The following is a 57,671-nucleotide window of genomic DNA, read 5'->3' as shown; positions in this document are numbered from 1 at the left end:
TCGTATTCAAACCCCATAAACTGTGTCATATCTCTAAAACCTGTTGACATCTTTTCGTCGAAGTAAGTAATATAGAATTTATGTTTATTATAAGCTAAATCCAGTCTAATCTCGCGTTTGATATTCTTTGCTCCAATCAGGCTTTGATTTTGCAAAGACATTCTATACGTATAAAATTGAGCATAGTAGTTATCATTTTGTGGATCATAATAACTTACTTGAGCCATATCAAAATATCTATCTTGTGGATATAACAATGCCAGAGTAGGTTGTTTATAGAGTTCACCATATCCTACAGTGATATCTGTTTTCAAAAAATCATTCCCTATCTTCACCTCAGGTAATCCCCATTGAAAATTGACACGTGGCTCTACAAAAACGCGGTCACTAATACTAAAGTCCTTGCTAATACCTAACATTTTAGACATGCGAAGTCCTCCGTATAATTGTAAGTGATGTGCTCCCAAGTCATACTCCATTCTATCTCCAATATAGGCAGCTAATAATTGTGAAGCAGGTATATCCTTAAAAGGTCTTGGTCTTTTTACAACACCTAATGTTGGAGGTAACATAGGGTCGTAGACCTCACCATCTCCGTTGTTTTTAGAATATCTAAATTCAATACCGGATTCAATCTCATGACTAATCCCCCCTGTGACAAACCCCAAAGTAGTTTGTAAAGTTGTATTTATGTTCAGAGGTCTTCCTTGCGTCTTGTAGTTTGACACATAAGAAGAAGGTAGAAAAACACCTTCGTTAACTCCTGTCTCGTTTGATATAGGTATGGCATTTCGCCCACTTTGTTGAACAAAGACACTTCCTTTGATATCCTCTATTCCTTGAGAGATGTATGTATTCAATTTTACATTATTAAACACCGCATATTCTGGGAAGTTCAATTGTAAATTATTACCTAATGAAAAGTATTGTTTACTATTCTTATAAGAATCTGTACGGTCAAAACCTGTATCAGGATCAAACTTATCATTGTCGATCGTTCCACTATAATCAAGATTGGATTTCCAAACTAACTCCGTATCATTCAAAGTCCATGCTTTCTCCGAACGAAGTGAAGCAGAAACTCTCTTATAATTCTCAAGTACATTTCGCGGTTCACTTTTAGCATCTAAAAAATCAACACTTGCATTCAGCCTCCAACCACTTTTGGTATCAATTCCCTTTCCTACATAATACAATTTACTAAAGCCATCCACTTTAAAGCGAGCTTGTAAAGGAGTATACCCAACCTTTCTATTGATTTTAATCAATCCTGAGGTTAAATCACCATAGGCAGCTGTAGGAATACCGCGAATCACTTCAACACTTTCAATATCATTGGTAGCAATACTACGCATATCAATACCTATGTGAGAAGTTTTGCCAAGAGGACCTGATGTTGTATTTGAGGATACTTGTAGATCCGCATTAGAATTAAGCACATTCCCATCCATCATAAACTGAACTCCCAAGGAACTGGTATTATAACCACTACTGCCATTTTCACGTAATAGCACAGGGTTAACACTTGTCAAGATAGGATCCTTTGCTTGACCACCTGGCAATAATTCCATAAGATCCGTAAAGCTTGAAGGTTGCAAATGTTCCATCGCTTGGCGATTAATCACTGAAGTAGAAGTTAAACCTTTACTTTCTGTGGCCGTGATAATCATCTCCTCTAAAATGTTAGCATTAGGCGTTAAAACAATTTCTCTTGATAAATCACCTAATAAGGATACTGAAAATTCTTCATGCTGAAATCCAATATGATTCACATGAATAGTATAATTATCGGGAGTTAAGCTAAAAATAACTTCTCCCTTATCATTAGTCAATTGGATATAACTTTGATTCTTACTATCAACAGCGATTATGGTGGCATCTGTGATGAGTATTTTGGCAGAATCAACTGCTCTTAAAGATAAAGAAACTTTGTTGCCTTGACCAAAAAGTAAAGAGCTGAATAACAAAACAATAGTTAGAAAAATATGTTTTGCTAAATGTGTCGCGCATTTCATTCAAATCTATTTTCAAATAGGTTGACAAAAGTAGTCAAGAAAAATACATTACGCAATTTATTTAGACTTGGTTCAAATTAATTACACATATATATTTAAGATTTAATATAAATAGCATAAAAAACACATATTAAACAAAATAGATGAAAAATACTCAACATATTAAACCAATTTACATTATAAACACATCATTACATCCAAGTCCCCATCATTAACACTATACTGATTACTTCTAAATAAGAAAAAACTTCTTTAGAACTGTCTCTAAAGAAGTTTTTTACATACCATTAAAGTAAATAAGCGTTACTTCGTTGGAAAAATAGGACGTTCCATTTTATAGTAACTTCCTGACATTGATTCTAAAAATGCTACAATAGCTTTTATTTCTTTCTCATTTAATTTTAATGGTTTCATCAGTGGATCTGTTAGAGGAAAGAGTGGATCTAATGCTTTCTCTTCCTCTGTAGGGTCTATCATGTGCATCCCACTATTATACAAATTCACTATTCCTTCTAAGTCATCCATTAACCCATTATGCATCCATGGCTTAGTCACTAATAGGTCTCTTAAAGAAGGTGTTTTAAATTTACCCACATCATCTGCCTTTTTGGTATGTAAGTATAATCCTAAGTCTTCGTACTCTCTCTTGTAATATGTCAATCCTATATTGTGAAAAGACTCATCTGTAAGATATTTACCATGATGACAATTCATACATCCTGCCTTAGTTCTAAATAAGTGCATTCCATATATCTCCTGTTCTGTTAGGTACTGATACTCTCCTTGCATAAATTTGTCGAAACGACTAGGCTGACTTTTAATTGTCTTTTGAAAAGTAGCTATTGCCCCCACTATTCTTTCATAAGTCACTTTGTCATCTCCGTAAGTTTCTTTAAACAAGGGCTTGTACTCTTTATACTTGCTTAACTTCGCTGGTAGTGATTTGACATCCATATCCATTTCATGATGAGCAGATAAAGGTCCCATCGCTTGCTCTTCTAGCGTTAATGCTCTACCATCCCAAAAGAAAGAACTACGCTCAGCAATATTGTATAAAGAAGGAGTATTTCTGGCTCCTAATAAATGATCATTCCCTAGTGATACCTGTCTATGGTCTGTCCATCCCATTTCAGGATCGTGACAAGAGCTACAAGATATCTGATTAGACTTTGATAACTTAGGGTCAAAGAACAGTGCTTTACCTAATACCACTTCTGGCAAATCTTGTGTCTCATAGTATAATGTATCTACCTCTATTGCCCCAAACTCTTTCCATTCTACACTTTTATCTATTATCGGACTAGGCCAATAGCTTATAGGTCTTTTATATTGATCTGTAATCTCTGTGTATTCTGAAACTGATCTTACCTCAAAATTAGTGTATCCTATAAATAGTAATACCGCCCCAATAATAACACCTACCTTTTTTTTCATCTATCTTCTCTCTCTTTTAAAACGTAATCCCTAAACTCATCATCACACTACTGTTGTTTTGAAACTGCTTATAATTTTGGAAATAATACTCTCCACCTACAAATACATCTATTACTTTCGGCAAAGCAAAATCATATCGAACCTTAAAGCTTCCTTCCCAATACTCTGCTATCTGAACAGCATAGTTATCAAGTAGCATTTGATTTATAGCATTACTATTTCCATAATTAAAAGTAGCCTTTTCTTTAGCAGTTTGTCTTACCTTCCAATTAGAAGCTACTGTCAATAGACTTCTATCCTTAAATGTGTACATCCATTGTAAATCTGCTCCCATATAGGTATACTGAATATCTGTTTTAGAATAAGGCTTTTTATAACGTTCTACCTCTTGAGTTATTCCTATATACGGTAAGATACTATACACACTATTTAAAGTTCCATACTTAAATACTCCACTTAATCTAAGACTCTTATTCTCGTATTTATATTGTTCTTCTTGTCCTATCTTTAAATAGTTCGTAGCGCTCACATTGACAAACAAATTCTCTGTACCCTTTCTCGTCTTCATGTTTCCATCTAAGCGAACACCTAACTGAGTAGCTTGTACATCAAATAGCTTCCCTACAGAGAAGAAATGCTCTACCTCCTTAACTTTAGAAACTTGCAAATCATAGAAATCAGGCAGTAACTTCTCAAAACTAAAAATATTCATTCCCACTGTGGCAAACCACTTCTTCTGATAAGTGTCATATACTTGTAGAGAAGTACCATACCTCCAACCATCATAATAAGCCTCTCTTCTTTTTCCTTTCAATAGATTATTGAAGTTTCCCATTCCACTCATCTCATATATCACAGGAAATCCAGTAGGACTATAAAAGTCCATCTTGTGTTTCTGTGTATATTTCTCTATTGAAGTATTTACCCCTATAGTAAAGAACTCCTTAAATACTCTACTCACACCTATATTCCCTCCTAATCGAGCAGAGAGGTTCTTAGGTCTAGGGTCTATATTCCGGTATTCCATCTTCGCTTTATAAAAACCAGAGATACCGATATTGTACTTTCCTAATCGTTGGGCATAACCACCAGCGATATGATAATCTTCATACTTAATATCTCCACCTACACTATCCGCTACCACATACGGAAATATTAAATGGTAATCCGCACTCTCATTCCACATTACATCTCTTCGCTTACCTTGTTGATAAGTAGCACTGCCCCACACAGCACTATGCTTATCTAATTTATGGTAAGCATTCGCTTGAAAAGACAAATCATCTCTGTTTTTACCCTCTTGAGCTAAGGTTGTTTCATTCTTACTATTCTGTTTTGCGATTTCGAAAGAAGTTAAGCTGTACTTTCTATAGTCTAAATAGTGAGATGGATTGACATAAATAGGTTCTTCAAAATGATGTATTACATCTTGATTCTCCTTTACTTTTATTGCCAATGAATCTGACTGTTGACCATATCCCCATACAGTACTCAACAATGACAACAGACATAACCCAAAATGAAAGTGCTTCATACTACACTAATTAATATTTAAATAATGACGGTCTTACTGCAGGTGCAAAGTCAACTGTCGAATTATTAGTATCTTTTAGAACATTGTTCCCTGCTGCATTCTTACCTAATACATGTCTTCTTACAGCCTTACCATATCTTCCTTCATCCCCTACATGTTGTGTGATATAAGTATACCCCATATCTACTGATGGAGATGTTACATTCCACATATACTCATCAGCGATACCTAAGTTTACAGCATCTACTATCCATGAGTTTGGAATTTTAATAGCAGAGTCTACACTAGGATATGCTTCTCCTCCGAATATCATTTCGTACTCATAATCATATATATTATCTACTACTAGCTTCTCCGTTGTCATTCCCTCAGGCATTTTCACTAAAGCATAAACATAACTTCCTTGAATATTAACCACTAATTCATCGTGAATCGTAATCATTTTAGCTGCTTTTAATCCTACTACATCATGTACACCATCTCTAAAATTCTGAAACTCTGCGTTAGTCAAATCAATTGAGTTGCTGTTAAATTCTCTATGGTTAATAGCATTCTCTGCAAAGATTACTGATTTGCCTGGCTCTACTGGGTGGTCTTTTCCTTTACCTGGGAACTGTAAAATAGCTCCAGCAGACAATGCCTCACTCATAATATTAGGTGTATAATCTTGCTTATCATTTGTCATAAACTTAGATTGTACAAATAACATTCCGTCTAAATACAATACCTCATCAGAGTTATTTGTTATTTTAAAGTATTGGTCATCTGTATACTGAAGTCCTTGTGGTGTTTTAGTCCCTGCGAAGAATACCTCTTCTATTACAAAACCTGTACTACTCGTTTTAAATACGATATCGATAGCCTTAGTCATTTCTCTACCCGAGATCACTACTCCTTTAATAAAGTTACCTACTTTACTCTCCTCTACTACACCGTTTACTTTATGTGTGATTACACCTTCTACTGTGATATCATAAGTACCCGTAGGAAGTGCTTTCTGTATTTTCTTATCTCCTTCATATACTAACTCCGTTTTCTTATTAGAGTTTAGTTCTGTCAAGTAAATAGTCATCTGTTTTATCTCTTCTATCTTCGCATCTTGAGGATCATTAATCCAGAATGTTACGAAAGTCTGCTCATCCCCTGTCATATTGCTATTGTCATCAGAAGAACAAGCATTAAAACCTAATACTACTAGTAGTAAGCATAATGATTGTAAAAGTCGTTTTATCATTTTTATAAGTATTTATAGATTAAAATTTATTTCCATTCCGAAGTAAGGGTCTCTTAGCCCCTTTCTGTTTACCTTAGTCCCATTCACAAAATATGGAGCATAATAGGTAAATAGCTTATTAGCAAACATAGACACTGTGATCTGCTTGTTTCTAAAACTCTTAGATAGCTTTAAGTTCACATCCATCAGCATAGGTGTTCTTCTAGATTTATCTGCATTGCTATGTTGTGGGATTACTAATTGTTCTAACAATGTTCCTTTTGCCTCTTCTGCATCATAAGGTCGTAATTCTCCATCTACTCCTACATAGTAGCTAGGCATTCCATTCATCGGTTCATTCTTTGCTAAGTAGTACCAGTTAAACTGAAATGAAGTAGAGAATTGTAGATCTAGTTTAGGGATATATGTATCTAATAATAGATTACTATTTAGCTGTTCGTATTTGCTCTTAGGTTCCATTTCATCGTATAGTCCTAAGTATGGATAAGGCTTACCATTCACATTAGCATTAGAGTTACCACGTCTATAAGTTGGTAAGCTATTGCCATATTCAGTTCTAAACCATGCCCCACTAATTGTAATACGTGTATTAATTACAGATATTCTATTAGAACTATACTGAAACTCTATTCCTTCTTTATCAGTTCTACTTCCATTGCGAGAGACATTGTATAAGAAGTTTTCATTAAACTGTTCGTAAGGAAGATCCTCTTTATTCGGTGTACTCATGATATGATCATGATCTATATTAGAAGTATCATATCTCTTATAATCAAAGATTCCATACTGGTTCATCGTTCTAAACCCGTTACTCATTCTTTCTTTAAATACTGTAAAAGTCAGCTGATGAAACCCCAAATTCAAATCTAACCTAGCCTCTATCTTATTGTTTAAAGCAGGTGTCAGTGCTTTGTTCTGTGGATCAAAAACGGTCGTTTTATAATTAACTGTACGATAATCAGGATTACTGTGAAAATAGTTTAACTGCTGAACGTCTCTATAGTATTTCTCTGGATAAAGAAGATTTAGGTCAGGAAATAGTCTCTGCTGTCCCCATCCTAACGTTAAGTCTACTTTTGCTTCCTTATTCGCTACCATAAATGAGGGTAGTGTCCATTGTACATTCACACGTGGATCGATATACATCTTTCCACTCATAGTGAAATCATTAGACAAGTTTTGCATAATAGATCCTCTCGCTCCTAATGCTAATGTTAGACCGTGTTGTCCAAATTTAGCAGAGGAAATATGCTCTGCAAACAAAGCCGTCGTTACATAAGCAGGAATATCCTTATATGCTCTGTTTCTATAAGTAGATTTAGGATCTAAAGGCTTATAGATATCATAGACCTGACCTCTACCGTTATTCTTACTATACTGCCAATCAATACCTGCGCGTATATCTGTAGAAATAGCAGACATATTATAACGAAATGCACTTACTACCTTAGCGAAGATATCTAGTGGCTTACCATCTACTACACTCTCTGCAATATAATTAGCCGTAGGAAAAAAACCATCGTACTCACCATCCACCGTAGAAAGTGGCAATGCTGTAGCAGCCTCTAGCTGTACAAACTTTGTCTGGTTAATCTTATCAAAACGTTGATTAAACGTAGTCTGTAATTCTATACTTCTAAAGAAAGATTCATTTCTACTCTCATAAGTCACTATATTACTCAGACTATAGAACTTATTATCCACTTTATATTTATTCGCACCTGTCAGGTCAATATCTGGATCAGACTTAGCGTCATCTATAGACCCTGTATAACTTAGGTTGGATACCCAAGAAAACAATCCTCCATTGTTTAAATTCTTATCCTTACTCACGCGTACAGTACCTGTCACACGCTTATAACTCTCTAAATCATTGCGAGGTTCTGGTTTAGCATTTAGATAATCTAACCCTACATTTACCTTAAAGCTACTGTCCTTAGATTCAAAACCTTTATTAACAGCAAATAGTTTACTATATCCATCTGCTTTAAAACGTGCTTGCCATTTAGAATATCCACTCTTTTTCGTGATCTTTACTACACCAGAAGTAAGGTTTCCGTATTCTACAGAAGGGATTCCTCTTATGATTTCTACTTTCTCTATTTGATCTGTTGAGATTGTACGCATATCAACACCTGAGCTAATATTGATATTCTTATTAACACCTGATGAAACATTATCCATATAGCCATAAGTATACTGAAGGTTTGCACCCGAGTTTAGTTGTGCTCCATCTACTACAAATAAAGTCCCTAGAGAAGAAGTGTCATATTGTTTATTTCCAACACCCCCTATATTAGACCCCACTCTACCTACTTCTCTCAGCTGTATTTTATTGACACCCCCTAGATACGGATCTTGTGCTCTACCGCCAGGTACTAATTCCATTAAGTCAGCAAAACTAGAAGGCTGTAGATGTTGCATAGCCCTTCTATTAATCACAGAAGTACTCGTAAGTCCCGTCCCTTCTTTAGCTGTAATCACGACTTCTTCTAATTGATTCGTTTCAGCCTTTAAGGCAACTGTAAAATTATTGTGCGTTAAGGTATTTAGCTTCTGGCTGTAAAAAGAATAACTGATGTGCTGTACTTCTAAAAGATAGTTATCAGGCACTAGTTTAAAAGCCACCTCACCTGCCTCATCTGTAAGTTCTAAGACAGACTCCTTATCACTTTTTATCATCACCACAGCTGTAGGGATAGCTACACCATACTCATTCTGCACTTTGATCGAGATAGGAGAACGAGTATTCTGCCCATAACTGAGAAAGTGAATGAATAACGATAAGATAATAATAGTTAGTTGGGTTGGTCGTGTGATAATAGTAAAGTGTTTGAGCATCACGACTGTATTATGTTTTATGGGGCAAATGTATAATCTAAAATCATTCTAAACAACATTATTTAGAAGTAATTTAAATAACAAACCTCAAAACACAGTCAAACAAGCTCTTAACTGATAAAAATTAACATTTAAACTCAAATCAATCTAAATAAAACAACGATTCATTTATTAAGACATCTTCTGTTTTGGCAGAAAAAGTACGTTATATGTCATTTATACATCATAAAGCCTTCTTACCTTTGTCTTATCATAAAACAAGATAGCAGTATGAATACCCCACTACATCATATCGGATTTCTATTATTACCTCAAGTACAGCTACTGGACTTCGCAGGGCCGAGTGATGTATTCAATACTGCTAATCAGCTCATGATCCGCACAGCTACATCTGCACTTACTCAATATCAAATCCACTTAATCTCCGGAACAGTAGACAAAAGTGTACTTACTAGTGCAGGCATTAGTGTAAAGTGTGATTATACCATTTATGACCATCATATTCCATTAGATACATTACTCATCGCTGGGTCTAAGGCAGACCTAACGCATGACTATGATCCAGCTGTGTTACATTGGATAAAGGGTATACAACCTACTGTAAAGCGTATAGGTTCTATCTGTATAGGAGCTTTTTTACTAGCCAAGACAGGATTACTAACCAATAAAAAAGTAACTACACACTGGCAATATGCTAAAGTACTCCAGGAGACTTACCCTTCTATTCGACTGACCTATGATCACTTTTATATCAAAGATGACAATATCTATACTTCTGGAGGAATTACTTCTGGTATAGACTTAGCTCTAGCCTTAATAGAAGAGGACAATGGATATACACTAGCCTCTGATGTATCAAGATATCTAGTAGTGAATCTAAAAAGAACAAACACACAAGAGCTCTATAGTACATTAATACCCGCTGATATAGACCTCACTTCATTAGTTAGAAAAGTAAAACAGTATATCACAGATCATCTAACCCAACAAGCGGTGACTATTGCAGAACTTGCAGATCATGTCTATATGAGTGAACGCAATTTTTCAAGGGTATTTAAGAAAGAAACAGGAATGACTCCAGGTGCTTTTAATGACTGTGTGAGAATAGAATATGCTAAGCGCCTATTAGAATCTACAACTTACACTATAGTAGAAATAGCTAGTCAAGTAGGATATACTTCTGATCATGTATTTAGGAAGGCATTTGTCAAACTAGTCAAAGTCACTCCTACTCATTATAGAAGTGTGTTCCAATCTACAAGAATTAACCTTTAGCATTTAGTTACCAACTAAGTAATCACAAATAACCCAAGACAATACCGATATCGAAGCCAGCCTTCGACAGATCCTCTATTGTCTTCTATCAACAATAAAATATGACAACAACAAACCGTCCCCTTAATGTAGCCTTTATCATTTTTGATCAAGTGGAAGTATTAGATCTTAATGGCCCATTAGATGTATTTGTTAAAGCAAATGTGCTTAAACCCAACAGCTATAATCACTACTTAGTCTCTGCGACGAAAGAAGTAGTCAAAACAGAAGCCAATACGACTCAAATCTTACCTCAGTACAGTTTTGAAGACTGTCCTACACCGGATGTCATCGTTCTACCAGGAGCTAACCCTGACATCGTCATGAACTATCTACAAGACGAATATTTCCAAAATACTTATACTTCTTGGATAGTAAATCAACACCAGCAAGGTGCTCTGTTATTTACAGTATGCACAGGTAGTTTACTTCTGAGCAATACAGCACTTTTTAATGGTTTAGAAATAACCACACACTTTATGGGGATAGAAGCATTAGCACAAGCGCTGCCAAAGGCTATAGTTCGCACAGGTATGCGCTACATAGACCAAGAAAGAGTGCTGACGACAGCAGGTATCACAGCAGGTATAGACGGCGCTCTATACTTAGTCAGTAAACAACTTGGTGAAGATATAGGTCAGACTATTAAACAACTATTTGAATACAAAGGATAAAAGACAAAGGCGATTTAGTTCTTAAGTCGCCTTTTATAACTCATTAATAATACAAAGCAGGTCACAAGCAACAATACAATCATGATCACGGTCGAATCAAAATGACCATTCACACCACTGAAGTATGACTGACCTAAAACAATACTTATTTGCTGTTACTTAATGTAAGTTTACCTTCAGTTGATAGCCAATCTACAGCACTGATGCTGTAAACACAACACACTGTTAACTCGATTTCATACTATACATTCTACTGGATACAGAATCTTTTGCTTACCCTTATATAAAAACAATTTACCTATAGCTATGTACTCTTTTACTTGGGAGTTTATTACACTTTTCTCGCACCTTTCTTGCACCTTTCTTCGACAAAACACCCCTTTTAGCAAGGAAACTCCAAGAAAACCCCAAGAAAACTCCAAGGAAGTGCAAGAAAACCCCATCAATAACATCATCCAACATCCTATTAAGAGCTCATCAACATCATCGTCACTCTCGGTAATTTAACCAATAGAAAACACAAAACTTTTATGGGGTAAAAAAAAATGGATTAGCATTCTAAAAAACACTAATCCTATTTTTATATTCTTTAATTAGATGAAACTCACCTTGATTACTGCTTAGCAGCTGCTTTAATGAAAGTTAACTCCTCCAATGAATAACCACTACCATCAAATAAAAGTTTTCCAGAAATCATAAACTTCTCATTGCTATCTTCTGAATAATCATCTAAAATAAAAACCATACTATCAGCTGTTACCTTATTAATATCAGTAACACTAATATAGTTTCGAGGAGTTTCACCTCCAGGCTTGTAAGAAACGCTTGCCGAACTCATAAAAATATTAGCGTCAATCAATTTGGTTCCCTGACAATATTGCTCTGTTGTAATAGTAATTTTATTTTTACTATTCATACGCAAAGGTCTTTTAGAACAAAAGGAAATATATCCCTCCACTTGAATTAACTTTCCGTCCAATGATTTGTCTTTAGGCAAATTTAAAATTTGCTCAGCACTATAAAGTTCACCCACTGGAGAAGGTTCTCCTTTCTTCTCACAAGAAGTAAGTATCATTGCAGAAAACAACAATAAAAAAAGTAAATTTCGCATCATAATATGATTTTGTTAAATAAATAATTCCCGAATTTAACAAAACAAATAGCGATAAAAAAATAATTGTAAACAGTTTGCCCCTCCCTTGCGTTTTTGCACAAGCATTAAAACTACAATAATGTATAGTTTAGTCGTACCTAATTGCTTTGACTGGAGAAATCTTAGTAATTAAATAAGAAGGAATAAGTAAAACTAATAGTGCAATAATAACAACACCAATGTTCAATAACAAAACATCTGATAAGCGAATCAATACAGGCGCTTCTCTCACATAGTATGCGGAAGCATCAAGTTTAACTAAACCTGTAAACTTTTGTAAGTATAATAATCCTAATCCAATAAGGTTTCCATAGAACAAACCTTTCAAGATTAAATAACAAGCATTGTATAAAAAGATTTTGCGTACAGTCCAATTATTAGCTCCTAAAGCCTTTAATATTCCAATCATTTGTGTGCGCTCCAGGATCAATACCAAAAGTGCTACAATCATATTAATAGAAGCTACCACAATCATAATGATAATGATTACCATAATATTAAAATCAAACATATCAATCCAGCCAAAAACATTATTATACTTTTCGACTATAGTACGGCTATCAACAGAAGAAGGTAAGTCTAAATAAATTTGAGCGCCAATTTCTTCAATCTTATCAAAATCTTTAACAATGACTTCGAATCCACCAACTTGATTAGATTTCCATCTATTCAAACGTTGCACATGCTTAATATCACCTATGACAATATTTTCATCGAACTGCTGCAAGCCTGAATTGAATATACCTACAACTTCGAACTGACGCACATTGGGTACTTTATTTCCCCATTCTTTCATAAAATAGGTTGTAATCTTATCCCCTACTTCCAAATGCAATCGATTAGCGATATACTCGGATAGCAAAACTTCATTACTCATTGCTGCCTGGGTTTTCGGCAATCGACCTACTGTAAGGTACTTTTCGACCTCTGTTAGATCGTAAAGAGAATCAACACCCTTATACACAACACCTTCAAAAGCAGACTCTGTTCTAATTATCCCAGCTTTAGATGCGTAGGACTGTATTTTCTTTATGTCTTTAACCGAGTTAAATGCCTCGTATTTAGACAAATCAGCATCCAGTGGTTTTAAAGTAATATCAGTTGCGTTATTATCATAGCTTGTAATTACGACATGCCCACTAAAAGCTGAAATTTTATCTCTAATTTTGTACTTTAATCCTAAACCAGTAGCAACAGAAACCAACATCATAACAATTCCCATTGCTATAGCTGTAATAGCAATTTTAATTATTGGCGTAGAAATACTACTTTTATGATTCTTTGTAGTTACTAATCGTTTGGTTATAAAATATTCTAATTTCAAGACAAATATGATATCAAGTTCAATGTTCAAAAATACATTTTTATTCTCAGTCTTAGCCTTGCTACTGACAGTAAATTTTCAATTACACGCTTTTAATACGAAAAAAAAGCTTTCAAATGAGGAAAGAACAATAATCGTAGGTGCACAAAATAGCTCCCTATATCTCGATAAAATAAAGAATAAGAAAGTAGGTATTCTTACAAATCAAACAGGCGTGGTAAAGTCAGATCTTACTTCAAATGACTATGACACCTCTGTTGTTGACTACTTGTTAAGCAATGGTGTAAACATTACAAAGATTTATGCACCGGAACACGGCTTTAGAGGTACAGCAGATGCAGGAGAACTAATCAAAGATGGCAAAGACGCTCAAACAGGCTTGCCAATCATCTCACTTTATGGAAACAGTAAAAAACCCTCAGTCGAACAATTGAACAATATTGATGTCATGTTATTTGACTTACAAGACGTTGGAGCACGATTTTACACTTATATATCTTCCTTACACTACCTTATGGAAGCATGTGCGGAAAACAATATTCCCGTTATTATACTTGACAGACCTAACCCAAACATAAGTATCATTGATGGACCAACTTTAGAGATGGAAAACAAAAGCTTTGTGGGTATGCATCCCATTCCGGCTATGCACGGAATGACCATTGGTGAATATGGACAAATGATTAATGGTCAAAAGTGGTTGAAGAAAGGGATTCAATGTGACCTAACAGTTATCCCTGTTCTAAACTATGATCGAACAAAGTCATATGACTTGCCAGTTGCCCCTTCGCCAAATTTACCCAATCAAAAGGCAATCAACCTCTATGCGAGCTTGTGTTTCTTTGAAGGGACGAATGTGAGTTCAGGTAGAGGTACTAATTTACAGTTTCAAATCTACGGTTCCCCTTATCTCAAAAACATGCCCTATTCTTTTACTCCAAAACCAAATGCAGGAGCTAAGGACCCTATGAACAACGGAAAAATGTGTTATGGGGAAAATTTAAGTGCGATAGAAAACGTAGATAAATTAGAAATCAAATGGTTGCTAAAAGCATATCAAAACTCTGTAAATAAAGAAAAGTTCTTCACTAATTTTTTCATCAAGTTAGCTGGAACAAATAAATTGAAACAACAAATAACCTCTGGAAAAAGCGAACAGCAAATCAGAGCAAGTTGGCAAGATGATCTTGATCAATTTAAAATAATGCGTTCGCCATATCTAATCTACTAATAGGCTATCTCTTGACATCAAAGACTAAATTATACATATCACGACAAGCTTTTATGCTTATTGGTATTGTCATCCTAATCGTGACAATTATCGCTATTTATTTTCTTAGCTCTTCCATCAATAAGAACAATCAAGAGACCTATAAGTATATTACCTCAAAGAACTTTTATCAAAAATTACGTTCGCTCGAACAAGAGTTTTACAAAGTTGATGAGCACCTTCTATCATTAGATCAAATCGCTACGCAAACGCCATTAGATCAACTTAAAATCAAATTTGAAGTACTAAATGAGGTTTACAGTCACGGCAATATTATCAAGACCAATTGGTACATTGTATTAGATCAGAACAATCAAATAAGTGATTATTACGTAGGCGATATTACCAATTTAACCGATAAAAATATATTTGTTCAGCACATTCTGAATAATCCAGACAAATCAACATACAATGATTTCGTTGCTGATAACAAACAATACTTTTGGTTGATGTACAACAGCTATAAACTGAACGATAACAAGCGTTTAGTCTACGGTATTACGGTAGATATGAAAATGTTTCACAAATACCTTACAACAATAGATGTTACTACACCAAACTACGCCTATATATTTACGAAAGAAGGATTGTGTATCTATCATCCTGAGATATCAATCATAGGGAAAAATGTATTCGAATTACACAATATATCACCAAAAGATACTATCCCACCTACCAAAGTGACCAATCCCGATGTCGTGGAATCTGAGTATTTAAAACTTGATGTATTTAGATTTGTCAGCTCTTTTAAATCCGAGAATTTCAAAGGGTATATCACAGTTAATTTTCCGAAATTCAATGTCGATGACAACATAGCGCCAATTGAGCGAAACACTATTTTAATTTTAATCACAACGGTGTTGGTAATTGTCATGCTTTTCTACTTTTTCACCTTAGCAACACGCAAGGTATATATAGAAAAAGAGGAGCTTGCTGTTGAAAATGAAAAGGTAAACAAAGAGAAAGCACTCATCCAATTACAACAACTAAAGAATCAGATTAACCCGCACTTTTTATTCAATTCACTGAACTCCCTCTTTATGTTAATTGACTTAGACAAGTCAATGGCTCAGAACTTCACGTTAAATTTAAGTAAAATATACCGTTACTTAATCACTCCTCCTCAGGACAATATTGTGAATTTAGAAGACGAGATCTTTTTTATTACAAAGTATATTGAACTACAGAAAATTCGCTTTAAAGACGTTTTAGAATTTGAAATAAACGACAATAGAAAGGAAAACAGTTGTTATAAAATTCCTTTTTTAGCTTTGCAAATTACCATTGAGAATGCTTTAAAACACAATATACTAACGGGAGAAAAACCTTTGTTAATTCAGTTAATAATCGATGACGATAAAGCAAAGGTAATTAATAATCTGCAACCAAAGAAAGTAGCACAAGAAGGAGAGTTATTTGGTCTAAAATACTTAGAATCAATATATAAATACTACAATATAACTATGTTCAGTGCATCAGCACATGAGAATACATTTGTATGTATATTGCCTTTGATAAAATGTTAAAATTATCCACTCACTCCCCTTTTTAATCCACTCACTCCCATAAATTTTTTAGTTATAGCGAAGTGCTTTAGCTTTAGCTGACTTAACTATAACTTAACATTGTAATGAATAAAAACACGGTTAAACTAAGTATCAGTGCATTAGTTTTTGCTTGCGCCTTATTACAGGCTCCCCCAGCCTTGGCTGCAAAGAAAAAAACTACCCCAAAAACTGAGAAGGCAGTTTCCAAGGAAAAAGATTCGACAGATACTAAAAAAAATAAATATGCTGACTTAATAAAAGATGGCGTATACAAAAAAGGGATGTTCAATGCAATCCAAGTCAAAACGGATATGTACTTTGAAATACCTGATAGTTTATTAAACCGTCAGTTTTTGATTGTCAACAAACTATCACAAGTTCCTTTAGAAGTGAATGATGCTGGTGCAAATAAAGGAATGAATTATGAAAACAAACTAATCACTTTTCACAAAGATACTTTAGCTAATAAAATATGGGTAAAGACAGAAACGCCAAGAGTAACTTCTCCCAAAGAAGATGCTATTACAGAATCTGTTAAAGACAACTTTATTGAATCAGTTCTTGAATTTTTTGAAATTGAAGCACAAAACCCAGATTCCACAGCTACAGTAATTAAAGTTAATAAAGTATTTGATGGAAATCAAACCAGCTTTAATGACGTGTTAACTGGATTGGGGTTACCTACATCCATTAAGACAAACTTATCGTATATCGAAGGTGTAAAAGCCTTTCCTCAGAATATGGTTGTCAAGTCTTTACTGACGACAAGTGTAAACGAAGGTAGTGGTGATATGCCTGTGTCATTAGGTGTGACTACCAATATAGTGTTATTGGCGAAAGAGCCAATGAAACCGCGTATTGCCGACAAAAGAGTTGGATTCTTTACTGAGAAGAGTTGGTTTTTCAGTGATGCTCAACACAAAATGGAAGAACGCGAGTACATCACTAAATGGAATCTTGAACCAAAAGAAGAAGATGTAGAAAAATATTTAAGAGGAGAATTAGTAGAACCTAAAAAACCTATCGTATACTATATTGACCCTGCTACTCCACCACAATGGAGACAAAAGATTATCGCAGGGGTACATGACTGGCAGGTAGCATTTGAGCAAGCGGGATTCAAAAATGCCATTATTGCTAAAGAACCAACAGCAGAGGATAAAGATTTCGATATTGACGATGTACGCTATTCCGTAATTACATATGCTGCATCACCAAAATCTAATGCTATGGGACCATCTGTTATGGATCCACGAAGTGGAGAAATCTTAGAAGCAGATATTATATGGTGGCATAATGTAATGACATCTGTACACAGTTGGATGAGAATACAAACTGGTCCAATAGACCCAAAAGCGCGAGCGAATAAGTTTACAGATGAGCACATGGGAGAAGCTATCCGATTTGTATCTTCTCACGAAGTAGGACACACTTTTGGCTTGAAACACAATATGGGTGCGTCTTATGCATTCCCTGTAGATTCATTGCGTTCAAAAGAGTTCACAGATAAAATGGGTGGTACAGCACCATCAATTATGGACTATGCGAGGTACAACTACGTAGCTCAACCTGAAGATGGAGTAACTGCTATAACTCCGCAAATTGGCTTGTACGATAAATATGCAATTGAGTGGGGTTACCGTTGGTATCCTGATCAAGAAACAGAGAAAAAAGCTTTGCGCAAAATGATAGAAGATCACCAAGATGATCCAATGTATTTCTACGGAGAACAACAGAGCTATCTAAACATTGTAGATCCACGTTCACAATCAGAGGACTTAGGAGATGATGCAATGAAAGCAAGTGAATACGGATTAAAGAATTTAAAAATTGTAGTAAATAATATTATTCCTTGGACATACGACAAAGGAGAGGGATATTACGAGGCTGGAAAATTATACATGGGAGCTATTGGACAATGGCAGATGTATAATCAACATGTTCTATCCAATATTGGAGGGGTTTATTTAAACCATGCGGTTTACGGAAACAACAAAAAAGCTTATGAACCTGTCCCATATGAAACACAAAAAAGAGCAGTAGAATACTTGGCAAAAAATGCCTTACAATTGCCAAACTGGTTGTTCTTTAATGAAGTGATAGATAGAACATACGGCCTAAAAGACTCTCCTGTAGGTCCATTTGAATACTCTCCTTATTCATTAGCGAGAGAGTTACAATACACAACCTTGTACTACACATTAATGGATGAACGTTTACTTCGTCTTTTAGAGAATGAAGTATTACAAGCAGAAATGGGAACAGAGAAAAACTTCACAATTTCTGACTTGTTTGATATGCTTAATAGTGAGATTTTTGCATTGACAAAAAAAGGAAAATCACTATCGATTTTAGAGCGAATGACACAAAAGAATTATGTTGACGCCTTAATTATTGATGTTAATAAACTTTTTGAGAAAACAAGTAAAAAAGGATTAATTAGCGACTACTCATTACAAATGCCAACTTTGTGTAATTACACAGAAGGGGCAAACAAATTGCGCAATATCAATTATACCGTAATGAAAAGAGTATCCGAAGTTACTTCTTACAAAAAAGGAGAATTAATAAGAATCAAACACCTATTAAACAAAAAGAAGAATACAGGTGACAAAGCTACACGCGCACATTATATTGATATCATCAATAGAATAAACGAGGCTTTAAACCTTAACTAACCCCACTTATTTAAACAAACAATGAAGAAACTTTTTCTTTTATTTTCACTTCTAACGTTCTCTCTGACTTTTGCACAAGAGAAAAGAGTGATTACAGGTTTTGTTGCAGATGCTACGGATAAATTAAGTTTACCAGGGGCATCCATTATCGTAGAAACACAGACTGTTTCGAACGAGACTGCACAAAAAGGAATTATAGAAAGTACCAGTATTGGTACAATGACAGATATGGATGGGAACTTCAAACTTGAAGTTCCTACTAATACAAAAGCGATACGCGTAAGTTACATTGGATATGAATCTAAACTGGTAAACTTAACGACAAAAGACAGCTATACTATACTTCTTGGTAGTGACACAAATATGTTAAGTGAAGTGGTTGTAACTGGATATCAAACAATTGAAAAAAGAAAACTTACTTCATCAGTTGCGCAGATAGGAATGTCGGATATTAACCAAGTAGGTGTAGCCAGCGTTGACCAAATGTTAACAGGACAGATTGCAGGTGTTGCCGTTACACCACTTACAGGTTCACCAGGAGGACCAACAAAAATTAGAATACGTGGTACAGCTTCTTTAAATGGGCCTCAAGATCCATTATGGGTAGTTGACGGTATGCCATTAGAAGGTAATGACGTACCTAATTTTAACGATAAAGACAATATTGATCAGTTGCAAAACTTTTCAATTGCCGGTCTAAACCCAGATGACATTCAAGATATTACTATTCTAAAAGATGCATCAGCAACAGCAATCTACGGAGCAAGAGCTGCCAATGGAGTAATCGTTATTACGACTAAAAAAGGTAAAAAAGGACCTATGAAGGTTAACTTCACTGCAAATACATTTATCAACGAAAGACCGAGATTCTCTAAATTAAACATGATGAACTCGTCTGAAAAAGTTGATTTAGAATTAATGTTAGCAGGAAGACAAGACATCAATAACTTGCGTTCTGGACAAGGTGAAGTAATGCGCATCTTAAACCAAAACAACGATTTAGATGCTTACCGTCAAGGAGGTATTGGAGCAATCTCATTAGCTTCTCAAAATGGCATTAATAATTTAAGAAATACAAATACAAATTGGGGGAATGAGTTGTATCGTGCAACTGTGAACCAACAGTATGGATTGAGCTTATCTGGAGGAAATGACCATTCAGATTACTACTTCTCTTTAGGTTACTACGATGAAAAAGGAGCTACGATAGGTACAGGATTTGAGCGTTACAACTTAACTTTCAAAAACAACTATCAATTGACAGATAGGTTTAAAGCAGGAGTGGCAGTATTCGGAACTTACTCTATCAAGGAGAATTTTGTTACTGACATAAATGCGAATATTAGTCCAAGCGTATATTCACGTAATGCTAATCCATATTTAACACCTTACAATGCCGATGGAAGTTACAATTACGATAAAGATATTGATGGATTTGACGGAAACTATATTCCGTTTAACTTCTTAGAAGAAAGAGCAAACACAAGCTATGATTTAAAGACTAAGTCTATCAAAGCAGTATTTGACTTAGAGTATAAAATACTTGAAGATCTTAAAGTAACATCACAATTTGGTTTACAATTAGACAAAAGTGACACGGAAAAATACTTAGGACAAGAAACCTATTCTACTCGTGTACTCAGAGAAGGAACGAGATATAGACAAAATGGAGAAACAAAATACTTCTTACCTGATGGTGGAGTAATTGAGAACTTCAACAACGAATTGTTTCAGTACAACTGGAAGACTCAAGCAACATACAATGCTATATTCAACGACAAACACGAAGTAGATGTTATGGCAGGTATGGAGATTCGCGAAACAGAAAACACAATTATCAAGTCAAAGGGATATGGTTATGATCCTAATACCCTGCAAACACAACAAATTCTGTTTCCTGAGAGTATTGGGCAAGGAGATAAAAACAAATACGAAACGTATAGAAAGACCAGAGCGAATGATGCATTTGCTTCTTTCTTTGCGACAGCGGCATATACTTTTGACCGTAAGTACACCATTTTTGGTAGTGTGAGATACGATGGTTCTAACCTATTCGGAGTAGATCCAAAATACAAATATGTGCCACTATGGGCTATTTCAGGGTCATGGGCAGTAAGCAATGAGAAGTTCATGGAAAACGTTGAGTTTATTAACAACTTGCGTTTACGTGCATCCTATGGGTTACAAGGAAACATAGATAAAACAACATCTCCTTTTGTAATTGGAGAATACAACAAAAGTGAAATTCTACCAGGATATTCAGAGTCAAATATCCAGGTTACAAATCCACCTAACGGAACATTGCGCTGGGAAAAAACAACTAATACAAACGTTGGTTTAGATTTAGGTTTATTCAATAACAGAATTGCTTTTGAATTTGATGCATACAACCGTAAGAGTACAGACTTAATCGGATTGAGAGCATTGCCACTTGAAACAGGTTTTGCTTTTACACAAATGAACTGGGCTCAAGTAACTAATAAAGGTTTTGAGGTTTCGGTAACCACACGTAACATAGCTACACCTGATTTCTCATGGAGTACAACAATCAACTTGGCTCGTAATAAGAGCAATGTTGACCGAATCATGATTAGTGAGAATAGCTTTTTACCTTCAAGAGAAGGATTACCAGTAAACTCAGTATTTGTAATTAAAACTGCAGGTTTAGATGATCAAGGAAATATACTATTCTGGAAAGATGGAAATAAAGTTTCAGGAGTAGAGTTCTTTAAACTAAAAGATGAAATGGAAGATATTATGCCAGGATATCTTGTAGGATCAGACCTAACAGCTGAAGAATATAGAAACCTATATAGCTATGCTGGAGATGCAGATCCTAAGTTTACAGGAGGTATCATCAACAACTTTAGATACAAGAATTTCGATTTGAATATCTCTGCTGCTTTTAGTATAAAACAAACTGTAAAAAGAGCACCTTCATACGATATTTCATTACTGGATCCAGGTCATAACTATTCAAGAGAAATCTTAGATATGAAAACACCTGAGAATCCAAATGGATCAATGCCTAACTTGACACCAGATGATAACAATGGTAACTATGGAGCAACAAACGACATGTGGATGTTATCGAAGTACTTCGGAGGAATTGATGCAGGAAACGCATACAAGAACCTTGACATTTGGACTAAAGAGGTAAGCTATATCCGTATCAGCAGTATTCGTTTAGGGTACACATTCCCTAAAGAGGTCATGAGTAAAATGAGAATTGACAATGCTAAAATCACTATTGAGGGAAGAAACTTATTTGTATTTGGAAGTGATTACAAAGGTTATTTTGACCCTGAGACTTATGGAAACATATATACTCAGCCAATACAAAAGTCTGTATCAATAGGATTAAACATAAGCTTCTAACAACCTGAAACAAAATGAAAAAAATAGTATTAATAATGAGTTGTATCACATTAGCTCTAACAACATCGAGCTGTGATAAATTCTTAGATATAGAACCAAAGGGAAAAGTAATACCTAAGACAGTAGATGATTTTAGAAAACTCATCACTTCGGCTTACGATGCTTATCCTAAGCATAAATCATTAGCTACTACTCGTACTGATGAAGTAGTCTTATACACAGAAGAAAATACATTTCTTACTTCTGTTAGAGAGATATACAGATTCAATGATCAAAATGCAGACAACTCCACACAAGAGTTTCCATATGAGAGTTTTTATAAAATAGTATTTTACGCTAATCACGCGACTCTTGAAGGAGTAAAGACTATGGAGCCTGGAAGTGCTAAAGAACAGTTATTAGCTGAGTACTATGCCTTAAAGGCAATGGCTAACTTTGATTTGGTAAACCTTTATGCTAAAACATATGACAAAGAAACTGCTGGGCATGAAAGAGGTATTGTAATTGAAAATGAAGTTCAGATAGAAGAATTCAAATCTCCTAACACTGTAGCTGAAGTATATGCTCAAATTCACAGTGACATCCAGCGTGCAAAAGAACACATTCAAGTGGACAATTATGAAGTGGGGAAAAATTACCGTTTTACAAGACCAGCAATTTTAGCCTTAGAAGCTCGCGTACACCTTTATCAAAGAAACTATGAAGATGCGTTAAAAAGTGCTGAAGAAGCATTGACTTATAAGCATCAATTACAAGATTTGAATCAAGACAATAAAACACCTGTGACTTCAATCACAAGTGTAGAGTCAATCTTAGCATTAGAAGACGCTCTTGATGGTCAGTTTAGAAATATTGCTTATGTATCAAAAGATTTAATTCAAGCGTATGATCAAGAAAACGATTTGAGATTCACAAGTTACTTTTCAAAATCAGGAGATAAATTAACAGTAGAAAAAACTGGTTTAAAAGACAGAAAAGTATCTTTTAGAACTGCTGAATTATACATGATCAAAGCAGAAGCATTAGTACAATTAAATCGCTTAGCTGAAGCAAAAGAAGCTTTAGAGTCACTGATAGCTAAACGCTATAAAAGCGATGCTGCTACTAAACTACTTTCAAAGATATCTAATTTTAATCAAGCGCAATTTTTAGATTTTATCTTAGAAGAGCGATTCAGAGAGTTTGCATTCGAAGGACATCGTTGGTTTGATTTAAGACGATTAAATCAAAAAGAAATCATTCACGAATTAGATGGGAAAGTTTACAGACTTGTCGAAAACGATATAAGGTATACTTTACCTTTTCCAAAAACAGCAAAACAAAGCAATCCAAATTTATAGCCAAACACGCCTTAAAAACTACTCTATCTTTAGAGTAGTTTTTTTTATGTTCTTAATTGACTATAATGATATAAAATTAATTTTCTTAATTTTGTGATCAAATTAAGTCACAAATGAGAATAGCTATAGTAGAAGATGAGAGCTTGGCTTCAAACTACCTAAAAAGCCTTTTAGAAAGACAAGATATTATCCATATCACAGATATTACTTTACTGTCTTCAGTTCAGGAAGCTACTCGCTTTTTCTTAGTGAACAAGGTCGACTTAATCTTCATGGACATTCACTTAGGCGATGGCAAAAGTCTTGAAATCTTCGAAAACGTAGAAGTAAAGAGCCCAATAATCTTTGTAACAGCCTATGATTCATATGCTATACAAGTATTTAAACAGTTTACAATAGACTATATACTCAAGCCTTTCACAATGGAAGAATTAGAGGAAGCATTGCAGAAGTTTCACAATATTGTAAAGCAATTTGAAGTTGATAATACGCTTAAAAGTCTAGTTTTATTGGATGAAGAAAATAGTTCTGAAATTAGAAAGCGCTTCTTAGTACACAATGGTCATAAATTAAAATCTATTGAATCAAACCACATTGCCTATTTTGTTGCGGAAGGAAAGCATTTATTCTTACATACTTTTGACAACAATAGTTATATATACGATGACACTTTAAAAGACGTAATTAAAAAGTTAGACACAGATTACTTCTTTAAAATCAATAGAAAATACATTGTTAATATAAATTCAGTAAGCGAAATAATTAAACACAATAGCCAAAAAATTGAGATAAAACTACAGCCAAATCCCGAAGAGGAAAGTCCTATACTCGTGAGTAAATCACAGATTCACGAGCTTAAAGCATGGTTAAGTTAACTACTAATATTTCAATAACTTTATATTAATTTTATAAACTATTCGCATTTTAATTTATTATATTTGGAATATTATCAACTAACAAATACACTAATAAAACAACTATGAACATAGGAGATCGTTTAATCAACTGGGTGGATTGTATTCTTGCTTGGTTTGATAGAATCAAAGGCTTTTTAAGTAATGCGGTTGCATTTTTTGAAAAACTAAAAGACTTAATTTTAGAGTACGTAGAATACTTTACAAAGAAAGTAGATGAATACACAGAAGAAGAATTACAATTATTAGAAGAAGAACATTTCTTCATTTAAAAAATAAAAAGAATAGCCTTAAAATAATAATTATTTTAAGGCTATTCTTTTTTTCATTTCCTCTACAACTTCAAAAGCAGCAGGACAAATAGCTACATTCTTTAAAGTTAGATTGGTTATTTGATTAAACTTTTTGCGATCTGTATGGGGGTATTCTCGACAAGCTTTTGGTCTTACATCGTAAATCATGCAATAATTATCAGCATCCAAAAAAGTACAAGGTACACTTTGTAAAACATAATCCCTATCTTCATCAATACGCAAATACTGATCGATAAACTGTTGGGGTTTTAATCTCAGGTGCTTTGCTATTCTTTCAATGTCGGCATTGGTAAAAAGAGGTCCAGTAGTTTTACAGCAATTGGCACAGCTCAAACAATCTATTCGATCAAAAACTTGTTCGTGTATTTCTTCCATTTTGTAATCGAGATCCTTAGGAGGTTTCTTTTTTAACTTATCGAAATACTTTTTATTCTCGTTATGCTTATCTTTGGCGAGTGTAGGAAGTTGTTTTAATACTTTATCCATCAACTAAATTTTGATGCAAATTTACAACCTCCATTTAATTTATTTACAATAATTACAATGAAAGATTTATTAGGTAAGGCAATTTTAGATTTCCAAACAAATAATAATCCACAGAATATAATCACAGAAACAGACATTTCTGAATCTGAAGAAATGGATATTAATTATCTCTTTAGAAAATATGAAGAAATGCCTAAAATCGAACAAAAAGCACTTGATTTAGCTAAGGGAAAGATACTTGATGTAGGTTGCGGTGCTGGAGCTCATTCCTTGCATTTAATCAAGAAAGGCTTCGATGTAAAAGCCATTGATATATCACCAAATTCAATTGAAGCTTGTCGCTTGAGAGGAATACAAGCTGCTGAAGTAAAAGATATTTTAGATTTAAAAGACGAAACTTTCGATACTATACTGCTGTTAATGAATGGAACAGGGATATTTGGTAAACTTATAAATACAACAAAATACCTCACACATTTAAAGACGTTATTGAATCCAGGTGGACAAATATTAATAGACAGTTCTGACTTGATTTATATGTTTGATACAGATGAAGATGGCGGCGTGTGGATACCAATGGAGAACAAAGATTATTATGGAGAATTAACCTTTACAGTTGAATACAAAGGGGAAATTGACAATCCATTTAATTGGTTATACCTGGACTATAACACCTTGCAAAATGCTGCCCATGCAAATGGTTTTGAATGTGATTTAATTTACGAAGGAGACAATTGTGATTACTTAGCTAAGCTATATATCTAATTGTAATTCAATACGATTCACCATTTCCTGCTCATCGCAGTAAAGTTGTGCTTATCACGATTAAAAGTGATTTTCCTTTTATTGCCATATACAGTAGGTTTGACAAAATAAAAAAGAGGAAACTTAGTTCCTCTTTTTCTATTTTATTGCATATACTTCATCATAATTCCCTGTAATCCCATAGCCCATTCCTGACCTACTTTTTCACCCTTTTCCATTAATATTGTACTCTTAGTTGAAAGTTTCTTTCCCAAAGGTGTTTCATAAAATTGGATTAGGTCTTTTACATCCTGATGTGTAAACTCACTCATATACAAATCAGCCATCTTATCTTTTAATACATTCAAGCTTGCATTTAGATCTTTTCTAAAATCTGCTCTTTTGTCTGATGGTATATTTTCTTCTAACTGACTTGTAAGTTTTTCAAAGATTGCAAGTTGCCCACTCATATCCATATACTTCTTAGTATCAGTTTTGAAATCTTGTGCAAAACTCACTTGAGATGCGAAGATTACAACAAAAGTAAATAGTAGTTTTCTCATATTAAATTAATTTTTATAATTGGTAAATGAAATACATATTAAGGGATATCTAAATACTTATGTGTTTGTAAAGAGATTCTCCATTTGGGATTATTCTTAACGTATTCTATAATAAGTGGCATCATCTCCTGGCGTTTACCCCATTCAGTTTGGAGTAAAAGCAAAGCATTAGGATTTACCTTTGCAGCTTGTTCTTCAGCAAAGATGAAGTCGTGTTTATTATAAATTACAACTTTTAACTCACTCGCTGCAGCATAAGCGCTCTCAGTAGGCAATTTAGTTTTCTTAGGCGATAAACAAACCCAATCAAAATCTCCAGACATTTCGTAAGCACCAGAAGTCTCAATATTAGTCTGCATACCTGCTTCTTTCAATTTAGAAGTTAAGTAATCTAAATTGTACATAAGAGGTTCTCCTCCTGTTATTACAGCCAATTTTGCCTCTGACGAAGCATTAGCGACGATATCTTCAATCTTAGTTAATGGATGTAATTCTGGGTCCCAGCTTTCCTTAACATCACACCAATGACAACCAACATCACATCCCCCTAAACGTATAAAATAAGCAGCACTTCCCGAATAAAATCCTTCTCCTTGAATAGTATAAAACTCCTCCATTAATGGCAATACTCTACCCTCTTGTAACGCAAGATTACGTTCTTCTTGTAACATATTCTAATCTTCTTAATGGTTACAAAGATAAAGCATATTCAAGGTATAAACTTCCTAAATAAAAAAAACTTATTTGTTAGAATACAAATAAGTTTTTTAAAATTATAACACTTAATTCGAAATTGCCTTTAATGTCTGTACTGCAAATTCATTGTTTGCTTCATATTGCAATGTCTTATCAAACATATCTTTTGCATTAGAAATATCATCTATGTTAGCATAATAAGCCCCCATAGCATTATAAGCTTCAACTAAACGACTCTTATCACTATCTGATAGTTCCGTCTCCTTGCTATTAGCTAAAACAACCTTCTCAAATGTTTGATAAGCTTTGAAACGCGCTTCGTATGCTTCTTCGCTATTTATATTGCGATATGCTCTCGCTTGGAAAAAATAAGATTCAGTAATATTAGGAGCACTTGCAATAGTTCGATCAAAGTATTTAACCGCTTGTTTCATGTAATCTTCCTGACCTTCTTTCATATCTAATCCTAAAGAATAATAACAATAAGCGATATAATAGTTATCGTAACTATAATTGCTTTGATCCTTAACTTCAGCAGAGATACTTAGCAAATCAATAGCTTCTTGAAACTTATCAGCTCTAAAAAGCTCTATTCCATAAGTATTAAAAGAAGATGCTATTTTTGAATCCACTTGAACCGCTTTCTTTAAGCTTTCGATACCTTTACTGTATGTATGCTGTCCTTGCTTTAAATAGCTGATACCTAATTGCAGGTAATTCTCTGCAGACTTGTTTTTTATACTTTCAATAGCAGTACTACTCTTCGCATAATTGCCATTATTAAAAGTAGCCACAGCTAAATACTCATATACTCTATCATTTACTCCTTTAGACTTTACTAAATCTTCAGCAAGTATCTCTAACTCTTTATAATTATTTGATTGCGCTAAAAACTTAGCATATCTCATCTTAGCCTCTAAAGAATTATCAGTAGCACTAACATACTTCTTATAGTTGTCATTTGCCTTAGCCAATAAATCGCTTTCATCAGCTTTATTTGTAGTCGACCATAAGTAATAAGTATCTGCAATCTCTCTGTAAACAGGTGCATAATCCGGAAACTCCTTATTAATTTCATTTAAAGAATTAATTGCTTCTTTAAAAGCCCTTGTACGTTTAGTAATAATTGCAAGCTCCATACGAGCCTCTAATAAATTAGGATCTAATATAGCGGCATCGCTAAAAGCAGCATATGCTTCATTATAATTGTTTTTAGCCAAATTAGCTTTAGCTACAATGAAAAAAGCGTAAGCATTCTGATAGTCTTGCTCCAACACTTTTTTAGCTATGCGCTCTGCTTCTTCAACATTTGGGTTCTTCGAATTCAAATAAGCTGCTGCCACAAGTAACTGTTCATGGTAGTCTTTCTTTCTCATTTCTTTCTCAGCCTTAGCAAATTTGTCTTTTGCTTCAGTTAAATTCGATGAATCAAGATCGATTTGCCCTAAACCAATATAATTTAAAGATCCCTTTTTCTTAACAGAGACACCTTGATTAAAAAAGTACTTAGCCGAATCAACTTGAGATTCTTGCAAATAAATATCTCCTAAATAATAATAGTTCTCACCTTCATTAGGTTTACTATCAATCAAATTTTTTAAAATATGCTTTGCCTTATCTAGTTGATCTCCTTTTATGGCTTTCTTTGCCTCTGCTAAGTCCTGTGCATGAAGTGCACCAGTACTACACAAAGCGCCAATTAATAAAGTAAGTGATAACTTATTGTGTTTAGTCATGATATAGTGTGTTTATTAATTCTGATTTATAATTCATTGCGAACGTTAAGTTCTCTTGGCGGGGTTTTAAATGGAACCAAACCTGACTTAAGTACTATTCTCTGCCCTTTATACCCAGCGATATAAGATGCAAAACCAACACCTAATCCCGATTTACCTTGCGTATCTATCACGTATATCTTACGAGTTAAAGGATACTTTCCTTCGGCTATATTATTTTGACTCGCCTTATAATAGATACCGTCCTCCTTATTCTTTACACCTAAAACCTTAATATTCTTAAGTACATCTTTTAACTCACCATCAGGTTGAACCAACCAATTTAGCCCAATAACACCGATTGCATTTGGATTCTCATTTACATATTTGACAACATCCTTAGTTGATGGTAAAAAATAGGCATAATCCTTCGGAAAATCTCTACTTCCTGTTGCTTCTCTAAAAGCGGCAGATACCGAAGAACTATAATGATCAAATACCAAAATAGGATCTTTCACTAACTCAGATTGCAAATCTTTCGTATCTCTTAGATAATCGCTCTTAACCAAGTTCTTCAAAACGCGATCATAATCTACAACAGAATCTTTAAAGCTTTTACTGGTAACAAATACAATAGCATCCGTGGCAAAATGTGTGCGTTTAGGCGTAACTTTTCCAACAAAAAAAGCAAGTTCTTGTTCATTTAAGTCACGTGGAAGAATAGCTACTCTCAATGAATCTTTGAGCATCATACTTAATATCTCTTGTTGGGGTTTTGAAATTAAGTCAACTTTAGCACGTGTGTATTCATGTTCAAAAACTCTTGCCACATCCTCTGTAATTGGAAATACAGATTCCTCTACCAGAATAGAAATCTTTCCAGAAACTGGTGTCTCCTCGATCTCTTCAAAGTTAATTTCCTTGGTATCATTAGACCCCAAACCACTTTTTTTATCACTTTTACACTGTGCAAATCCTAATCCTAACAAACATATTGTCAAGATAAAACGAGCTCTTTTGAGCACTACTCTATTCATAAATAATCTTTATTACAAACTTAAACCAATCTAAGTTCTATAAAGATAAAAAGATTTATAAGAAAACATCCTTAAATAGAATGATTTAACAAAAGCATAAAGTAAAAAAGGGCACCTAAACAGGTCCCCTTTTTACTATTTCTAATAATTCTAATTCTCTTGCCTTAAACGGATGAATCTAAATACTCCGTAAACAATTAATAAAATACCAAATAGCATACGATTATTATATTCTAAAGCTATAGGCATATCCTTCCATACGATTAAAGTAATGCCGAGTCCGACATACAATAAAAAAAAACAGAAGCCAAAAAGAAACAGAAATCGCTGCAATAGCGATTTCTGTTCAAATTTATTTTTCAACATACGATTATTGTACTTGAATTGTAATAGGTAATGTAAACTGAGAACGTACTGTTCTACCGTTTTGTTGTGCAGGTTTCCATTTTGGCATACCATTAAGAACACGCACTGCCTCTTTACCAGCTCCGTAACCAGGGTCACGAAGAACTTTGATATCAGTTAATGAACCGTCCTTCTCTACGATAAACTGAACAATAACTTGAATACGCTTAGTAGATGAATCAATATCTGGTGTTCTAAATCTACTAACAAATTGTTTTTGGAAAGCTGGCATACCTCCAGGATAAGAAGCTTGAACTTGTACAGCAACGAATACTGTATTTTCATCTGTTTCTACTTTATCCTCTTTATTTGCGTCACCAGTTTTCTCACCAGTTTTAATTTCACCGTGTTTTTTATCTCCTTCAGCGTCTTTAGCTCCAGGATCAACATCGTCTTTGAAATCTTTTTGTTTTGGTGGTTCTTCATTCGCATTCTCCTTAGTATCAACTACAGGGTCTGTAAACTTTTTAGTATCGTTTACCGACTTCACTGCTGGAGGTGGCGGTGGTGGAACATCCTCAACTGGTGGTGGTGGCGGTGGCGGTGGTGGTAACTCCACATCAGGCATTTCAATTGTCTGAATCACAACCTCCTTATCAATTCCTTTATTTCGCTCTTTCCCTAATTCACCAAAAATCTTTGGAGAAAAAACTGCTAACGTAAAGAAAGCAATACCTCCTATCAAAGAAAAAGTGGTCACTGTAGGGTTAGTAGCTCTAAGCTGATATGCTCCGTAAGATTTGTTACGTCCTTCGAAAACGATATCAAGCCAATCTTTTTTAAAGATATTTAATTTTGACATAATTTCTTTTATTTATCCTTAAGGACGTTTATTAATTCTCACCTAACATTTCAACTTCTTCTGGAGTAATGTCTACAATAGCATAGGTTCCTATGTTCGTGATAGCCATTTCGTCCAAAATATCGATTAAGTTGCTATAATTTGCTTTATCACTTGCTTTAATAATAACAATCAATCCTTTTTCTACGTCTTGAGAATAAGCTTTAGCTTGCTTATCTTTCTCAAGTAGGACTTTTCTTATTCCTTCTTTTCCATAAGAAGATTCTGTAGGTCCTTCAAGTGGTGTACCAGGCATCCCCATATACCACTTCATTTTATTATCACCTCCAATTAGAACAGTCATTGTACGATTCTCATCAACCTTAATTTTTTCCTCTTTAGGAATATCTTCAGATTTATCAGGCATCGCCAAGTTCATTGATTGAGGCTTATTCATTGATGTTGTCAACATAAAGAATGTAATCAATAAGAATGCTAAGTCAACCATCGCTGTTAAGTCAACTCCGGCATTTTGTTTCTTACTTCTTACTTTTTTATCCTTGTCGCCACCACCTGTATTTAATTCAGCCATTTACAGTATCTTTTTAATGATTAAAAATCTTCATTTCTCAAACCTGTAACCAAGAAAAACTTGTTTACTCTTTGCTCCTGAAGAATGTTCATAACTTTTTTAACTTGAGGGAATTCTTCTTCAGCATCCCCTTTGATAGCAACGTTTAAGACAAGTTCATTCTTTTCTTTGGCAACAAGACGTGCACATTGAACCCAATCTTTTAATTGGTTATTTAGTGAATCTGTAGGTATACCACTTTGTGATGCACTTTGTTTTGTACGAACATCAGCTGGCAAACTTAGAAAGCTTTTTAATTCATTCATTGGAGAACCGATTCCCTCCAAATATGAAAATGCTAGCTTCTCATCCTCACTAAAAGTAATATTGTAACGCTCACCCATTTTTTCAAGAGTAGCTTTACGATCTTCTTTTCCTAATACTCCAAAGAATACTTTACCTTCACCAAGTGTTACAGTAGCTAAGTTACTTTCAGGTAATTTAGTTTGAACTGTCGAATTTGGTGTATCTACTGGTAATGGCTCCGGAAGTTTAGCTGTAGAAGTTAATACGAAGAAAGTCAAAAGTAGGAAAGACACGTCACACATCGCGGTCATATCCACTCTCATACTTTTCTTTTTCATTTTACCTTTTGCCATTGATTAGATCTTTTGATTAAGTTTTGCCAAAGGCAAATCCCAATCTATTAATACTTTATTTAACTTAACCTTTAATTATTTTACTAACCCTTTGAATCTTCTGTAAGATTGAGTAATAGCAAAACCAGCTTCGTCAATAGAGTAAGTTAATCTATCAATTTTTGTAGTAAATGAGTTATACATTACGATTGCTAATGTAGAAGTACCAATACCTGTTGCAGTACATACTAACGCTTCAGAAATACCTGTTGCTAATGCAGCTGAGTCAGGAGTACCAGAAGTTGCTAAAGCAGAGAACGCTTTAATCATACCTGTTACTGTTCCTAATAATCCAACTAACGTACCAATAGATACTAATGTAGCTAATACAATCATATTTCTCTCTAACATTGGCATCTCTAATGTTGTAGCTTCCTCGATTTCTTTTTGAATAGCCTCAGTAGCTTCTTCACTACTAAAACCTTCTTTTTTCATCTCTTCGTATTTAATTAATCCAGCTTTTACAACGTTAGCAACTGACCCTTGTTGAGCGTCACATGCTTCCATAGCTTCGTTAATTCTACCAGCATTGATGCTTGCTTGAATTTCTTGTACGAATTTCCCAACATTTCCTTTTCCTGATGCTTTAGAAATCACAAAGAATCTCTCAATTGAGAAAACTACAGTCATTGTTAATAATCCAATTAACGCCGCTACTACAATTCCTCCTTTATAAACCATTCCCATGAAGTTTCCTGGAAGTGGGTGTCCATTTGGATCTCCATTCTCAAAGTTAGATGGAGCTCCCATTACATACTGCCAAATAACATATCCAAATAATATACATAGCACAACTGCTGCAGATGCAATTACTCTACTTGCTCCTGAACTAGAACTTTTTTTCTCAACTGATTCGTTTGATACGTTTGTCATCTTTTTAAAAATTTAATTCTTTTTTTTTCAATTATTACTTATTACTTTTTTCTCTTTTAGAACATATGAGAGTCGCAAATTTATGTTTTTAGATGAAATAAAAAAATTAAAAACAATATTTTTAAAATTAATCCATCTCATTTAACACTAATATAATTTAACAACCTCGTATTAAAAGAAAATGTTAAGCAAAGGTAAAGATAACAACTCTAAATGAAATAATCTACATAGATTTTTACATTACCTTTAAATTTAACATTTCGAAATTAAACAAAATATAATTTTTCTTTCTTTTATCTTTGTGCTAATGTATAAAATTTTTCACATTTCAACTTAAGTTATGACAAAAGAAAACTTCACCCAGACAATCAATAGTGGATATTCCTTTAAAGGAGATTTTATTACTATCGGTGCTGCCAAATTTAATGAGGAAATTCAGCCTAATCACTTCATCAATATTCCTCTTAAAACCATTAATAGACACGGACTTATCGCTGGAGCTACCGGTACGGGTAAAACCAAAACTATACAAGTATTATCTGAACAGTTATCTGCAAAAGGTATTCCAATTTTAATGATGGACATCAAAGGAGACTTCAGTGGAATTGCTCAAGCTGGTACAGAAAATGAATTTATTAAGAATAGACATTCGCAAATGAACCTAACTTTTGCTGCGAGTAGCTTTCCTGTCGAATTGATGACTATTTCTGAACAGAATGGAGTTCGACTAAGAGCAACCTTGACAGAGTTTGGTCCAATACTGTTTAGTAGAATCCTTGATTTAAATGAAACTCAAAGTGGAATTGTATCTCTAATATTCAAATATTGTGATGATAAAAAATTACCACTTTTAGATTTAAAAGATTTTAAAAAGACATTACAATTCCTTACAAATGAAGGAAAAGAAGAAATAGAAGCCGATTATGGTAGAATATCTGCTTCTTCTACGGGAGCTATTATTCGCAAACTAATCGAAATCGAACAGCAAGGAGGAGAACTTTTCTTTGGTGAACCCTCTTTTGATATTCAAGATTTAATGCGTGTAGATGACAGAGGCTTCGGTTATGTGAATATCTTAAGACTAACGGATATTCAAGACAAACCTAAGTTATTCTCTACTTTTATGCTTAATTTACTTGCACAAGTTTACTCGCAAATGCCAGAACAAGGGGATAGCGGACAACCTGAATTAGTAATTTTTATAGATGAAGCTCACTTGATCTTTAATGAGGCAAGCAAAACATTACTCAATCAAATTGAAACTATTATAAAGCTAATTCGCTCTAAAGGTATTGGTATCTATTTTATTACCCAAAATCCCACAGATATCCCGAATGGTGTTCTCTCTCAATTGGGCTTAAAAATCCAACATGCACTACGCGCTTTTACTGAAAAAGACAGAAAAGCAATCAAAACAGCATCTGAAAACTTCCCCTCTACTGATTTCTACAAAACAAATGAGATCATTACTCAATTGGGAACAGGTGATGCTTTAGTTACAGCACTAAACGAAAAAGGGATACCTACTCCCTTGGCAGTTTGCGCCATGAGAGCTCCAATGAGTAGAATGGATATATTGTCACAAGCTGAAATAGATGATATTATATCTAAATCTAAACTAACACCTAAATACAACGAATACTTTGACAGAGAAAGTGCTTATGAAATACTTACCGCCAAATTAGAGCAATTAGAAAGTGAAAAAGAGAACAACAAAACTCCTTCCAAGACATCTTCTACCAGTTCTAAGTCAGACAACAGCGATTTGACAAAAGGCATTCTAAAAGTTGTCACAAGTGCTACCTTCATTAGAGGCGCTTTTGGAATCCTAAACAAGATGATGAACAACAACAAGAAAAAGAAATAATAGCAAAAAAGAGAAGGTTCTTACCTTCTCTTTTTTTATAATCTTTTTAGTATTTCCTTTTCAATCGCTTCCGTATCCCAAATCAATGCAATTTCTTCAATTTGCATGATATCATCCATTATACTCTTTTGTTTGTCTCCTATTTCTAATGCTTTGAGATAACTATCATCACTAAAAGTAACCCTATCGTAAAGAGGTAGCCAAAGTTTAGGGTACTTCTTAGAAAAGTTCACTTCTATTTTCTTCCTCAACAAAAACATAGTATCTGCCGTGGACGCACTCATTTCTTCAAAGTTGCGATAAGACAACTCTGCTATAGCATCCCCATTGGGTTTTCGATTTTCCTGATAAGCCTTAAATACTTCCTTCCAATTGCGTTCAGTACAATTGTCAATAATTCGACTTAAAACATAAATATCTTCCAAACCTGCATTTAATCCCTGCCCATAAAACGGCACTACAGCATGAGCTGCATCTCCTATCAGGGCAACTTTACCTTCATATACCCAAGGAAAACATTTCATGGTAACCAATGAATTTACAGGATTTTCTTGATATAAAGCTAAGTAATCAGGAATTAACTCTTTCACCTCAGAAAAGAAGGTTTCAAAAAACACTTCAATTTCCTCAACGGACTGAATACTCTCAAAGGACACCTTTCCTTTATACGGTAGAAACAGCGTACAAGTAAATGAACCATCGGTATTAGCTAAAGCGATAAACATAAAATCCTTTCTCGGCCATATATGGAATAGATTTGGCGAAAGTTTGTGTTTTCCAGCAGCATCTGCAGGTATGATAAACTCTTTATACCCCAATTCCAAATAAGACTGCTGATATTCGAACATACTTTGTTTCTGCATCCTATGGCGAACGCGTGAATAAGCTCCATCGGCACCAAAAATAACATCGTATTTAATTGACGTCCACTTATCTCTCTCTTCCTTAGCAGTGTACAAAAGTCCTTGATCTAAATCCACATCCCAAATAGGCGTATCAAAACAGAACTCAACTCCAAATCGCTCTGCAATAGTAATTAACTCTTTATTGAGATTTCCCCTGGATATTGCCCAGATAGCAGAATCACCATTTACGCTATAAGGTTGAATACTCTGTTGTTTGTCTATGGTATGTATAGCACGACTATGCATGGGAATTGCCAATTGTTTGACTTCATCTTCTATACCAATTTCCCTAAGCGTTTTCCACCCTCTATCAGACATTGCCAAATTGATTGATCTACCTTTAAAATCCATATTGCGTATATCAATACTTTTATCATAGACCACAACATCAAAGCCTTTTTGCTTTAAACTAATTGCCAGTACCACTCCAACTAACCCACTTCCCACAACAGCTATACTATTCATTCCTTTATTTTATTTGTTTTGTTATTAAAATCTCGAAACATTGTTTGATACTCTTTCTCTAAAAAATCAAACTTTCTCTACCTTTAAGTACCCCCTAAATCACAAGCCTAATGAAGCACTTACTATGGACAGCAGCCACTATCTTACTATCTTTTTGGTATATTATGCACTTTATATTCAAAACGGATAGTATGTTTAAACAGATCTTTTTAATTGCAGCAATAAGTATTGCAATATATAATATAATCATCAATCCCTATCCTAAAAAATAAGAGTCCCTAAGGGACTCTTATTTTTTTATAAAACTTTACTATTTCTTAAACTCTATCTTCTGACCTACAGATAAACCTTGTGATTTAGCAAAAGCGCCACACATGTGAAACAGCAGCCTTGCACCTACATTACCATCCCAATCATCATCACCTGGAGCAACCTCTACTAAGTCCATTCCAATAATCTGCTTGTTAGATTCTGATAATCGAGTAATCATATAAGTCGCTTGTTCATAAGTTAACCCTCCTGGTACTGGTGTACCTGTATTAGGACAATACCATGCTAATAGAGCGTCAATATCAAAACTAACAGCTACTTTTTCAGGTAATGAAGCAATTATTTGATCACATTTATCTTTCCAGCTCATTCCTTCAAACTCATCTTTCTTCAAATCTGCATCAGTATGCACTAGCACTCTACCATCTGCTTCTACTACTGTTGCTACTTCTTGTTCACAGAAATCGCGAATACCTACTTGTACTATTGTTTTTACTTGAGGTAACTTTAAAGTATTGAACATAATAGACGCATGCGAATACGTAAACCCTTCATAAGCATCTCTTAAATCCATATGCGCATCAAAGTGTAAAATACCGAAAGAATCGTGATGTTTTGCTAATGCATTGTAATATCCCAATGGAGTACTGTGATCTCCTCCTAATAATACTACGCGTTTTCCTTTTGCCATCCAGTAAGATACTTTCTCTTCTACTTCTTTGTGAAATTTATCACACACGGCATTAATTGTATCTAAATCTTTTTGCAACTCTGGTAAGTTCGCAATGTTCTCACCATTCTCAAGTGCTTCAATGATTGGCTGAGCCATTTCTTTATACTTTGCACTATCTGTTGCCCAATGTTCTGGAGCTTCATCTATATAAATACCCAATTTCCATAAATCAGGATATTGTTGGTGTAATAAGTCTACTTGATAAGAAGCTTCTAATATAGCTTCTGGCCCTTCTGACGCCCCGGCTCCATAACTTACTGTAACTTCCCAAGGTACAGGAACTACAATTACCTCACTCTCATCTGCTGTGAATGGAAGCCCATAAATTGTTGCATCAGCTAATCCTGGTTGAGAAGGATCGAAATTAGCTATCTTTTGCTGTTTTGTTGACATCTATATAGTTATTATTTTTTGCAAATTTAAAATTATAATTCAATCTCTAAAACTCTGATTAAAACTATATTATTCGACTTGCTTTCTTTAAAATCTGTCCAAAATTAAAAACGTCTTCATAAGAAGTATAAAGTGGTACTGGAGCAAGTCTAACCACATTCGGTTCACGCCAATCTACAATAACTCCTTGTTCCATAAGGTATTTAAATAAGTTCTTACCCTTACCATGTAGAAAGACAGACACCTGACTTCCTCTTTCTGATGAATTTTGAGGTGTTATTACTTCATAGGAGGCTTGTTCTTCATTTGCAATATCTTGCAGTACAAATTCCAAATAAGCCGTTATCTTATCCCTTTTCTCTATCAAAGCCTTCATACCAACCTCAGCAAACATTTCTACAGAAGCTAAATAGGGTGCTAAACTTAAAATAGAAGGATTACTAATTTGCCATCCGTCAGCAGAGTGAATAGGATCAAAATCTTGTTCCATTAAAAATCGCTTCTCTTTATTGTGTCCCCACCATCCACCAAGGCGAACAATACTTTCATCGTCGTGATAGCGCTCGTGAACAAAACACCCTGAAGCACTTCCTGGTCCAGCATTCATATATTTATAACTACACCATGCTGCAAAGTCAACATTCCACTCGTGTAATTTCAATTCAATATTTCCCGCAGCATGTGCCAAATCCCAACCAACTTTTGCCCCCTGTTCTTGAGCAGAAGCAGTTATCTTTTCAATATCTAAGACTTGGCCAGTATAGTAATTTAGTCCGCCCATTAACACTAAAGCCAACTCCTCACCTGCTTCCTCAATAGCAGCTAAAATATCTTCTGTTCTGAAATTGTGTTCTCCCTTTCTTCGCTTCACCTCAATAATAGTCTCTTTTGGATCTAATCCATGTACCTTCACTTGAGATTGAATCATATATTGATCACTTGGAAATGCCTTTTCTTCACAGATGATTTTATAGCGTTGTGCTGTTGGCTTGTAAAAGGAAATCATCATCAAATGCAGATTTACAGTCAGTGTATTCATAACTGTAATTTCTTCTGGAAGGGCTCCAACAATTGCACTTAAAGGCTCACGAAATCTTTCGTGATAATCCCACCAAGGTTTATCAGCATAAAAATGCCCCTCAACGGCCAACTCTCCCCAGTCCTTCATTACCTCATTTACATATTCAACAGCTCTTTTGGGCTGTAATCCAAGCGAATTACCTGTAAAGTAAATAGCATCCTTTCCATTTACTTTTGGAAAGTTAAATTCGCTTCTGTACTTAGCAAGGGGATCTTTTTCATCCAAACTCTTGGCATAAGCAAGTATATTCTTAAAAGTCATGATATATAGAGTGTTTTCAATAACTATTAACTGTAAATTTAATCCTTTTTAAACAAACAAACTCCTAAATATAAGATAAAACCCTCCTTCGTATTTGACATAAAAAAAGCCTTTGAGAGACTCAAAGGCTTTTTAAATTATCATTTAATCTACTATAGGATCAACATTGCGTCTCCGTATGAATAGAATTTATATTTCTCTTTTACAGCTAAATCATAGGCTTTCATCATAAGATCATGACCACAAAAAGCAGAAATCATCATTAATAAAGTCGATTTAGGCATATGGAAGTTTGTCACCATACAGTTTGCAATACTAAAATCGTATGGAGGGAAAATAAATTTATTAGTCCAACCCACAAACGGATTTAATGTTTGATTAGAAGAAACTGAACTTTCTAATGCACGCATACAAGTTGTACCAATCGCACATACGCGTTTCTTATTAACTTTAGCTTCATTTACGATATCACAACATTCTTGATTGACAAACATCTCCTCAGAATCCATCTTATGTTTAGATAAATCCTCTACTTCAACTGGGTTGAATGTCCCTAAACCAATATGTAAAGTTACCTCAGCAAACTTAATTCCCTTAATTTCTAAACGCTTCATTAAGTGTTTAGAGAAGTGAAGACCTGCAGTCGGTGCAGCTACTGCCCCTTCTTCGGTCGCATATATTGTTTGGTATCTCTCTGCATCCTCTGGCACAACCTCGCGATTAATGTATTTAGGAATTGGCGTTTCTCCTAATTCTTGCAATTTAAATCTAAATTCTTCATAAGAACCATCATATAAAAAGCGCAGTGTTCTACCTCTTGAAGTCGTATTATCAATTACTTCTGCCACAAGAGAATCATCATCACCAAAATATAGTTTATTTCCAATACGTATTTTACGGGCTGGATCAACTAAAACATCCCATAAACGTTGTTCTGCATTTAACTCTCTCAATAAAAAAACCTCGATTCTTGCTCCAGTTTTTTCTTTATTACCATATAGACGTGCAGGAAAAACTTTCGTATTATTCAATACCATAACATCTCCTTCGTCAAAATAGTCGATTAAGTCTTTAAATAATTTATGTTCTATGTTTCCAGTTTTACGGTCCACCACCATTAAACGTGCCTCATCTCTGTTCTCAGATGGGAACTCTGCTAATAACTCAGCTGGCAAATCAAAATTAAAGTTTGATAACTTCATTGAATACGCTTTTAATATTTAATTACACAAAGACTTTTTGCTTTCGCAAAAGAATTTGCAAATATACAACCTCAACATAGGGGTTGTCAAGTATTTGCCCATATTTTTCTTTTATCCCTTATTGTTCTTGAACTTGAAAACCTAATTTCTGCAAATCATCCCAATAACTAATAAAAGATTTTGTTACCACTTCAGCCTCATTAATCATGAGATTGGTCTTTAGCGCCAATGGAGCAAACGCCAAAGCCATACGGTGATCTTGGTAAGTATCAATAGAAATATTTGGGCGAATCTCTTTTGAAGCTTCTAATGTTAAATTTTCATCATCAACCGAAATAGTAGCCCCTAATTTTGACAACTCTGTTTTTAGAGCTAATAATCGATCCGTTTCTTTAATTTTCAAAGTGTGCAAACCAGACATACGACAGTCAATCCCTAAGCCAAAACAAGTCACTGCAATTGTCTGTGCTAAATCTGGCGTTTCTATCAAATTAGCTTCGAAAGCTGTATTTACATGTTTGACCTTAGTAAGTTCTATTGTAGCGTCAGCTTGATATGAAGTGTTTACTCCTAACTGTTCATACAATAGTGCAACTTTGCTATCTCCTTGCAAACTCTCCTCCTTATAACTTGACAACTGAATCTTAGTTCCTATCTCAGACAAAGCAATCATAGAATAAAAATAAGATGCAGATGACCAATCAGATTCTACTACAAAGTTAGTTTCCACAATTTGCTCAATAGGATATACATGTATAACATTATCTTCAAAAAACACTTTTGCCCCCAATTTTCTGAGCAATTGCAGAGTCATCTCAATATATGGACGAGAAGTTACCTCACCGATCAAATGCAGTTCCATTCCCTTTTCAAGTTTGGTTCCAATCAGCAATAGTGCAGTAATATATTGACTACTCACATTTGCTGGAAGTGTTATTTTTCCACCTTCAGAAAGATGACCTTTGATTTTCAATGGGGGAAATCCCTCTTTATTTACATAGGTAATCTCAGCGTTCAATTGCCTTAATGCTTCTACTAAAACCCCTATAGGTCTTTCTTGCATTCGACTACTCCCCGTTAATACGACTTCACGAGTAGTACATAAAGAATAATACGCAGTCAAAAAACGCATCGTAGTACCTGCATGGTGAATATCAACAAGTTCTCCTTTAGATTCTAAGGCTTGTTCCATAGCTCGCACATCATCAGCATCAGATAAGTTACCTATCTGTAATTTGTCAAATAGCTGTTTTAAAATCAACAGGCGGTTACTCTCAGACTTACTACCTGAAATAAAGAGATGCTGATTCGTGGCTAATTGCGTTTGAGGAAGAAATACTTTCACGCTTTATATTTTATTTTAATTTTTCATTATTATGATGACGATCGTGATCCCTCTTTGTCTTCAAGTCCATTTTCTTATCAAATGCCTCTTGTAGATTCACACCAGTCTGATTTGCCAAACACAGTACAACAAAGACTACATCTGCTAATTCTTCACCTAAATCCTTATTTTTATCACTCTCTTTTTCAGATTGCTCACCATAACGTCTTGCAATAATTCGCGCAACTTCTCCTACTTCTTCCGTAAGCTGAGCCATATTAGTTAACTCGTTAAAATAGCGTACGCCGTGTTCTTTGATCCAACTATCTACAGCTTTTTGTGCATCTTGTATATTCATTATTTACTTTTTTTTAAAAATCTTATATTTCAACCATTTATCGTAGATAACCATTAGCACCATAAACACCAAGTATTTAAATGCAAAATTCATTAAACAGATTTCATCTCCTTTCAAGGCACATGAAACTTCATCTGTCATAACCCAAGTTAGGATTACAAATATTACGGTAAAGAAACTGTATTTTACTAATGTACTCATTATTCTTTATTTTGACTATCTATTACAATTGTGACTGGGCCATCATTCAGTAATTCTACTTTCATATCTGCCCCAAACTCACCTGTTTGTATTTTTTTTCCTAAATCACTTTCAAGTTTATTAATAAACTTTTCATACATCGGAATAGCAAAATCTGGTTTAGAAGCTCTGATATAAGAAGGTCTATTTCCTTTTTTAGTAGAAGCGTGCAGCGTAAACTGACTTACTAATAATACCTCCCCTTCTACTTCTTTTACAGATTTATTCATCACTCCATTTTCATCTTCAAAAATACGCAAATTCACAATCTTTCCTGATAGCCAATTAATATCTTCCTCAGTATCTACATCTTCTACTCCTACTAAAACAAGAAGCCCTTTGTCAATCTCTCCTATTTTATTTCCCTCTACGGTAACAGACGCTCTGGTCACACGCTGGATTACTACTTTCATTTTTTTATTTTAATCTATTACTTACAAACTTAAAAACTTTCTAAAGTTATACCTTATATTACCTTTATTTATTTTGATAACAAATGATTAAAAACACACTGTTTACAAACGGAGATTCCTGCCTACCTAATCGAATTACAAGCTACTTTCAAAAATTACATTAGGCTAAACCCTGTTTTTATAATATCTTAGAGGCTATCAAATTTTTTAGTAGAATCAACATAAAATTTACTTTAGTCTATGAAGTTAAAATCCATATTAGCGCTATTTGTAGTTAGTACAACTATCACATTTGCACAGACAAAACAAGTTCTAATTGAGAACGTCAGAATCCTGAATCACGAAACTGCCTCTCTAACAGAGCCAATGAATGTATTGGTTAATGGGCAAACGATAGAAAAAATTAGTCCTAAAACCATCTCTGTAAAAGGTAATGACGTTACTAAAATCAATGGTCAAGGCAAGACTCTTATGCCTGGGTTAATCGATGTACACGTACATATGGTATTTGGAGCGTTAACTATGGAGCAAATGATGTCGCCTACAGCTACTCCTGAAAGCTTGATGAAAGAGGTAGCTACTGGAGCACACAGTATGCTAATGCGTGGGTTTACAAGCGTGAGAGATGCTGGTGGACCAATATTCCCATTAAAAGCAGCTATTGATGCAGACAAGACTGCAGGTCCACGTATTTGGCCTTCAGGAGCTACGATCAGTCAGACTGCAGGACATGGAGACTTTAGAACTCCTAATGAGCGCTCAAGACGCTTCTTCGGAAAGCCTTCTCGTGCTGAAGAAATGGGGGCTACTTTTATAGCAGATGGACGTGATGAAGTACTTACTGCTACAAGAGAGAACCTACGCTTCGGGGCAAGTCAGATCAAAGTGATGGCAGGTGGAGGTACTTCTTCTGCTTATGACCCCATCGATGTGACACAATACACTTTTGACGAAATCAAAGCAGCTGTAGATGCTGCGGAAGATTGGGGTACTTATGTTATGGTACACGCCTATACACCCAGAGCTGTACAACGCGCTATCGAAGCAGGTATAAAATCTATCGAACACGGTCAGATGTTGGATGAAGAAACCTTGAAAATCATGAAAGACAAAGGTATATGGCTAAGCTTACAGAACCTAATGGACAACAATGATAATATGGATGCCCAACGCAAAGAAAAACGCAAACCTGTATTAGAAGGTCAAGACAAAGTATGGCCATTAGCCAAACAATTAGGTGTCAAACTGGCTTGGGGAACTGACTTCTTATTCGAACCAGAATTAAATAAAGAACAAAACGAATATATCCTGCGTTTACAAAAATGGTTTACAAATGCTGAGATTCTAAAAATGGTGACGCAAGATAATGCCGAATTATTACAACTATCTGGCTTACGCAGCCCATATCCAGGAAAACTTGGGGTAGTAGAAGAAAATGCTTATGCAGACTTATTATTAGTCGATGGAAACCCACTTAAAGATTTATCACTTATTGCTAATCCTGAGAAGAATTTTATCGTGATTATCAAAGGTGGGAAAATCTATAAGAATACTACCTCTACTAAAAAATAAAAATTGTTTTACCATACATTGCAAGGACTGCCTAATAAGCAGTCCTCTTTTTTTATGGGAAATATTCATCACTCTTATCCCTTTTCAAATGAAATCAAGAAGAGGTGCTAATTGAATCCATTGCTATCTAATAGACAGAGTTTCATTCCTCCTCTAAATTGCTATTGCTTTACTTCTAAGGTTATGAGCAAGATTACATCCCGCTTATTTGACTATCTCATTGAATATTAGTCTATATCATAGTATAATGATAGTATAATAATCACATCGTGGTCGCATAATAAAAAGCAAAAAACATGCGATCACTATGCCATCAGATCGCGATCACTATGCGACCACTTCCAATAAAAATATAACAAATCGTTTATACTTATCAATTTCCCTTGTATACAATCTATTTAATAACTCCTTTGAAATGGGATCGTTTTCTTGTAAAAAACAGATTTTCACCTCTCTTTTGTCTTCGAATTTATCAAGCTAATTATTATAACTATTCTTAAAAGTCCAAAATATAACACTACTACTATCCCAAACGCAACTCAAAGAAGTAGGCCAAACTACTCTAAATAATAGTTTATTAAATATACCATAGACAAAGATTACACACAACTAAAAAACAACACATTATCTAAACAAAACAGTTTATGCTTCAAGCGAAAGTGACAAACAAATAGTTCGCAATTTATCCACTACTAAAATCTATCTAATCTAAATAAAGTCATTATCTATTTTGAAAAGCAAAAAAACTCTTTACTTTTGCGCTTTAATTTAGAATTAGTCTTAATTATATTTAACTATTATGTTACTCACATCTAAACGGACGATTACCTTACTTGTAATCAGTTTACTCTGTGCTATAGGGGTCTATGCACAACAACCTGTCTTTACAGGTAAGATTATTGATTTAGAAACCCGAAAAGGAATTGATACGGCTATAATCACCGTATTAGCCTCAGGAGATACTTTCTTTACCAATGAAAAAGGAGAGTTCGCAATTCCTGAATTATATCACTCCTCAGTCATCATCAGTCGTTACGGCTACGAAAACTTAGAAACGAAACTGAAAAAAGGAGAACAAACCATCCGTTTACTTTCCAACGTCAAACAACTAGACGAATTAATCATACACAAATCCACGAATATCAACGATATCGATATTCGAAATAGCACAGGTTCTGTCATCACAGTAGACATGACACAACTAAGCCAACGCTCTGAGTTAGACATGGCAAAGCTATTACAAGGTCAAGTACCAGGCTTGACAGTCAATTTTTCGGGAGAATTAGGTCAAAAGCCAGAGATACGCCTTAGAGGTAATTCTTCCTTTTCTTATACAGGTAGTGCTAATGAACCACTATTTGTTATGGATGGTATTATTATCTCAACAGAAACCTTTATGACGCTTAACCCTAACGACTTTAGTACAATCAAGGTACTAAAAGACGCACCTGCTACTGCTCTATATGGAATCAAAGCGGCTAATGGAGTCATAGAATTAACTTCGAAGAGAGGCTTCGAAGGCAAACCAGTAGTGAGCTTCTCGATGAAACAAGGAATTACTTTTAGAGGTGAACGCCCTGCGCGTATGATGGGAACAGAAGAAAAACTCGCTTTCGAAGAACGCATCCAAAAAGCTGGTTCTCCTGGTTATATCAATTCTGCTAAATACATCAACAGTCTATATGCTAATAGCCCAAATCTGCAACAAGAATTAGCACGTGGAGCTAAAACATTGGATTCCTTAAAACAAATCAACACAGACTGGTTTAAAGAGTTAATCAGACCCAATATCTTTCAAGCTTATAACTTAGGAGTACGCGGAGGAACAGAAAAAAGTACGTATTTCTATTCCCTGAACTACAGTAAACAAGGAGGTCGTATTCCAGGTAATGATATCAATCAACTAACCGCACGTGCCAATTTAGATTATATGTTAGCACACAACTTTAGGTTGTCTTTAAACAATAGTTTTGGTCTGTCTACGGCGAATACAGAAAACGGCATGAGTAATGACCCTACCTCATTAGCATTTACACTCAACCCATACGAATCTAAAGATTCAAAAAAATTATTTAGTCAAAATTCTAATCTCAGCTATCAAGATTTGATCAACCAATACAAACAGAAGACAACGACTAAACGCTTTAGTTCCTCTGTGGTCATGCACTGGGATATCTTGCCAGAGCTGAATATATCGGGTGTATTAGGTGGTGATTACAGCATCGCAGAAAAAAACCAACGCATTCTATCTACGGCCTATAGTCAAAAACAAATACCTCTAAACGCACAAGGGTATATCAGTGAAAGTGATAACAAGATATTTGACTTCTCTTCTAATATCCGCGCCAACTATCAAAAGCAATTTGGAGATCACAACTTATTTGTTGGAGTAAACATGGATTATTACACAACACAAATTAAAGATCTACAAGCAAGTGGATATGGAATATCAGACGACGTCAATAGTCTCTCTGGTATTAACAATGGCTTGACTGGTACTTATGCACCAAAAGCCAGCGGTAATAAAATTAAAAATACTCAACTCGGTTTCGGGTTAGCCTTAGGATATAACTACCAGAATACATATGATTTTTATGCCAGTATTAAAAGAGATGGATCTTCTATTCTCCCAAGTAATAAGCGATGGAATGATGCCTGGTCTACAGGTATAGGTTGGACACCAAGTGAATATGACTTTTTTAAAAAACAAGATCTATTAACTTCTCTTAAATTTAAGGCCTCATTAGGTTATACAGCAAGTATGACAGGAATCGTCCCAAGTGCGATAAACACAACTTATTCAAATACCAATAGCTTTTATGGAGAATACCGCGTTCTACAACTAATGGGGTTACCCAATAGGAGTCTAAAACCTCAACAGACATACAGTACCAATATAAGCATGGATTTAGGTTTTGTGGGGAGATTTAATTTATTGACATCCTTTTATAGCAACCTAACTAAAGAGGCCATATTCGCTACGCCTATAGCTTCAAGTAATGGATTTCAGACATATACCAAAAATATAGGAGAAATAGAAAATGCGGGAGTTGAGTTCTTGCTAAGTGGAGATATTGTACGCCTGTCAGACTTCAAATGGAATACAGCTGCTTCCATATCTTACAACAAGAATACTGTCAAAAGACTATATGGAACAGATAAAATCTATAATTCACCTACCGCAGTAATGCCTGAGTACGAAGTAGGCAAACCTTTAGGTATAATCTACGGTATTCACGACAATGGAATACACCCTATTACAGGGCTGCCAGAATATGTAGACAGCAATAACAATATCATCATTTACAATGCCCCTTTACAAAAGACTTATTATAGAGACTATGGAAATAGCATTGCTCCTTACCAAGGATTCTTTAATAACTATTGGTCATATAAAAACTGGTCTCTTGCTGTAAATATTAACTATGGATTAGGAGGAAAAGCAGTACAAAGCCAACAATATGTACGCGATCTATCTAGTTCAAATCAAAATGCTTTGGCTGGTCAATTAGACAATATGTGGTTTGAAATAGGAGATGAAAACAAAACTTATCCAATGAAAGATATGCCCAGCAGTGTCTTTAACTTATACAAACAACCCAGTTCAAGAAAAATATACAAGACAGATTATATCAAACTTAATTATATCCAATTAGGGTATAGTATTCGAAACAACAGTTTTGTCAATAAATATTTTAAAACACTACAAATAAATATTCAGGCAGATAACATATACACTTATCGCTTTGAAAAAGATAGAGGAAACTTAAAAGACGTCGTTCAACCCATTTTAACCTTTTCACTTAACGCCACATTCTAATGATAAAATATATACTATCAGCCTTGACGGTTCTGTCAATCAGCTCTTGTTCCTTAGATGTCAAAAATGAACAAGAAATATCAGGTGATGACATCATCAATACAACCCAAAAAGCAACCTCTGTATTGGCTCAAGCTTACAAGGAACTACCTGTAAATGGAAGTACATTTACACTATTAAGCGAAGACCTACAGCCAACTTATCTCATAGAATATAATAGCAATGCTAAGCAACACTATACTTGGAATGAGATAGCCCTAAAGACCTTAGCCAATAGTCAATGGGATAGTTATTACAGCGCAATGGTTCACTTAAATGCACTTTTAAATACAGAAGCACACATTAGAGACAAAGGGACTGACTGGGATTACATCAAAGGAAATGCCTTAGTACTTAAAGCGTATATCTACTTTGATCTACTACAGCTATACAGCACGCGATATAATCCAGAAGCTCCAGGAGTGTTGAGAAAGGATGAGCTAAAAATAGAATCCAACAAAAGGTTAACACAAAGTGAATCTATTCAATATATAGAGAGGATGTTACAAGAAGGTATCTCTTTAATGGATAGTTATGCAGCGCAAAAAATATACTTTATCACTACTCAAGCCGCTAAACAATTAGAGATCAAAATTGCGTTATACCAAGGACAATACGACAAGGCAGAAGCTTTAGCCACTGCGCTATTAAGCGAATCCGCTCCACTTCCAAATACTGCTGAGACATATGCTTCGCTTTGGAAATACAAAGACAACTCGCCTACAAGGCAAGTGTATTGGGCTTACGATTTCAGAGAAAATCCCAATCATTACCTAACTACAACAACCGATGGTGATATTATGCAAATACATTTCTTAAATAAGTTTGAAGAAAGTGACATGAGATATACAATATCTCAGTTCTTTTATGACATGAAAGCACAAGGTATAGCCTCAAGTACAAGAGCTCTATTGGGCAAATACAAATCTAACTATAATGACAAAGAAGAACAACGCATCATCTTATCGAGAAATACAGAAACTTACTTTCTATTGTTAGAAAGCTTAATCGAGCAAAATAAAATAGCACAAGCAATATCACTCTACAATGATTTTAAAACTTCTGTACACAGTGAAACTATCACAGATTCTCCTTCTCAACAAGTACTAAGACTACTCTTTAGAGCAGAAAAACAAAAGGAATTCATAGGTGAAAAAACTAATTACTTTGACCTAAAAAGGTGGAATACCAATATCGCGAGATATGAATCTGATTCTAATAAAAAATCCAATACCATAGAAGCTACAGATTTTCGCTGGACATGGCCTATACCAACTGCTGAAATTCGCCTTAATAACAACCTGGTACAAAATGATGGATGGCAGTCAATAGAACTTTAAGATTACTAAAATGAAACACTACTTAACGATATTTACGGGAATACTCTTGAGTTTATTTACCTTGAGCTGTACACAAGACGACAATCAGCTACAAGGCTATACGGGAGAGAACAGAATTGTCTTACAGCCAAACGGGACTCACATCTTACAAGATAACAGTACAGATGAAGTAACTGTCAATGTCTTCTTGGTTAATTCAATCACAGAAGCCGTTACACTGGAGTTCGCATTAGAAAACAATACGATAGATGGTAAAGATATTCTTACCATTGAAAATCCTATTATACAGTTTGCTCCAAAAGAGAAAAAAGCACAACTAAAAATAAAGAGTTCATCAAGACAACTTTTAAGTGATGAAACCACAATCACTATAAAACTAATCAACAATACAAGCAAACTCCCCTTAGATAAAGAGGTACAACTATTAGTCACCCCTATCAAAAAGGTAGAAGCACTAACAGATAAACAAATTGAATTACTCGATGGTTATAAACGAAAGGGATTAGATCTTTATCCATTAATGGGAGAGATTAAAGTGAATACTACAATCAACTTTCCTGGAGGTGCTAATCTCGAAACTATGTATCAAGCAGAAACTTCCCAAATAAATGGAATTACCACTATCACATTAAGCGATAAATCTACACCTGAACAACCAGTATTAAAAATGGTGTCTAATCCTATGGGGATAGAAGGGTATTTATATAAACTACAGCGGTTGCTTACGATAGATGACAACGAGTTTTGGACTCAAGTACCTGCCTCTCAACACATCATGAATTTGATCAACCTAAGTGCTACCAGCAAGGAAACTTTTGAAGTAGAATTAGACGATATATACATAGATTTAAAGACTAGAAAGCTATCATATACTAAAACCTTCCAAGATATATGGGGAGATGATTATACGATTGTACCATTTCAGTTTAAATACAGTGCATGGGATAGACTTAAGAAACTCTTAGACGAAGGAAATCCCCTTGCTATAGAAAACACAGAAATGGGAGGTACTGTAAACCCGTCATACTATCTCAATAATCAGGATATACAAGAAGATTATTACGATATGGGAGAAGGAGGTAACTACAGAACGACATCGGCTACATTAACAGATACGCATCTTAACTTTCAGTTCATCATAGGGCATGAACATGCAAATGACTACATCTTATTCACTGTTGAATACAAACTAAAATAATGAAACGTACTCAAATACTATATTTCTTTGCTTTAGTACTTTGCCCCCTGTTTGCAGTTGGGCAAGATACTTTATCTCCATTGCCTAAAGCAGATAATGCAATTTATGGTACATTAGACAATGGGCTAAACTATATTATCCATCCTATACCTCAACAGAAGACGGAATATCGTCTGGTCTTAAATGTAGGATCACTACAAGAACGAGATGATGAACAAGGATATGCACACTTCTTAGAACACATGCTTTTTAATGGTAGTGATGACTTTCCAGGTAGACAAGCCATTGATACATTACAGCGTTTAGGGTATCGCTTTGGCCGAGATATCAATGCTTATACTACCTATGAGCGTACTGTGTATGAATTATCCCTGCTCGATCAAAGTCAACAAAATTTAGCGATTACTATATTGGCGAACTTCTTAGGCAAAGCACACCTTAACACAGAGGATATTGAGAAAGAGAAGAGGATCGTCATCCAAGAAATTAAGGACTTTGGGACAGCATCCGTTTTTAACAAAAAAAAGTTGGAAGGTAGTCAACACGCACATCGATTGCCTATCTCAAGTATAGAAAACATTAAAGTACTAGACGCAAAAAGGTTAAAGGCATTTTATAAGCAATGGTACTCACCTTCTCTCGCTACTATAATTATCACAGGAAATGTAAATCCAACAGAAGCTATACAACAGATTGAAACGAGTTTCAGCTCGTTTAAAGGGAACTCTACTTTAATGCGATCTCAAAGTTGGGATACCTTCTCCCCTTCATTTGACAATGCATTAGAAATAGTAAACACCTCAGATACTCGTACTAATAAGGTTGAAATTATTCGTTTTAATAGTGCTCCCTTTTTATCTACTAAAGAAGGGTTTAAAGAACACACTATTGCACAATTGTATAAACAATGGTTAAGCAAGAAGCTTCGCCAAGCCAAGACACATACCTCTGCTCATAGCACGTGGTATCTACCTAATAAAAATGAGGATGTCATAGAAATAACTGCCAAAACAAAGGAAGAACTATCTACTCGCATCCACTTAGTAGCAAGTGTGCTAAATACAATGAGTTTAAAGGGAATTCACAAAGAAGAATTAGAAGCTTATAAACAGCACTTGCTCAATCAATCTGCTATTTCTACTGAGGAGGATGCATACTTCTTAGCTAATAACTATATAGACCAAGTCGTTGTGAATAGTCATTACTTGACAGATCGACACAAAATTCAATTATTAGAAGAAATTCTATCGACAATCACAGCAAATGATCTTGTAGTAAAACACGAAAATACATGGTCGGTAGATAGACAAAATTTGTACTTATGCACCGTAAATAGCAATATCTTCTCAATTCATTCTATTCAAGAATTAAATGACTCCTGGAATGAAGGCAAGACTAAAACACTCCTCTTTAAAGACAAAAAAGAAAAGAAAAAACAAGAAAGAACACAAGGTTCGTTTCACTGGAAGACGATGCCTCCTATAGTTAAATCAAATGATAATGCCGTTGTAAAAGAGCATATTTACAACCACATTGGGGTAACTGAATTAACCTTAGCAAACGGTCTACGCATTGGTATTAAACCCACTCATGCTACGGATAATAATATCATACTCACTGTCTTTACCAGAAATGGCTTAAATCTTATCCAGGAACAAGAGCAAAAGTATTATCAAGACGCCAGTTACTTTATTGACTCTGCATGGATTCATGGCCTAACTAAAGATGGGTACTTACAAGTGGGAGCTGATAGAGAGGTATCCACACTGGTAAGCCTCTCTAATGAGGCAACTATTGTCAATACTTCAAGTAGATTAGGACATATTAGAGATATGTTTGAATGGACCTACCGCAAAATGTATGATTACATAGAACCAAAAGAGGATTTTAATGAATATATACAAGAGAGCATCGTGTCTTTAGAACATGAGCCTATACCTTCTACTTTATTAAACAATCCTTCTATTCAGCTCAGTCATCAAATAGAAGAATACAAAAAAGGAACGCCTTTTATTCAAGAAGAATTAAACACAATAGCAGATTGGCAAAAGGTTAAGTTAGAAAGCTTCTTTGAGCTTTATCAACAAACATTTGCAAACTTAGACCAAGTGTACATATTGATCTCTGGTAACTTTAATGTAGAAGATATAAAGGCTGAATCAATCGCATACTTTGGTAGTTTAGTTACTACGCCACATACTTCTTACCTAAAAGAAAACAACAAACCAAAGGCACAAATAAACGATATCAAGCGAGTGACTATACCAAGTGCAGATGTAGAACGCACTGAAGCAACACTTGTATTTAATGGAAGTATTAATCCAACACTCAAAGAAAGTATCCTTGCTCAGATGGTAAGAGAATTGTTTGACAATAAATTCTTACAGTTATCAAGGGAAAAAGAGGGATTAGTATATTCTCCTTCTTCTTCAATAGATGTTGCGATTTATCCAACGCCCAAAACGTCTGTTAGTCTATACTTTTCTGCAGCTTTATCCGATATAGAAAAGCTTGAAAACTTAGCTAAAGAGGTGATTCAGTCTATACAGACAAGACCAATATCAACAAAGGATTTAGATCAAATGAAATTAGCTGTACTCAACAACAAACAGCTTCATTTAACGGAATTCAGCACTTACCAGTGGATAGAAAAGCTGCGTGAAGTTCAGCTTAATTTTGGATCTTTGAAGGACTTTAATGACTATGAGAATATACTTAACAGCATTACCCCAAAGGATGTACTAAATACAGCAAATTCTATATTTGATAAGACTAATTACGGTGTATTCTTAGTTACACCAAAATAACATTCTACTTGTTACTTACCTGACTGCTATCTCACTATGATAATTTAATGAGAAAATACTAAAGATTAGTCTTAATTAGATCAAGATACATCTTTTATGACATACTCTTTCACATAAGATAATTATCACAGAACTGAATACACAGGGTAAATAAATAAAAAAAACGGATTATTCCGATCGAGAATAATCCGTTTTCTAATAGTCACTTAATATGCTTATTCAAGTTCAACTTCAATCGTTATTTGCTCTTGTAACTTATTATAGAAGCTGTTGTATACCTGTTTTATATTCTCGTAATACTCTGGTTCAATGACCGCTTTTGATTTAAGCAAACCGACCATTACCTCTATCCTATTGTTTTTCCTTGTATATTTTACTTGAGCTGATACACCAGAATCAACATCTTTAATTTCTAAATCATCTGGCAACACATCAACCTTATACCCTTTAGGAATTAAAAGGGAAACAGAATAAGTATATGAATTAGGAAAGGCAAAGTCGATAGGGTAAAGCCTATTATCTGTCACAAAAGGATTGCTTTTCCCATCATAGAATTGAAAGAGATTGACAAAAAACTTATTGTTAAAACTAAAACTTCCATTTGGTTTATTCACACCAAACGATATTCGAGCAATATTCTTATCCACCGTCCTATTGTCATTAAGAACAAAATTGTGAACAGATAGCCCTGGGTTTACAAACTCTAACTCCTTTATATATTTAAACCTTCCCATAAAACTAAACTTTTCTTTTACAAAAAAAGCTTCGTAATTATCATAGGCGTGGATTGCTGTACCTGTCAAGGAACCATTAGGTTTAAACTCTAATTGATAATTCTCCTTTCGAGAAGAAACAAAAGCAGGTGTAGAGATTAAGTCTTTCGTACCTTCTTTGTCACTAAACATAGTAACAACACCATTTAGATTGTCAATTGGAATTACACCTATAGAGGCATTTTTACTTGAGGCATCTAAAAAATAGTAGCTACCTTCACTTTGTAAAACAGCTATAAGGTTATTGTAGTACATTCCTTGCCATTCCTTTTTCTTCCCATTGCTACGTGTACTAACCAAAGCAGGGTTTGCATCTAATCCAACATATCGCAGCATTGAGATTAACATGAGATTAATATCAGCAGTATTTCCCTGCCCTCTTAAATAAGTGCTCTTCAGTCCGTTTTCTGGGTAAATGCCGTACATTCCATTCCAAGTAACTTCCTTCTGAAGGTAATTTAGTATCAAATCAGCTTTCTCTAAATCACTCTTTGCAGATAAATCAAGTTGACTTATTTTTTTTCTGTAATAGCGGTCATTTAAAATTTCCTTCCAATAGCGTTTATTCTTCTGTAAGTTTTCAAAAAACGTTTGTTTTGTTCCTAAAACTTGTTGCTGTTTACTTCCAGGAAATTGTACACTACTCAAATCAAATCTAACCTTATTGATATAATTGGCAGCATTATCTACCAAGACTTCTTCAGAAAAAGTGGGAACATTAAGTGCGACAAGTGTTTTCTCTAATGTTTTAATCGTATTCGAATCCAGTAAACCATTTCCGTATTTCACATCGATAATACTCTCATTTGACGCAATCTTTTGACTACCTGTTTGAATCATCTGATACGTAAAATAAGTTGGAATGCGCATGGTATAAATAGATCTTTGTTTAGGCAAATCTCCTTGTATAAACCATTCAGGCAAGACATCTAAATTCTCCGATAACTTTTTATATCGATAAGTAATTATACTGCCTTCAGGGATATTGGGAATCTTGGTAAAATCTACACCTTTCTCGCGGTAATCCCCCTCCTTCTTTGATTCAAAAGATGTTATTTTAGTTTTTGTGATTTCATTGTTTACTAAAGAATAAACATAGACTTCATCGATAGTGACATCTTCTGCATAAGCACCTCGAACAAAATAAGGTATTGTAAAGGATAATTTACTAAGGTCCCGCTCCTTGTAAAGCTTAATTTTTCGAGTAACTTCTTCGCCTGATATAAAATTTCCGTCCCTTAAGTTAATATCAAAATACACCTTGTTCTTTTCATCTACAATGACAGCACCACTTGTAGGAAACGCTCTATTCTGCTTTTCTAATAATTCTTCTTTAGTTACATTGTCTATTGATACCTGAGCAATACTACTAAAAGTACTCAAAACTAAAAATGAGATAAGAAATATTTTTTTCATTTATACTCTACTTAAAATAATTGAGAAGAAAGGTAAGGTATTCTTTGAGAAAAACAAAGATGTTTAAGATAGATCAATCCAGCAATAATAATAAAAACCAAGACTATTCGTCTTGGTTTCTTCCTTCTTTATAAACATCTGTTCGATAATTTTCGTCCTCTCCATCTAAGATCTGTATATAGCTCTTGTATCTTGACCAAGCTAACAAATCATCGTCTAAAGCATCTTTGACAGCACATTGAGGTTCTTCTCTATGCAGGCAATTATTAAACTTGCACTGATCTTTCAAGGCGAAGAACTCAGGAAAGTAATCCCCTACTTCTTGTGGCTCCATATCCACAATACCAAACCCCCTGATTCCAGGTGTATCGATAATTTGGGCATCAAAAGAAAGATCAAACATTTCAGCAAAGGTTGTTGTATGTTGCCCTTGTTGATGCTGCTGTGAAATCTCAGCTGTCTTTAGATTCAAGCCAGGCTCAATCGCATTGATTAAAGTAGATTTTCCTACCCCGGAATGTCCAGAAAACATCGAAACATTTCCTTTCATTCTCTCTTTCACTTCCTCTATACCTTTACCCGTCATGGCAGAAACACGTAAGCACTCATATCCAATTTGACTGTAAATGTACTGAAGATAAAGTTGTTCATCTAAGGCTTCTTCCGAGAAAGTATCTACTTTGTTAAACACCAATACTGTCTTAATACCATAAGCTTCAGCGGTAACTAAAAAGCGATCAATAAAGCTCGTTGTTGTGACAGGATTATCAATAGTTACAAGTAAAAACACTACATCGATATTCGATGCAATAATATGAACTTGCTTTGATAGATTGACTGATTTACGGACAATGTAATTCTTTCTTGTCTCAATTATATCAATTACTCCTGTAGTCACATCATTTGTCGTTTCCAACTCAAATTGTACATGGTCTCCAACTGCAATAGGATTAGTACTCTTGATCCCCTTTATACGGAATTTTCCCTTTATACGGCAATCATAGAATTCGCCATCCTCACTCTTAACCGAATACCAACTACCTGTTGATTTGTAAACGATTCCCTTCATATAATACTCTTATCTTACTTTTCTTCTTTATTAATAATCTTATCTTGTCTATAGATACTCTCTTGGTGAATAGCTGTATAAATATTAGTAATGAACTCCTCGGTAAACCCAATGTGTTTTCCTTCCTCTTGCATTTTCTCCAATATTTTCGTCCATCTATCTTGTTGGAACACGGCTACGTTTTTCTCTTTCTTCAATGTACCGATAGAATCAGATATCACCATTCTCTTTCTCAACAAATCCAATAATTTACTATCCATATCATCGATTTGGATACGCATTCCTTGTATTCTTTGTAAGAAATCCTCTGTGTCATCTGTTGCATTTCTCACCTTCAAATTAGCGATAATATCGCTTAATTGTTCTGGAGTAACTTGTTGAGCAGCATCACTCCAAGCGTTATCAGGATCACAGTGAGTTTCAATCATTAACCCATCGTAATTCAAATCCAATGCTTGTTGAGATACTCCTAATATCTTCGTTCTATTTCCTGTAATATGTGATGGATCACAGAAAATTGGAATATTTGGCAAATGTAACTTTAAATCTAATGGTATTTGCCATTCTGGAATATTTCTATACTTTGTTTTTT

Annotated in this window: 44 protein-coding genes (2 of these 44 running past the window's edge); 16 read left to right on the top strand and 28 right to left on the bottom strand. The window is 34.6% G+C overall.

Annotated elements, in window-relative coordinates:
- From NWE55_RS10490 to NWE55_RS10470, 5 genes are all read right to left on the bottom strand, one after another.
- Positions 1–2,015: the 5' portion of a TonB-dependent receptor plug domain-containing protein gene (locus NWE55_RS10490; RefSeq protein ID WP_155091071.1), read on the bottom strand. 742 nt of this gene lie to the left of the window's left edge; 2,015 of the gene's 2,757 nt are visible here — the first part of the coding sequence; it begins with the start codon at positions 2,013–2,015; its stop codon lies off the left edge, out of view.
- 303 nt (positions 2,016–2,318) lie between these two features.
- Positions 2,319–3,449, bottom strand: coding sequence for a cytochrome-c peroxidase (locus NWE55_RS10485; protein WP_155091072.1), 1,131 nt, complete (start codon positions 3,447–3,449; stop codon positions 2,319–2,321).
- Positions 3,450–3,465: 16 nt separating this feature from the next.
- Positions 3,466–4,983, bottom strand: a complete 1,518-nt coding sequence (locus NWE55_RS10480) for a DUF6850 family outer membrane beta-barrel protein (RefSeq protein WP_155091073.1) — start codon at positions 4,981–4,983, stop codon at positions 3,466–3,468.
- A 10-nt stretch (positions 4,984–4,993) separates the two neighbouring features.
- Positions 4,994–6,217: a DUF4876 domain-containing protein gene (locus NWE55_RS10475; protein WP_258204048.1), complete on the bottom strand. Its 1,224-nt coding sequence runs from the start codon at positions 6,215–6,217 to the stop codon at positions 4,994–4,996.
- 12 nt (positions 6,218–6,229) lie between these two features.
- Positions 6,230–9,058 carry a TonB-dependent receptor gene (locus NWE55_RS10470; RefSeq protein WP_155091075.1) on the bottom strand — a complete coding sequence of 943 codons (2,829 nt, stop codon included), beginning with the start codon at positions 9,056–9,058 and terminating at the stop codon, positions 6,230–6,232.
- 270 nt (positions 9,059–9,328) lie between these two features.
- On the opposite strand from NWE55_RS10470, the gene NWE55_RS10465 reads away from it, so the two are divergent.
- Positions 9,329–10,333 (top strand): GlxA family transcriptional regulator, encoded by a 1,005-nt coding sequence (locus NWE55_RS10465; protein WP_160339448.1) that lies wholly within the window; start codon positions 9,329–9,331, stop codon positions 10,331–10,333.
- 101 nt (positions 10,334–10,434) lie between these two features.
- On the top strand, positions 10,435–11,046 hold the full coding sequence (locus tag NWE55_RS10460) for a DJ-1/PfpI family protein (RefSeq protein ID WP_155091077.1): 612 nt from the start codon (positions 10,435–10,437) through the stop codon (positions 11,044–11,046).
- A 613-nt stretch (positions 11,047–11,659) separates the two neighbouring features.
- On the opposite strand, the gene NWE55_RS10455 is transcribed toward NWE55_RS10460, so the two are convergent.
- Together NWE55_RS10455 and NWE55_RS10450 are read right to left on the bottom strand one after the other, a co-directional pair.
- Positions 11,660–12,160 carry a hypothetical protein gene (locus NWE55_RS10455; RefSeq protein ID WP_155091078.1) on the bottom strand — a complete coding sequence of 167 codons (501 nt, stop codon included), beginning with the start codon at positions 12,158–12,160 and terminating at the stop codon, positions 11,660–11,662.
- A gap of 127 nt (positions 12,161–12,287) precedes the next feature.
- Entirely contained in the window at positions 12,288–13,523 is a 1,236-nt protein-coding gene (locus NWE55_RS10450; protein WP_155091173.1) for an ABC transporter permease, read from the bottom strand.
- Between the two features lie 7 nt (positions 13,524–13,530).
- On the opposite strand from NWE55_RS10450, the gene NWE55_RS10445 reads away from it, so the two are divergent.
- The 7 genes from NWE55_RS10445 to NWE55_RS10415 all read left to right on the top strand — a co-directional run bounded on the left by NWE55_RS10445 (position 13,531) and on the right by NWE55_RS10415 (position 24,922).
- Positions 13,531–14,754 (top strand): exo-beta-N-acetylmuramidase NamZ family protein, encoded by a 1,224-nt coding sequence (locus NWE55_RS10445; RefSeq protein ID WP_155091079.1) that lies wholly within the window; start codon positions 13,531–13,533, stop codon positions 14,752–14,754.
- Between the two features lie 53 nt (positions 14,755–14,807).
- Complete coding sequence (locus NWE55_RS10440) at positions 14,808–16,319, top strand: sensor histidine kinase (protein WP_155091080.1); 1,512 nt, start codon at positions 14,808–14,810, stop codon at positions 16,317–16,319.
- A gap of 104 nt (positions 16,320–16,423) precedes the next feature.
- Complete coding sequence (locus NWE55_RS10435) at positions 16,424–19,018, top strand: zinc-dependent metalloprotease (protein ID WP_155091081.1); 2,595 nt, start codon at positions 16,424–16,426, stop codon at positions 19,016–19,018.
- A 21-nt stretch (positions 19,019–19,039) separates the two neighbouring features.
- Entirely contained in the window at positions 19,040–22,396 is a 3,357-nt protein-coding gene (locus NWE55_RS10430) for a SusC/RagA family TonB-linked outer membrane protein (RefSeq protein WP_155091082.1), read from the top strand.
- 14 nt (positions 22,397–22,410) lie between these two features.
- Complete coding sequence (locus NWE55_RS10425) at positions 22,411–23,736, top strand: RagB/SusD family nutrient uptake outer membrane protein (protein ID WP_155091083.1); 1,326 nt, start codon at positions 22,411–22,413, stop codon at positions 23,734–23,736.
- A 113-nt stretch (positions 23,737–23,849) separates the two neighbouring features.
- Positions 23,850–24,611: a LytR/AlgR family response regulator transcription factor gene (locus NWE55_RS10420; RefSeq protein ID WP_155091084.1), complete on the top strand. Its 762-nt coding sequence runs from the start codon at positions 23,850–23,852 to the stop codon at positions 24,609–24,611.
- Between the two features lie 104 nt (positions 24,612–24,715).
- On the top strand, positions 24,716–24,922 hold the full coding sequence (locus tag NWE55_RS10415; protein WP_155091085.1) for a hypothetical protein: 207 nt from the start codon (positions 24,716–24,718) through the stop codon (positions 24,920–24,922).
- 30 nt (positions 24,923–24,952) lie between these two features.
- Here the strand turns inward: NWE55_RS10415 and NWE55_RS10410 are convergent, their stop codons facing one another.
- On the bottom strand, positions 24,953–25,450 hold the full coding sequence (locus NWE55_RS10410) for a YkgJ family cysteine cluster protein (protein WP_155091086.1): 498 nt from the start codon (positions 25,448–25,450) through the stop codon (positions 24,953–24,955).
- Positions 25,451–25,507: 57 nt separating this feature from the next.
- Here NWE55_RS10410 and NWE55_RS10405 point away from each other — a divergent pair, with 57 nt between their 5' ends.
- A complete protein-coding gene (locus tag NWE55_RS10405; RefSeq protein WP_155091087.1) occupies positions 25,508–26,215 on the top strand; it encodes a class I SAM-dependent methyltransferase in 708 nt (235 codons plus the stop codon).
- Between the two features lie 143 nt (positions 26,216–26,358).
- On the opposite strand, the gene NWE55_RS10400 is transcribed toward NWE55_RS10405, so the two are convergent.
- The 9 genes from NWE55_RS10400 to NWE55_RS10360 all read right to left on the bottom strand — a co-directional run bounded on the left by NWE55_RS10400 (position 26,359) and on the right by NWE55_RS10360 (position 33,533).
- Complete coding sequence (locus NWE55_RS10400) at positions 26,359–26,757, bottom strand: DUF2059 domain-containing protein (RefSeq protein ID WP_155091088.1); 399 nt, start codon at positions 26,755–26,757, stop codon at positions 26,359–26,361.
- A 38-nt stretch (positions 26,758–26,795) separates the two neighbouring features.
- A complete protein-coding gene (locus NWE55_RS10395; protein ID WP_155091089.1) occupies positions 26,796–27,428 on the bottom strand; it encodes a 7-carboxy-7-deazaguanine synthase QueE in 633 nt (210 codons plus the stop codon).
- Between the two features lie 111 nt (positions 27,429–27,539).
- A complete protein-coding gene (locus tag NWE55_RS10390) occupies positions 27,540–29,189 on the bottom strand; it encodes a tetratricopeptide repeat protein (RefSeq protein ID WP_258204047.1) in 1,650 nt (549 codons plus the stop codon).
- A gap of 26 nt (positions 29,190–29,215) precedes the next feature.
- Positions 29,216–30,205: a PstS family phosphate ABC transporter substrate-binding protein gene (locus NWE55_RS10385; RefSeq protein WP_155091091.1), complete on the bottom strand. Its 990-nt coding sequence runs from the start codon at positions 30,203–30,205 to the stop codon at positions 29,216–29,218.
- Positions 30,206–30,355: 150 nt separating this feature from the next.
- A complete protein-coding gene (locus NWE55_RS10380) occupies positions 30,356–30,571 on the bottom strand; it encodes a hypothetical protein (protein WP_155091092.1) in 216 nt (71 codons plus the stop codon).
- Positions 30,572–30,575: 4 nt separating this feature from the next.
- Positions 30,576–31,412 carry an energy transducer TonB gene (locus NWE55_RS10375; RefSeq protein WP_155091093.1) on the bottom strand — a complete coding sequence of 279 codons (837 nt, stop codon included), beginning with the start codon at positions 31,410–31,412 and terminating at the stop codon, positions 30,576–30,578.
- A gap of 31 nt (positions 31,413–31,443) precedes the next feature.
- A complete protein-coding gene (locus NWE55_RS10370; protein ID WP_155091094.1) occupies positions 31,444–31,983 on the bottom strand; it encodes an ExbD/TolR family protein in 540 nt (179 codons plus the stop codon).
- 20 nt (positions 31,984–32,003) lie between these two features.
- The gene (locus tag NWE55_RS10365) at positions 32,004–32,621 is read right to left on the bottom strand and encodes an ExbD/TolR family protein (protein WP_155091095.1); all 618 of its coding nucleotides are present in this window, start codon (positions 32,619–32,621) and stop codon (positions 32,004–32,006) included.
- A gap of 75 nt (positions 32,622–32,696) precedes the next feature.
- On the bottom strand, positions 32,697–33,533 hold the full coding sequence (locus tag NWE55_RS10360; protein ID WP_155091096.1) for a MotA/TolQ/ExbB proton channel family protein: 837 nt from the start codon (positions 33,531–33,533) through the stop codon (positions 32,697–32,699).
- Between the two features lie 340 nt (positions 33,534–33,873).
- On the opposite strand from NWE55_RS10360, the gene NWE55_RS10355 reads away from it, so the two are divergent.
- Entirely contained in the window at positions 33,874–35,400 is a 1,527-nt protein-coding gene (locus tag NWE55_RS10355; protein ID WP_155091097.1) for a helicase HerA-like domain-containing protein, read from the top strand.
- A gap of 35 nt (positions 35,401–35,435) precedes the next feature.
- On the opposite strand, the gene NWE55_RS10350 is transcribed toward NWE55_RS10355, so the two are convergent.
- The 8 genes from NWE55_RS10350 to dtd form a co-directional block, all read right to left on the bottom strand.
- Positions 35,436–36,770 (bottom strand): FAD-dependent oxidoreductase, encoded by a 1,335-nt coding sequence (locus tag NWE55_RS10350; RefSeq protein WP_160339530.1) that lies wholly within the window; start codon positions 36,768–36,770, stop codon positions 35,436–35,438.
- A 310-nt stretch (positions 36,771–37,080) separates the two neighbouring features.
- Complete coding sequence (locus NWE55_RS10345) at positions 37,081–38,166, bottom strand: agmatinase family protein (protein WP_160339531.1); 1,086 nt, start codon at positions 38,164–38,166, stop codon at positions 37,081–37,083.
- Positions 38,167–38,230: 64 nt separating this feature from the next.
- The gene (kynU, locus tag NWE55_RS10340; RefSeq protein WP_160339532.1) at positions 38,231–39,508 is read right to left on the bottom strand and encodes a kynureninase; all 1,278 of its coding nucleotides are present in this window, start codon (positions 39,506–39,508) and stop codon (positions 38,231–38,233) included.
- A gap of 152 nt (positions 39,509–39,660) precedes the next feature.
- The gene (gene queA / locus NWE55_RS10335) at positions 39,661–40,710 is read right to left on the bottom strand and encodes a tRNA preQ1(34) S-adenosylmethionine ribosyltransferase-isomerase QueA (RefSeq protein ID WP_155091102.1); all 1,050 of its coding nucleotides are present in this window, start codon (positions 40,708–40,710) and stop codon (positions 39,661–39,663) included.
- Between the two features lie 118 nt (positions 40,711–40,828).
- Complete coding sequence (locus NWE55_RS10330; protein WP_160339533.1) at positions 40,829–42,055, bottom strand: 3-phosphoshikimate 1-carboxyvinyltransferase; 1,227 nt, start codon at positions 42,053–42,055, stop codon at positions 40,829–40,831.
- A gap of 10 nt (positions 42,056–42,065) precedes the next feature.
- On the bottom strand, positions 42,066–42,392 hold the full coding sequence (locus NWE55_RS10325) for a nucleotide pyrophosphohydrolase (RefSeq protein ID WP_155091103.1): 327 nt from the start codon (positions 42,390–42,392) through the stop codon (positions 42,066–42,068).
- 3 nt (positions 42,393–42,395) lie between these two features.
- Positions 42,396–42,593 carry a hypothetical protein gene (locus tag NWE55_RS10320; protein WP_155091104.1) on the bottom strand — a complete coding sequence of 66 codons (198 nt, stop codon included), beginning with the start codon at positions 42,591–42,593 and terminating at the stop codon, positions 42,396–42,398.
- On the bottom strand, positions 42,593–43,045 hold the full coding sequence (gene dtd, locus NWE55_RS10315; protein ID WP_160339534.1) for a D-aminoacyl-tRNA deacylase: 453 nt from the start codon (positions 43,043–43,045) through the stop codon (positions 42,593–42,595). Before dtd ends, NWE55_RS10320 begins: the two co-directional genes overlap by 1 nt.
- 240 nt (positions 43,046–43,285) lie before the next feature.
- Here dtd and NWE55_RS10310 point away from each other — a divergent pair, with 240 nt between their 5' ends.
- The 5 genes from NWE55_RS10310 to NWE55_RS10290 all read left to right on the top strand — a co-directional run bounded on the left by NWE55_RS10310 (position 43,286) and on the right by NWE55_RS10290 (position 53,821).
- Positions 43,286–44,617 carry a metal-dependent hydrolase family protein gene (locus NWE55_RS10310; protein WP_258204046.1) on the top strand — a complete coding sequence of 444 codons (1,332 nt, stop codon included), beginning with the start codon at positions 43,286–43,288 and terminating at the stop codon, positions 44,615–44,617.
- A gap of 799 nt (positions 44,618–45,416) precedes the next feature.
- Positions 45,417–48,437 (top strand): SusC/RagA family TonB-linked outer membrane protein, encoded by a 3,021-nt coding sequence (locus NWE55_RS10305; protein WP_258204045.1) that lies wholly within the window; start codon positions 45,417–45,419, stop codon positions 48,435–48,437.
- Positions 48,437–49,816 (top strand): RagB/SusD family nutrient uptake outer membrane protein, encoded by a 1,380-nt coding sequence (locus NWE55_RS10300; protein ID WP_155091108.1) that lies wholly within the window; start codon positions 48,437–48,439, stop codon positions 49,814–49,816. Before NWE55_RS10305 ends, NWE55_RS10300 begins: the two co-directional genes overlap by 1 nt.
- Positions 49,817–49,826: 10 nt before the next feature.
- The gene (locus tag NWE55_RS10295; RefSeq protein ID WP_155091109.1) at positions 49,827–51,014 is read left to right on the top strand and encodes a DUF4929 family protein; all 1,188 of its coding nucleotides are present in this window, start codon (positions 49,827–49,829) and stop codon (positions 51,012–51,014) included.
- Positions 51,014–53,821, top strand: coding sequence for a M16 family metallopeptidase (locus NWE55_RS10290; protein WP_155091110.1), 2,808 nt, complete (start codon positions 51,014–51,016; stop codon positions 53,819–53,821). The genes NWE55_RS10295 and NWE55_RS10290 overlap by 1 nt, the downstream gene beginning before the upstream one ends.
- A gap of 215 nt (positions 53,822–54,036) precedes the next feature.
- On the opposite strand, the gene NWE55_RS10285 is transcribed toward NWE55_RS10290, so the two are convergent.
- The 3 genes from NWE55_RS10285 to NWE55_RS10275 form a co-directional block, all read right to left on the bottom strand.
- Entirely contained in the window at positions 54,037–56,010 is a 1,974-nt protein-coding gene (locus NWE55_RS10285) for a DUF3858 domain-containing protein (protein ID WP_155091111.1), read from the bottom strand.
- Between the two features lie 103 nt (positions 56,011–56,113).
- The gene (rsgA, locus tag NWE55_RS10280) at positions 56,114–57,079 is read right to left on the bottom strand and encodes a ribosome small subunit-dependent GTPase A (RefSeq protein ID WP_155091112.1); all 966 of its coding nucleotides are present in this window, start codon (positions 57,077–57,079) and stop codon (positions 56,114–56,116) included.
- A gap of 14 nt (positions 57,080–57,093) precedes the next feature.
- Positions 57,094–57,671, bottom strand: the 3' portion of a protein-coding gene (locus NWE55_RS10275) for a chorismate mutase (RefSeq protein WP_155091113.1). It continues 511 nt past the right edge of the window; the window shows 578 of its 1,089 coding nt (coding positions 512–1,089); its start codon lies beyond the right edge, outside the window; it ends in the stop codon at positions 57,094–57,096.

This window comes from Myroides albus (assembly GCF_024722315.1).
In the GTDB taxonomy this organism is placed as follows: domain Bacteria; phylum Bacteroidota; class Bacteroidia; order Flavobacteriales; family Flavobacteriaceae; genus Flavobacterium; species Flavobacterium album_A.
Note: the sequence above shows the minus strand (reverse complement) of the source record. Positions and strands in the feature narration are given on the sequence as shown.

Coding starts and splice junctions, on each gene's coding strand:
- dtd (WP_160339534.1), bottom strand. CDS start 43,045: ATGAAAGTAGTAATCCAGCGTGTGACCAGAGCGTCTGTTACCGTAGAG.
- NWE55_RS10435 (WP_155091081.1), top strand. CDS start 16,424: ATGAATAAAAACACGGTTAAACTAAGTATCAGTGCATTAGTTTTTGCT.
- rsgA (WP_155091112.1), bottom strand. CDS start 57,079: ATGAAGGGAATCGTTTACAAATCAACAGGTAGTTGGTATTCGGTTAAG.
- NWE55_RS10295 (WP_155091109.1), top strand. CDS start 49,827: ATGAAACACTACTTAACGATATTTACGGGAATACTCTTGAGTTTATTT.
- NWE55_RS10460 (WP_155091077.1), top strand. CDS start 10,435: ATGACAACAACAAACCGTCCCCTTAATGTAGCCTTTATCATTTTTGAT.
- NWE55_RS10365 (WP_155091095.1), bottom strand. CDS start 32,621: ATGGCAAAAGGTAAAATGAAAAAGAAAAGTATGAGAGTGGATATGACC.
- NWE55_RS10470 (WP_155091075.1), bottom strand. CDS start 9,058: ATGCTCAAACACTTTACTATTATCACACGACCAACCCAACTAACTATT.
- NWE55_RS10350 (WP_160339530.1), bottom strand. CDS start 36,770: ATGAATAGTATAGCTGTTGTGGGAAGTGGGTTAGTTGGAGTGGTACTG.
- NWE55_RS10375 (WP_155091093.1), bottom strand. CDS start 31,412: ATGTCAAAATTAAATATCTTTAAAAAAGATTGGCTTGATATCGTTTTC.
- NWE55_RS10310 (WP_258204046.1), top strand. CDS start 43,286: ATGAAGTTAAAATCCATATTAGCGCTATTTGTAGTTAGTACAACTATC.
- NWE55_RS10305 (WP_258204045.1), top strand. CDS start 45,417: ATGTTACTCACATCTAAACGGACGATTACCTTACTTGTAATCAGTTTA.
- NWE55_RS10355 (WP_155091097.1), top strand. CDS start 33,874: ATGACAAAAGAAAACTTCACCCAGACAATCAATAGTGGATATTCCTTT.
- NWE55_RS10425 (WP_155091083.1), top strand. CDS start 22,411: ATGAAAAAAATAGTATTAATAATGAGTTGTATCACATTAGCTCTAACA.
- NWE55_RS10395 (WP_155091089.1), bottom strand. CDS start 27,428: ATGTTACAAGAAGAACGTAATCTTGCGTTACAAGAGGGTAGAGTATTG.
- NWE55_RS10325 (WP_155091103.1), bottom strand. CDS start 42,392: ATGAATATACAAGATGCACAAAAAGCTGTAGATAGTTGGATCAAAGAA.
- NWE55_RS10415 (WP_155091085.1), top strand. CDS start 24,716: ATGAACATAGGAGATCGTTTAATCAACTGGGTGGATTGTATTCTTGCT.
- NWE55_RS10345 (WP_160339531.1), bottom strand. CDS start 38,166: ATGTCAACAAAACAGCAAAAGATAGCTAATTTCGATCCTTCTCAACCA.
- NWE55_RS10440 (WP_155091080.1), top strand. CDS start 14,808: ATGCTTATTGGTATTGTCATCCTAATCGTGACAATTATCGCTATTTAT.
- queA (WP_155091102.1), bottom strand. CDS start 40,710: ATGAAGTTATCAAACTTTAATTTTGATTTGCCAGCTGAGTTATTAGCA.
- NWE55_RS10290 (WP_155091110.1), top strand. CDS start 51,014: ATGAAACGTACTCAAATACTATATTTCTTTGCTTTAGTACTTTGCCCC.
- NWE55_RS10420 (WP_155091084.1), top strand. CDS start 23,850: ATGAGAATAGCTATAGTAGAAGATGAGAGCTTGGCTTCAAACTACCTA.
- NWE55_RS10455 (WP_155091078.1), bottom strand. CDS start 12,160: ATGATGCGAAATTTACTTTTTTTATTGTTGTTTTCTGCAATGATACTT.
- NWE55_RS10360 (WP_155091096.1), bottom strand. CDS start 33,533: ATGACAAACGTATCAAACGAATCAGTTGAGAAAAAAAGTTCTAGTTCA.
- NWE55_RS10430 (WP_155091082.1), top strand. CDS start 19,040: ATGAAGAAACTTTTTCTTTTATTTTCACTTCTAACGTTCTCTCTGACT.
- NWE55_RS10285 (WP_155091111.1), bottom strand. CDS start 56,010: ATGAAAAAAATATTTCTTATCTCATTTTTAGTTTTGAGTACTTTTAGT.
- kynU (WP_160339532.1), bottom strand. CDS start 39,508: ATGACTTTTAAGAATATACTTGCTTATGCCAAGAGTTTGGATGAAAAA.
- NWE55_RS10445 (WP_155091079.1), top strand. CDS start 13,531: ATGATATCAAGTTCAATGTTCAAAAATACATTTTTATTCTCAGTCTTA.
- NWE55_RS10380 (WP_155091092.1), bottom strand. CDS start 30,571: ATGTTGAAAAATAAATTTGAACAGAAATCGCTATTGCAGCGATTTCTG.
- NWE55_RS10300 (WP_155091108.1), top strand. CDS start 48,437: ATGATAAAATATATACTATCAGCCTTGACGGTTCTGTCAATCAGCTCT.
- NWE55_RS10390 (WP_258204047.1), bottom strand. CDS start 29,189: ATGACTAAACACAATAAGTTATCACTTACTTTATTAATTGGCGCTTTG.
- NWE55_RS10320 (WP_155091104.1), bottom strand. CDS start 42,593: ATGAGTACATTAGTAAAATACAGTTTCTTTACCGTAATATTTGTAATC.
- NWE55_RS10400 (WP_155091088.1), bottom strand. CDS start 26,757: ATGAGAAAACTACTATTTACTTTTGTTGTAATCTTCGCATCTCAAGTG.
- NWE55_RS10475 (WP_258204048.1), bottom strand. CDS start 6,217: ATGATAAAACGACTTTTACAATCATTATGCTTACTACTAGTAGTATTA.
- NWE55_RS10465 (WP_160339448.1), top strand. CDS start 9,329: ATGAATACCCCACTACATCATATCGGATTTCTATTATTACCTCAAGTA.
- NWE55_RS10410 (WP_155091086.1), bottom strand. CDS start 25,450: ATGGATAAAGTATTAAAACAACTTCCTACACTCGCCAAAGATAAGCAT.
- NWE55_RS10370 (WP_155091094.1), bottom strand. CDS start 31,983: ATGGCTGAATTAAATACAGGTGGTGGCGACAAGGATAAAAAAGTAAGA.
- NWE55_RS10405 (WP_155091087.1), top strand. CDS start 25,508: ATGAAAGATTTATTAGGTAAGGCAATTTTAGATTTCCAAACAAATAAT.
- NWE55_RS10480 (WP_155091073.1), bottom strand. CDS start 4,983: ATGAAGCACTTTCATTTTGGGTTATGTCTGTTGTCATTGTTGAGTACT.
- NWE55_RS10485 (WP_155091072.1), bottom strand. CDS start 3,449: ATGAAAAAAAAGGTAGGTGTTATTATTGGGGCGGTATTACTATTTATA.
- NWE55_RS10385 (WP_155091091.1), bottom strand. CDS start 30,205: ATGAATAGAGTAGTGCTCAAAAGAGCTCGTTTTATCTTGACAATATGT.